This is a genomic window from Mesorhizobium sp. M0626 (genome assembly GCF_040320665.1).
Classification (GTDB): Bacteria; Pseudomonadota; Alphaproteobacteria; order Rhizobiales; family Rhizobiaceae; genus Mesorhizobium.
Window position 1 is genome coordinate 1 of the sequence record NZ_JAMYQD010000029.1, and the last position, 56,111, is coordinate 56,111.

Below are 56,111 nucleotides of genomic sequence, written 5' to 3' on the forward strand. Positions count from 1 at the left end.
CGGCCCAGCCGTCATCAACAAGCGATTCGTGTGTCATCGCAGTGTAGAATCACACCCGATTCCGCAGGGCAATACCTATCTTAGCGCCTATGCCCTGGTGGGGAGGTCGGACCGCAGGTCCGGGTGGGGGGCCTCGCGCCGACCCCCACCCCGCTGCTTCGCAGCGACCCTCCCCACAAGGGGGAGGGTAAGTGTGTCTAGCCCGCAGCCCGTGCCGGCTCATCCTGCTGGAACGCGGCCAGCGCCGCCTTCAGCCCATCAGGCCCTTCCGCAACAGTCTGCGCCATCGGCGAAAACCCGGCCCCGAGCATCTTGCGGCCCAGCATATGGTCGCCCGGCCTGTTGACGGATTCGATGCCGAGCAGCCGGCTTCCAGCATAGTGGTAGATCGAGAACTTGTTCTCAGCGAGGTCGCCCAGCACGACATGGCTGTCGCCGCCCGAGGTCAGCCCGACCATCTGCAGTTTCATGTCGCCGATGTCAGACCAGAACCACGGCACCGCCGCATAGGCGTCCGTATGGCCGGTGATCGTGCGTGCGGCAAGCCGCGCCTGGTCGGTGGCGTTCTGCACCGATTCCAGCCGCACGTCGCCGCCGGTCGACCAGTGGCGGTAGGAAGCGGCGTCGCCGATGGCCAGAATATCAGGCACTGAGGTGCGCATCTGTTGGTCGACGCGGATGCCATTGGCGACAGTCAGTCCGGCAGCCTGCGCAAGTTCGACATTCGGCACGGCGCCGATGCCGACGATGACCATGCGCGCGGGCAGCCTTTCGCCGGTGGAGGTGATGGCAGCGCAGACATGGCCGTTTTCCCCTTCCAGCCTGGCAATGGTGGTGCCGGTGAGGATACGCACGCCGATCGCCTCCAGCCGTTGGCGGACATGGCTCGCCACCACCGGCGCCACGGCGCGGCCAAGCAGCCGGTCGACAGCCTCGACCAGGGTGACGTTGCGGCCGGCGGCCCTCAGCGTTGCCGCGATCTCCAGCCCGATGAAGCCGCCGCCGAGGATGACCACGTCTTCGCTTTGGGCGCTGAGCGCGCGGATCAGCCGCGCATCGGCGATCGAGCGCAGCGACAGCACGCCCGAGAGGTCGGCGCCCGGCAGCGGCAGAAGCCGCGGCCGCGAACCGGTGGCCAGGATGAGCCGGTCGAACGGCAGCACGCCGCCGCCCGCTATGTCCAGCTTGCGGCCTGCCGTATCGATGCTGTCGATTCGGACGCCCGGCCTGAAGTCGATGGCGCTGCCGGTGTAAAAGGCCTCGCCGCGCAAGGGTTGCGGCTTGGCATCGGCGTCCTTGATGAAGGTCTTCGACAGCGGCGGCTTGTGATAGGGCAGATCGGTTTCGTCGCCGATCAGTATGACAGGCCCGTCATAGCCTTCCTCGCGCAGGCTGGCGGCCGCTTGCACGCCCGCATGACCCGCACCGACAATGACGACCCCGTTCTTCATCGCAACCCGAATTCCTGTTTCAAATCTGGAGCATGATGCCGAAAAGTGTGAAGCGGTTTTCGGACGACATCATGCTTTGATTGTGAGCCGTTCCGCCAGATGGCGATTGTCTGCCGCCGTCGCAAGAGCCCCGGTCCGGGTCGCACCCGGAACGGTCGCTTGTCAATCGCGGCGTCTCTCACCTTGGCTGCTGGCTACGATTTAAAGTTGATAGTGCTAGTTTAGAATAATTCTAAACTGTTGTTTCAATTGAATTTTCTAGGGTTCACCAGTTGACTTCCGGCCTCGCCATCGTTTTATGGAGGCTCGCGCGTCAGCGCATCCCTTTGATGTTTGGGCCTTGAACCCGTTCGATTGGAGGCATTTGGTGTCTTTCTCCCGTGAGCCGCAGAGCGGCGCGGCATCTGTGGTGTCCTACGGCATGCCTATGTCCCGGCACCGTTTGGCACGCGCGCCTTTTACCGAATCCCCTTTGAACTGGAGACTGATGATGACAGCGCGATATGGCGGCAGACTGGCTGCGATCGGTGCCACGGCTATGTTGACGGCGGCGGTTTTCATCCTGCCGGCCAAGGCGGCGGAGATCGATGCCAAGGCGGTCATCAAGACCTATTCCGACATCGCGCTGGCCAAGTACGAGGATTCGCTGACCACGGCGCAGGCGCTCGACAAGGCTGTCGACGCGCTGCTTGCCAACCCGTCGGCGGACACGCTGAATGCCGCCCGCGATGCCTGGAAGGCGTCGCGCGTGCCCTACCAGCAGACCGAGGTCTACCGCTTCGGCAACAAGATCGTCGACGACTGGGAAGGCAAGGTGAACTCCTGGCCGCTCGACGAAGGCCTGATCGACTACGTCGCCAAGAGCTACGGCACCGAGTCCGACGCCAACGCGCTCTACACCGCCAATGTCATCGCCAACAAGGACATCGAGATCGACGGCAAGAAGGTCGACGCCTCGAAGCTTTCGCCGGAGTTCCTCGCCGGCACGCTGCAGGAGGCCGGCGGCATCGAGGCCAATGTCGCCACCGGTTATCACGCCATCGAATTCCTGCTCTGGGGCCAGGATTTGCACGGCACCGGCCCGGGCGCCGGCGAGCGTCCGTACACCGACTACGACCTCAAGAACTGCACCGGCGGCAATTGCGATCGCCGGGCCGAGTATCTGAAGTCGGCCAGCGATCTTCTGGTCTCCGACCTGCAGGAGATGGTCGGCAACTGGAAGGAAGACGGCGCCGCCCGCAAGAACCTCGTCGATGGCCAGCCGAACACCGCTATCTCGGTGATCTTCAACGGCATGGGCTCGCTGTCCTACGGCGAACTGGCCGGGGAGCGCATGAAACTCGGCCTGCTGCTGCACGATCCCGAAGAGGAGCACGACTGCTTCTCGGATAATACCTACAACTCGCATCTCTATGACGCCATCGGCATCCGCGCCGCCTATCTCGCCAGCTACACGCGCATCGACGGCACCGTCGTTTCAGGCCCGTCGGTGCACGATATGGTCAAGGCGGCCGATCCGGCGATCGACAAGGAACTGTCCGACAAGCTCGATGTCTCGGTCGCCAAGATGGAGGCGATCAAGGCGCGGGAAGTGGCCGGCGAGGCCTACGACCAGCAGATCGCCGAGGGCAACACCGAAGGCAATGCTACCGTGCAGGCGGCAATCGACGCGCTGGTCGACCAGACCAAGTCGATCGAACGCGCCGTCGGCGCGCTGAACCTGAACAACATAGCCTTCGAGGGGTCCGACAGCCTCGACGCACCGGACAAGGTGTTCAAGTAGCACCCCAACCAACTACCAGCCAAACGGCGCGGAGGGGCGCCGTCAGCCAGAGCCAATCCATGCTGATCTGCCATTGCAACATCATCACCGAAAAGGAGATTGAGCAGACGATCGTCGATCTGCTGGATCAGGACCCCTGGCAACTGATCGTGCCGGCGAAGGTCTATCACACGATGCAAAAGCGCGGTCGCTGTTGCGGCTGCTTCCCAAATGTGGTCGAAACGATCATTCGGGTCACCGAAAATTACCACACCCGTTCGGAGGCGAGCGGCGTGGACATCGTTTCACACCTGGATCGCGTCAGAGGCCTGCGCGTCCAATATGGGAGCAGAATCCATGAAAGGCGAACCGCAGATCATCGAGCGGCTTAACGAGGCTCTGTTCCTGGAGCTTGGCGCCGTCAATCAATACTGGGTGCATTTCCGCCTGCTCGAAGATTGGGGATATGCCAAGCTGGCAAAGAAGGAACGCGCCGAATCGATCGAGGAGATGCACCATGCCGACCGGCTGGTGGCCCGTATCATCTTCCTCGAAGGGCATCCCAATTTGCAGTCCGTGGCGCCGTTGCGCATCGGCCAGAACGTCAAGGAAGTGCTCGAATCCGATCTCGCCGGCGAATATGACGCACGCACCGCCTACAAGCGTTCGCGCGAGATCTGCAACGAAGCCGGCGACTACGTGACGATGAAGCTGTTCGAGGAATTGCTGGCGGATGAGGAAGGTCACATCGACTTCCTCGAGACGCAGCTCGACCTCCTTGCCTCGATCGGCGAGGAAAAATACGGCCAGCTCAACGCCGCATCGGCGGACGAGGCGGAATAGGACCATGCAGGAATGCGGCGCCCCATAGATATTCTGCGCCGCTTGCGGCGGGCCGCCGGCCCGCTGCTCCTCAAAAACCCGCGATATCAGGCCTTTCGCGGGCTTTCGGTTGTAACCCTGGCGGCAATTTTGGCCCCGGCCCTGGCCGGATCGTCGGAACCGGTCGGCCTCGCCACGAGCCGCACCGACCTGACGCCGAAGGACCAGGCCCGCGTCCTTGCAGTTACCAGGCCAACCCAGGATTTCTCCAAGCCCGAATCCTTCGAAACGATGCAAGGCGGCGCCGGCACGTCGCGCAAGCAGGTCGACCGCGACGCCTTCTCGCAACCCTCTGAAAACATTACCTTCGAGGAACAGGGCAATTTCAAGCTCGGCAATGCGCTTTTCCGCAAGAACTGGGTGTCGTCGCCATCCTCGACCCAGGCCTCGGACGGTCTCGGACCCCTGTTCAACGAGCGCGCCTGCCAGAATTGCCATTTGAAGGATGGCCGCGGCCGCCCGCCGGCCGCCGACAGCCGCACCACGTCGATGTTCCTGCGGCTAGCGCGCGATGCGAGCACGGCCGAGGAAAAGACCGAGATCGCCGCGCACAAGGTGCTGAACTTCCCCGATCCGGTCTACGGCGCGCAGTTGCAGGGACTGGCGGTGCCCGGCCTCAAGGGCGAAGGCCGCATGTATGTCGACTATCGCGAGGAAAAGGTCACGCTCGGCGACGGCAGCCTGGTTTGGCTGCGCAAGCCGAGCTATTCGGTCGACGGGCTTGGCTACGGCCCGCTTGACCCGCGCACCACGCTGTCGCCGCGCCTGACGCCGCCAATGATCGGCCTTGGCCTGATCGAGCAGATCGCGCCGGCCGACCTCCTTGCCCATGCCGATCCCGACGACCGCGACGGCATTTCCGGCAAGCCCAACATGGTGCGTGACCTCAGCAGTGGGCAACTGACGCTTGGCCGCTTCGGTTGGAAGGCCCAGACCGCGTCGATCCGCCAGCAGGCGGCGGACGCCTTTGCCGGCGACATCGGCATTTCGACGCCGGAAGAGCCCAGTCACTGGGGCGATTGCACCGCAGCCGAAGAGGCCTGCTTAGCCATGCCCAATGGCGTGCAGAAGCGGCTCGGCCCGGTCGAGGCGCCACCACCGGTGATGGACCTCGTCACCTTCTATTCACAGAACCTTGCGGTGCCGGCGCGGCGCGATGTCGGCGCACCCGCCGTGCTCGCCGGCAAGAAGCTGTTCTACGAGATGGGCTGCATTGCCTGCCATACGCCGAAATTCGTCACCATGCGCGGGAACAAGGCGCAGGCGTTCCAACTGATCTGGCCCTATTCCGACTTTCTGCTGCACGACATGGGGCCTGGCCTTGCCGACGGCCAGGCGGTGGGCGATGCCACGGGCAGTGAATGGCGCACCCCGCCGCTATGGGGCATCGGCCTGACAAAGACCGTCAACGGCAACGCTTTCTTCCTGCATGACGGGCGTGCGCGCACGCTTACCGAAGCGATCCTGTGGCATGGCGGCGAGGGGCAGAAGGCGCGCGATCGCTTTGCCGCCGCCAATACGGCCGACCGCGATGCTCTCATCAAATTCCTGGAGTCATTCTGATGCTCAAGCGGGTTTTGCCTGTTCTCCTCCTCCCATTGGCTCTGTTCGGTGCGTCCCCGGCATCGGCCTCGGTGAAAGCCTCCGACGTGATCCAAAGAGCGATCGACGGCTTTGTCCGCCCCGCCTATGCCAGCCTGCATGGCCATGCCGGCACCTTGGCGAAGGCCATGGACGCGCTCTGCCAGGCGCCGTCGCAGGGCAACCTCGATGCCGCGCATGCCGGATTCTCGGCCACGGTCGCAGCTTGGTCGTCGGCTGAAATCATCGGCTTCGGGCCAATCAAGGAGAACAACCGGCTGGAGCGCATGCTCTACTGGCCGGACCGAAAGAGCATCGGCCTGAAGCAGGTGCAGGCGGCGCTGGCCGGCAAGGATCCGACCGCCACCGATCCGGCGCAGCTGGCGGGCAAGAGTGTCGCGATGCAGGGATTAGGGGCGCTTGAGTTCGTGCTTTACGGCGACGGCGCCGAGACGCTCGTCGGCAAGGACGAGCCCTATCGCTGCGCCTATGGCGCGGCAGTCGCCAAGAACATCGAGACCATGGCGGCCGATGTCGACGCGGCCTGGAAAAAACCGGACGGTTTTGCAGCCTCGTGGGCTAATCCCGGACCCGACAATGCGCTTTACCGCGACGGCACCGAAGCGGTGACCGAACTGGTCGGCGTCTTCATCAACGAGCTGGAAATGGTCCGCGACGTGCGCCTCAAAGGTTTTTTCGGCGCCAAGCCGGAGGCTGACAAGCCAAGGCAGGCGATCTACTGGCGGTCGCAAAACACCGGCCTGTCATTAGCCGGCAACCTCTCCGGCATTGATGCGCTGTTCCAGGCCTCGAAGCTCGGCGACGCGCTGCCCGAGGATAGCAGATGGATGGCGGAATCCATCCATATCCAGCTCATCAATGGCGTTGCCACTGCCAAATCCATCCAGGGTCCGATCGACAAGACGCTGGCCGATCCCGCGGAGCGCGGAAAACTCGAGCATTTCGCGCTGATCACCTCCAGCCTGTCGGGCCTGATCGGAACCAGGCTGACCGCCGAGTTCGGCCTGACCGCCGGCTTCTCCTCGCTCGACGGAGACTGATCATGAGGACGCCGCTGATCGACCGCCGCGATTTTCTCAGGGCTGCCGGCGCCGGCTTCGTCGCGTCAATGGCGCCGCGGGCCTGGGCGGACACGCTTGCCGCCGATGCCGTCTTTGCCACCGCCTTCGGCAAGCGCGACGGCAGCTTTGGCGCCGCTGTGTTGTCGGAAGCCGGAAAAGTATTGCATGCGATCGACCTGCCCGACCGTGGCCACGACGTCACCTTCGATCCGGCCTCAAAGCGCTCCGTGGTCTTCGCCCGGCAACCCGGCACCTTCGCCGTGGTCTTCGACCATGCCGGCCGCGAGCCGCCGCTGACCATCGCCAGCATCACCGGTCGGCATTTCTTCGGCCACGGTGTGTTTTCCACCGACGGCGCGCTGCTTTACGCCACCGAAAACAATTTCGACAATGCCGCCGGCGTCGTCGGGATCTACGACGCACGGGCCAAGTTCAGCCGCATCGGCGAGTTTCCGACCTATGGCATGGGGCCGCATGAGCTCTTGCTGCTCGGAGACGGCCGGACGATCGCCATCGCCAATGGCGGCATCGAGACCCATCCCGACTATGGCCGCGCCGAGCTCAACATCGCCACCATGAAGCCGTCCTATGTGCTGGTCGATCGCACAACCGGCGATCTCATCGAAAAGCACGAACTGCCGCCGGCTCTGCACCAGCTGTCGATTCGCCACATGGATGCCGACCCCACAGGCACCATCTGGTTCGGCTGCCAGTACCGCGGGCCGGGCACCGAGCGGCCACCGCTGGTCGGCCGCGCCACGCGCGGCAAGGGGCTGCAGCTGCTCGACATGCCGCAGGACGTGCTATCCGGCTTCCGGAATTACATCGGCTCGGTCGCCGCCAACCCGATTGCCGGCACGGTCGCGGTGTCTTCGCCGGAAGGCAATTCGCTGGCCGTCATCGACGCCGCCAGCGGCAAGATCGTCGCCACCAAGGCGCTGGTCGAGGTCTGCGGCCTGGCGCCCGACGGCCCGGGCTTCATGGCAACCACGGGTGCTGGCGAAATCATCGAAGGCAGCGGCGCGACGCGCTCCGAGCCCGACTATGTCTGGGACAACCACATGCTGCGCATCGCGCCGGCGGCGTAAGCCGTCCGGCCTGCACCGAAGCGAAGCCACTTAACAATTTACGCGCTGGCTCTTGCGGCGGCGCGCCGTGGCGGGCAGAGGGAGACTGTTTTTCGAACCGGTCGCCCATGAAACTGCTCGCCATCGACTGTGCCGCCAATCTCTGCGCCGCTTGCGTCTATGACGCATCGGGCGGCAGAGAACTTGGCCGCTCGGTACTCGATCTCGGCAAAGGCCATGCCGAACACCTGATGGCTGTCATTGACGAAGCGCTGAAAGCGGACGGCACCGATTATGCCGGCCTTGGCGCCGTTGCGGTTTCCATCGGTCCGGGTTCCTTCACCGGCCTGCGGGTGGGCGTCTCGGCGGCGCGCGGCCTGGCGCTGGCGCTGAAGATCCCGGCGATCGGGGTAACGACACTGGAGGCGCTGGCGGCCGAGGCGAGGGCGGCATTTCCCGGCCGCCCGGTCCTGGCCGCTCTCGATGCCGGCCGCGAGGAAATCCATGCCGCGCTTTACGATGCGGAAGCGATTTTGCGCTATGGTCCGGCGGTGACCACACTTGCGCAAGCCGCGGGAATGGCGGCGGACAATCGTCCGGTGCTTGCCGGCACGGCCGCCGTGCAGATCGCAGCCGCGGCCGGTCGCGATTTCGATATCGGCCCGACGGCTGCCACCGCCGACATTGCCGTCTACGCCCGGCTCGCCGCTGCAAAAGGCGAGGGCGACAAGCCGAAGCCACTCTATCTGCGCGGCGCCGATGCCAAGGCGCAGGCCGGGTTCATCCTGTTGAGGCAGGAAAAGTGATGCGCATCCCTTTCCTCCAGCCGCGCCGCAGGGACTATGCGCTCGAGCCGCTGACCATCGCCGACAGCCCGGCAGCGTCGGTGCTGCACCGCGAGGATTTCGTCCGGCCCTGGACCGATGGCGAGTTCGCCGCGTTGCTCGAACAGGAAACCGTGTTCGGCTATGCCGCGCGCGAAATCGGCCAAGGCGCCAAGCCGCCGGTCGGCTTCGTGCTGGCCAGGCTTGCAGCCGGCGAGGGCGAGATTCTGACCGTGGCGGTGGCGCGCTCGCATCGCCGCCAGGGGCTCGGCTGGCAATTGATGGACGCCGTACTGCGCGAATTGCATGCGCAGCGCGCCGAGGCGCTGTTCCTTGAGGTCGACGAGACCAATGTCGCTGCCATCGCCCTCTACCGGCGGCTGGGCTTCCGCCAGGTCGGGCACCGCGCCAATTATTACCGCTCGACCGAACATGGTCCTACCGGCGCGCTTGTCATGCGCCGCGATCTTCGCTAGCCAAAGTTTTGGGGCAGGGCCAAGCTGCATGATCGGAAAAATCAGGATTTTCCTGGCGCTGAGCCTCGTTGTCATCGGTTCGCTGGTCCTTGTGCCTTTGCAGCTGCTGTCGATGAAGACTGGAATCTGGCGCGAGACGGTCATTCTGAAGGCCTGGCACAGCCTCATCGTCCGGACGCTCGGCCTGCGCATCCATGTCAAAGGTGCGCTGTCCAGCCAGCGCCCGCTGCTGGTCGCCTCGAACCATATCTCCTGGACCGACATCATGGTGCTGGGCTCCTTTGCCGATGTGACCTTCATCGCTCGGGCGGACATGGAGGGATGGCCGCTGATCGGCTGGCTGTCGAAATTGCAGCGTACGGTCTTCATCGAACGCGAGCGTAAGCGGACAGCTGGCGACCAGGCCAGCGAGATCGCCAGCCGCATGGCCAAGGGCGACGCTATGGTGCTATTTGCCGAGGGCTCTACCGGCGACGGCAACACCATCCTGCCGTTCAAGAGCACCTTGTTCGGCGCCGCCTCGATGGCGATTTCGGAAGGCGCGGCCGAGCAGGTCTTCATCCAGCCGCTGGCGATTGCCTACACGCGGGTGCACGGCGTGCCTCTCGGCCGTCGCCACCGGCCGCTCGCTGCCTGGATCGGCGATCAGGACCTGATGCCGCATCTCAAGGTGCTGATGGCCGAAGGCGCCATTGACGTCGAGGTGCATTTCGGCGAGCCCATCGCCTTTTCCAAGGGCTCGAACCGCAAGGAAACGTCGAGGATGATGGAAAGCAAGGTGCGCGCCATGATGCAGGCCGCGCTCGCCGATCCCCGACCGAGCCGCTAGCGCAGGCCGAGCGCCTACAGGCCGATGCCCGAGAATCGTCTGTTTTTTGTCACGGAAAGGCGTTAGAAGCCGCCGGATGGATTTGAACACGATAGAGCGGAACGAAACCGACAGCGCCTCGCAAAGCGCTGCTGCGGCGTCCGCCCCGGCCAAAAAGGTCTTCGTCAAGACCTATGGCTGCCAGATGAATGTCTATGACTCACAGCGCATGACCGATGCGCTGGCCGCCGACGGCTACACCGCGACCGATGTCATCGCCGACGCCGACCTGGTGCTGCTCAACACCTGCCATATCAGGGAGAAGGCGGCGGAAAAGGTCTATTCTGAGCTCGGCCGCATCCGCGACATGAAGGCTGAACGCGCAGCAGTTGGGCGCGAAATGCTGATCGGCGTCGCCGGTTGCGTCGCGCAGGCCGAAGGCCCGGAAATCATCCGCCGTTCGCCTGCTGTCGATCTGGTCATCGGCCCGCAGACCTATCACCGGCTGCCCGATGTGCTGGCCCGGGTGCGTGGCGGCGAAAAGATCGTCGAGACCGAATACGCCATCGAGGACAAGTTCGAGCATCTGCCGCAGCCGAAGCGTGCCGAAATGATCAAGCGCGGCGTCACCGCCTTCCTCACGGTACAGGAAGGCTGCGACAAATTCTGCACCTTCTGCGTCGTGCCCTATACCAGGGGCTCGGAAGTGTCGCGGCCGGTGGCGCAGATCGTCGCCGAAGCCGAGCGGCTGGCCGATGCCGGTGTGCGCGAGGTGACGCTGCTGGGGCAGAACGTCAATGCATGGCACGGCAAGGGTGAGGATGGCATGGAATGGGGGCTTGGTCGCCTGCTGTTCCGGCTGGCCGAAATTCCTGGCCTGGCGCGGCTGCGCTACACCACCAGCCATCCGCGCGACATGGACGACGAATTGATCGCTGCCCATCGCGATCTCCCGGCTTTGATGCCTTATCTGCACCTGCCGGTGCAATCCGGGTCAGACCGCATCCTCAAGGCGATGAACCGCAGGCACACGGCCAAGGACTATCTGGCGCTGCTCGAGCGCATCCGCGCTGCGCGCGGCGACATCGCGCTGTCCGGTGACTTCATCGTCGGCTTCCCCGGCGAAACCGAGGCGGATTTCGAGGCGACGATGGGTCTGGTGCGCCAGGTGAACTACGCCTCGGCCTTCTCGTTCAAATATTCGCCGCGTCCCGGCACGCCGGGCGCCGATATGCCCGATCACGTGCCGGAAGCGGTCAAGGATGAACGTTTGCAACAGCTGCAGGCATTGTTGCTCAAGCAGCAGCAGGATTTCGGCCTGGGCCTGGTCGGCAGCACCATCGACACGCTGATCGAGAAGCCCGGCCGTCAGGCCGGCCAGAAGGTCGGCCGCTCGCCCTGGCTGCAGCCGGTTATTGTTGATGAAAAGGCCGGCGAAATCGGTGACATTATCCGGGTGCGAATCACGAAGACGGGCTACAATAGCCTGTTCGCCGAGTTGGCTTGATGGCCTCGGCAGATGAGGAGAGACGGTTGAGCGCTGCTGAAGTGAAGACTCTGCCCCAGAACCAGACGTCCGGGGCCTCTGACATGGCGCACATCGTTCTGACTTTCGACAACAACAAGCTTGCCAGCGCCCTGTACGGCCAGTTCGACGAGAACCTGGCCCGGCTCGAGCAGAAGCTCGGCGTCGACATCCGCTCGCGCGGCAACCAGCTCACCATCAAGGGCTCGGCCTCGGCGGCCGAGCAGGCGCGCCGCGCGCTCGACAATCTCTACGGCATTCTCCAGAAGGGCACCGATATTGGCCAGTCCGACGTCGATGGCGCCGTGCGCATGGCGATTGCCGCCGACGACCAGCTGACGCTGCCGACGCTGGAACGCAAGGGCAAGGTTTCGGCCGCCCAGATCTCCACCCGCAAGAAGACGATCTATGCCCGTTCGCTCAACCAGGACGCCTATATGCGGGCGCTGGAGCGTTCGGAACTTGTCTTCGGCATTGGCCCCGCCGGCACCGGCAAGACCTATCTGGCGGTGGCGCATGCGGCGATGCTGCTCGAACGCGGCATGGTCGAGCGCATCATCCTGTCACGCCCAGCGGTCGAGGCCGGCGAGCGGCTGGGTTTTCTGCCCGGCGATATGAAGGAAAAGGTCGATCCGTACCTGCGGCCCCTCTATGACGCGCTCTACGACATGATGCCGGCCGACAAGGTCGAACGTGCTATCGCTGCCGAGGTCATCGAAATCGCGCCGCTGGCCTTCATGCGCGGCCGCACGCTGGCGCATGCCGCCGTCATCCTCGACGAGGCGCAGAACACCACGCCGATGCAGATGAAGATGTTTTTGACCCGCCTCGGCGAGAATTCGCGCATGATCGTCACCGGCGATCCGACGCAGATCGATCTGCCTCCAAGCACCAAGTCGGGCCTCGTCGAAGCCTTGCGTGTCCTTGACGGCGTGGCCGGCGCGGTAACCGTGCGCTTCAACGATGTCGACGTTGTGCGCCACCCGCTGGTGGCCGAAATCGTCAGGGCCTATGACCGCGACGCCAAGCTGGCACGCGGCCTCGGCGCCGAGAGCTGATGTGACGATGCGGGCTCATGCCTGAAGACATAAGACCTGGCGGCGGGGACAGTTCGGTTCCCGTCGAGATCGATATGTCGGTCGAGGCCGGCGACTGGCCCGATGAGGCGGCGCTGACGCGTCTGGTCGATCGCGCCGTGTCGGCTGCCTTTGCCGAAACCGCTGCTGCCGGTCCTTCCGAACTCAGCATCGTCTTTTCCAACGATGCCCATATCCGTACCCTCAATGCCGGCTGGCGCGGCAAGGACAAGGCGACCAACGTCTTGTCTTTCCCGGCTTTTCCGTTCCCCAGGGGTGGCAAGCTGCCGCCCATGCTGGGTGACATCGTGCTCGCCGCCGAGACGGTGGCGCGCGAAGCCGCCCTGGAAGACAAGCCCTTCGAGAACCATATCACCCATCTCGTCGTCCACGGCCTGCTGCATTTGCTGGGCTACGATCACGAGACCGATGCAGAGGCCGAGGAGATGGAAGCCATCGAGCGCTCGGCGCTCGCAAGGCTTGCCATTCCCGATCCCTACACGTAATGACAAAAGACCAATTGACCGGACGACGATGAACGACAAACCAGAAACTGCCGCCCGCCCCGAGGCTGGCAGTGCGACAAAGCCTTCCGATACGACGGAAGAGGGATCGAGTCCGAGTCCCAGTTCCGGCAGCCCTGCTTCTGGTAGCATTGCCAGCGAGCCATCGCCTGCCGGTCCGTCCCTGTTCGACCGCGTCTTGGGCCTTTTCAGGCAGCGGAACGGCACCAGCCTGCGCGAGGAAATCGCCGGCGCGCTTGCCGAAACGACCAGCGATGCCGGGTCTTTCTCGCCTGGCGAACGCGCCATGCTCAACAACATATTGCGCCTGCGCGAGGTACGCGTCGAGGACGTCATGGTGCCGCGCGCCGATATTGAGGCCGTCGAGATCACCACGACGTTGGGCGATCTGCTCGGTCTGTTCGAGCAGTCCGGCCATTCCCGCATGCCGGTCTATTCCGAGACGCTCGACGATCCGCGCGGCATGGTTCACATCCGCGACGTGCTGGCCCACATCACCAAGGTTGCCCGCGTCAAGAAGGGCAGAACATCCAGGAAGACGCCGGCAACGACGCTTCTCGACCTCGCCCAGGTCGATCTCGGCCGCACCATCGGCGACCTCAATCTGATCCGCCCGGTGCTTTTCGTGCCGCCATCGATGCTTGCCTCCGACCTGATGGGCCATATGCAGACGACGCGAACCCAGATGGCGCTGGTCATCGACGAATATGGCGGCACCGATGGTCTCGCCTCGCTGGAAGACATCGTCGAGATGGTCGTCGGCGATATCGAGGACGAGCATGACGAGGACGAGCCGCTGATCACCCAGACCGGCGAGGGCGTATTCGTCGTCGACGGCAAGGCCGAGATCGACGAGGTCGCCAAGATGATCGGCGAGGACTTTACCGCCGGTGAGCATGGTGAATATGTCGACACGATCGGCGGCATGATTTTCAACACGCTCGGTCGCGTGCCCGCGCGTGGTGAGGTTGTGCAAGCCATCCCCGGCTTCGAATTCCACGTGCTCGACGCCGATCCGCGCCGCGTCAAGCGGGTGCGCATCGTCCAGAACCAGAAGGGCGAGCGTCGCCGCCGCGTGACCGCCCCCCGCACCGAGCAGGCCTAGGACAGAACGTCGCCCGGCCGATGACGATCGACGATCCCTTCAAGCACTCAACCTTTGGCTCGGGTGTGTTCTACAAGGACCCGGAGCCGCATTGAAATGGCTCGAAACGGCCTTCGGCTTCGAGCCGAGCATGGTGGTCAGCGACGCCGACGGACGGCTGGTCCATGCCGAAATGCGTTTTGGCGACGGCTACATCATCGTCGATTCCGAATGGGCCGATCATATTGCCAGTCCGGTAAGCGTCGGCGGCAAGAACACTCAGTCGGTCTGTGTGCGTCTGAAAGACGGCCTGGACGTGCATTGTGAGCGGGCAATGGCGGCTGGAGCCCAAATCGTCGAGGAGCCTGCCGCCCATTTCTACGGCGAACGGCAGTATCGGGCACGCGACCCCGAAGGCCATGTCTGGACCTTCACCCAGACCTTGCGCACCGTGCCGCGCGAGGAGGCCGAGCAACTGAGCGGGCTAACCATTGAGGGATGGCACCGATAGCGCAGCGATCGGCCGGTTCGCGTTTCAATAAATCTGATAAATCTTGGCTCTTGATTCGCGCGACCTGGGAAGTCTGTATGGAGCGCCTTGCCGGCCGGATAATTCTGCTTTGGGGCTGGCGGCGCGCGCTGGTGGCGTTTCTTGCCGGGGCGCTGGCGGTGCTCGCCCAAGCGCCATACGATTTCTTCGCCGTCTGTTTCGTCTCGTTTCCACTGCTGGTCTGGCTGCTCGACGGCGCCACCGGCGAGGCTTCCGACGGCTGGCTCAGGCGCCTGCGGCCGGCCTTTGCCATTGGCTGGTGGTTCGGCTTCGGCTATTTCCTCGCCGGCCTGTGGTGGATCGGTGAGGCGCTTCTGGTCGAGGCCGACAGTTTCGCCTGGGCCTTACCCTTCGCGGTCGTCGGCATTCCTTTGGCGCTGGCATTTTTCTACGGCTTCGCCACCGTCGTCGCGCGGCTGTTATGGACCAACGACATTGGCCGCATTGCCGCCCTTGCCTTTGCTTTTGGCCTGACGGAATGGCTGCGCGGCTTCCTGTTCACCGGCTTTCCCTGGAATGCCGTCGGTTATGCGGCGATGCCCGTGCCGCTGTTGATGCAAAGCGTGTCGGTGACCGGCATGGTCGGCATGAACGCGCTGGCGGTCTTTGTCTTCGCCATGCCGGCCTTGCTTGCAGCACGCCGGCATGTCCGTCTCGGTGTGGTCCTGCTTGCCATTCTCGTCGCCGCCCATGCCGGCTTCGGCTATGTCAGGATCGCGACCCCCGACAAGCCGACAACCCGCACTCTCGATGTCCGTATCGTGCAACCGGATGTCGACCTCAGCGAAAAATGGGACGCCTCGGTGCGCGACCGCATCTTCGCCACGATGATGGGCCTGTCGGCCGCAGCGCCCGATCCCGGTCATGACAAACCGCAACTTATCCTGTGGCCGGAGACCTCGGTACCGTTCCTGTTCACCGAGCGTCCGGACGCGCTGACCGCGCTCGGCGACATGCTGCAGCCTGGTCAGATGCTGATTGCCGGCGTCGTGCGCGAGGAGCGCGGATCGGGGGCGGATGCCGACAGCCGCTACTACAATTCGGTGGTGGCGATCGATGACAAGGGCGAAATCGCTGATGCCGTCGACAAGGTCCATCTGGTGCCGTTCGGCGAGTATCTGCCGTTTTCCGGTCTGCTCAGCCGCTTCGGCATCGGACAACTCGTCGCCGGGCCGATGAATTTCGCCGCCGGCAACGAACGCCATCCGATCGCTTTGCCCGGCGGCATCAGCGCCTTGCCGTTTATTTGCTACGAGGTGATCTTTCCTGATCTTGTGGCTGTTGACGCAACGTCATCCCAGCTTATTGTGAACGTCACCAACGACGCATGGTTCGGCGACACGCCCGGGCCGTACCAGCATTTCAGGCAGGCTCAGATTCGCGCGGTGGAAAACGGATTGCCGCTGTTGCGCGCCGCCAACAACGGCATTTCCGCCGTTGTCGATACGCGGGGACGCATCGTCGACGCATTGGCGGTCGATGCACGTGGCGCCATCGACGTGCGGGTGCCGATCTCCGGCCAAGCCTTCATCTCCGCCGCGGGGCGGCGCATTAACGGAATGCTGATCATGTTGGTGTTTGCCGCAATCGCCCTCAGCTTGAACGTAAGGCAACGGCTACGGGTGAATTGACAGTCGACACATTAGAAACTCATACTGTTACCGCCTAATTTTCTCGAAGTCGGTTGGTGTTTCTGTTGGGGCAGTTGGCTCCGGCTTCGTTTGGGCGAGAAAAATAGAAAAGGCCGGAAAAATTCGGCGAGGAAAAAATGACAGAAGAAAACAAGAAGAAACCGAATCCGATCGACATCCATGTCGGAAGTCGCGTCCGCCTTCGGCGCAATATGCTTGGAATGAGCCAGGAAAAGCTTGGTGAAAATCTCGGTATTACGTTTCAGCAGATCCAAAAATATGAAAAAGGAACGAACCGCGTCGGCGCCAGCCGTCTGCAGGCAATAGCCTCGATACTCAGCGTGCCTGTCGCCTTCTTTTTCGAGGATGCGCCAGGGCAGGAGCCGGTGGGTAATAGAGGATTTGCCGAGGACACTTCGATGGCTTTCGCCGTCGAATTCTGCGGCAGTCCGGAAGGGCTTCAGCTCAACCGCGCGTTCGTCAAGATCGCGGATGTGAAGGTGCGCCGCCGGATTATCGACCTTGTGAAGTCCCTTTCTGCCGAAGATGCCGAGTGATTCGGTGGGTCGATTGACCCATTGGCCCCAGTAATCCCCTGGGCCCGAGTAGCCCAGAGGCTCGACTGCCGGCGGCGCCAAGCCGCCGGTGGTACAAGATATATTGCTGCGGCACTCATGCCAGAACCGCGGCACCGCTTGACGAGCGGCGCCCGGCACCGTTAACACGTGGCGCGCCAAAATCGGCAGCCCTGCCGATCGTTTTTTCAAGAGGGGACACCCGTGACGCGGCAGAACTACTTCTTCACCTCGGAATCCGTGGCCGAGGGTCATCCCGATAAAGTCTGTGACCGCATCTCGGACGAGATCGTCGATCTGGTCTATCGCGAGGCCAAGAAGACCGGCATGGACCCATGGAAAGTCCGCGTCGCCTGCGAGACGCTCGCAACCACCAACCGCGTCGTCATCGCCGGCGAAGTAAGGGTTCCCGATACTCTGCTGAAGCGGGACAAAGCCGGCAACATCCTCAAGGACGCCGCCGGGCATTCGGTCGTCAACCCGGCCAAGTTCAAGTCGGTCGCCCGCAAGGCGATCCGCGAAATCGGCTACGAGCAGGCCGGCTTCCACTGGAAGACGGCAAAGATCGAGGTTCTGCTGCACGGCCAGTCGCCCGACATCGGCCAGGGCGTCGACAACGCCGCCGACCGCCAGGGCGAAGAGGGTGCCGGCGACCAGGGCATCATGTTCGGCTATGCCTGCCGCGAGACCCCGGACCTGATGCCGGCGCCGATCTATTACAGCCACAAGATTCTCGAACTGCTCGCCGCTGCCCGTCACGAAAACAACGGCGAAGCCGGCAAGCTCGGACCCGACGCCAAGAGCCAGGTCACCGTTCGCTATGTCGATGGCAAAGCCGCCGAAGCGACGCAGATCGTGCTGTCGACGCAGCATCTCGACGCGACCTGGGATTCCAAGAAGGTCCGCAAGGTCGTTGAGCCTTACATCCGTGAGGCGCTCGGCGACCTCAAGATCGCCGACGATTGCATGTGGTACATCAACCCGACGGGCAAGTTCGTCATCGGTGGACCGGACGGCGACGCCGGCCTGACCGGCCGCAAGATCATCGTCGACACCTACGGTGGTGCTGCCCCGCACGGCGGCGGCGCCTTCTCCGGCAAGGACACCACCAAGGTCGACCGCTCCGCCGCCTATGCGGCGCGCTATCTCGCCAAAAATGTAGTGGCGGCCAAGCTCGCCGACCGCTGCACCATCCAGCTGTCCTACGCCATCGGCGTTGCCCAGCCGCTGTCGGTCTATGTCGACCTGCACGGCACCGGCAAGGTCGACGAGGCCAAGCTCGAGGAAGCGCTGCGCACGGTGATGGATTTGTCGCCATCCGGCATCCGCAGGCATCTCGACCTCAACAAGCCGATCTACGCAAAGACCTCGTCCTACGGCCATTTCGGCCGCAAGGCCGGCCGAGACGGGTCCTTCTCCTGGGAAAAGACCGATCTGGCCAAGGCGCTCAAGGACGCGATCGCTGCTTAGGCATGATTCCAAAAAGTGGTACCGGTTTTTTGGAAAAGATCATGCTCCAACAAAGGATTGGATTGAGATGAGATTTCAGCCAAATCTCATCTCAATCCCAAATCTCATCTCAATCCCAAATCTCATCTCAATCTAAGCGCGGCGCGCGACCAGGCCATGGATCCACAGGACAGGCGGAGCCGCGCGACCGAAGGGTTCTTCGGCCGCCGGCACGGCAAGACCATTCGCCCGCAGCAGGCCGCGGCGCTGGAAAGCGGTCTTGGGGCGTATGGCCTCGACCTCTCCGTCCAGGCACCGGCAGAATTGCGCGCGCTATTCTCAGCGGATGTTTCAACGGTTCGGCTGGAAATCGGCTTCGGCGGCGGTGAGCATCTGCTGTACCGTGCCACGGAGGCACCGGCGACCGGCTTCATCGGTGCCGAGCCGTTCGTCAACGGCATGGCCAAGCTGATGATGGCGGTGCGGGAAAAGCCGCTTGCCAATCTTCGCGTCCATGACGACGACGCCACGCGCCTGCTCGATTGGCTGCCGCAGGCGTCGCTCGACGGCATCGATCTGCTCTATCCCGATCCCTGGCCGAAGAAAAAGCACTGGAAGCGGCGCTTTGTCAGCCCGCTCAACCTCGATCGGTTCGCGCGCGTGCTGAAGCCGGGCGGAAGCTTCCGCTTCGCCTCCGACATCGACACCTATGTGAACTGGACCTTGTTGCACTGCCGGGCGCATGGTGCGCTCCTATGGCAAGCGGAGGACGCGGCCGACTGGCACCGGCCCTATGAGAGCTGGCCGGGCACACGCTACGAGGCAAAAGCCATTCGCGAGGGCCGACGGCCGGCCTATCTCACCTTCATCAGAAAATAGTTCGATGCGGGAAAGTGTCCCGCATCGACAGCCGGTCTGGCTTCAGAAACGGCCGATCTTGCCGAAAGCGGTCGGGTCCATGCCGAGCCGGCGCAGATCGTTGGCGCGCGGCTTGCGGCCGGCTTCGACGGCCCGCGAGGCGGCAACGGCGCTGCCGAACAGGGCAAAGGCCTCGCCTATGGCGGAAAACACGGTACGGTTGCTCATTGTCTTGACCTTTCGCGCGCCAACGCGCGCTCATCTTTGATTTGTGCAGTGCAGCATAGATAGCGATGTGACATCCGGGATCACAGGGCCGTTACCGCATAGCCGGCATGCGCCCCGCGCAATCCTGCCAGCCGTCGCCGGCTGCACTCTGCCCGGCCCGTCAACAGACTTGAAACACTGGCCGGGATCGTCTATATCAGCCTCAAATTCTTGGTCGGTATGACGAAGAGTGGGTCCACCCGGTCCCGCTCTTTTTTATTACCTGCCGGTCAGCCATCAGCAAAGAGATGGTTCGGGACGACGATCATCCTGATCCAGAGAACGACAGGAACCGCATGACTGCAACGGCAAGCGAAGCCGACGACCGCATCATCCGCGAAAGCGGTATCGATGCGCGCATCGCGCTGATCGTTCAGCCGGTGTTGCGAGGCATTGGCTTCCGTCTCGTGCGGGTGCATCTGTCGGGCCAGAACGGCCTGACGCTGCAGATCATGGCCGAACGCGAAGACGGCACCATGACCGTCGAGGATTGCGAAGAGGTCAGCCGCGCTGTGTCGCCGGCGCTCGACGTCGATGACCCGATCGAGAAGGCCTATCATCTCGAAGTGTCGTCGCCGGGCATCGACCGGCCGCTGGTACGCAAGTCGGATTTCGTCACCTGGACCGGCCATCTTGTGAAGATGGAAACCTCGGTGCCGGTCGCCGACCGCAAGCGCTTCAAGGGCAAGATCGCCGAAGCCGGCGAAGACGACATGCTGCTCGAGCGCGACAAGGCCGCCTACGGCGAAGAGCCGACGGTTCGCATTCCTTATGACGCGATCGCCGATGTGCGGTTGATCCTCACCGACGACCTTATTCGCGATGCCCTTTCGAAGGACAACCGGGAACGCAAGGAAGCCAAGAAACGCCGCGGCGAAGCTGATGATGCACCCGAAGGTGCTGAAGGCGGCGCGGAAGACGAAATCGAACAGGAACTATGATGAGCGGCCGGGCCTAAAAGCTCGGCAACAAGCTCGGGAGAAATAAGATGGTTGTAAGCGCCAACAGACTTGAACTGCTGCAGATCGCCGACGCGGTGGCGCGTGAAAAGTCGATCGACAAGTCGATCGTCATTGCCGCCATGGCTGATGCGATCCAGAAGGCCGCGCGCTCGCGCTACGGCCAGGAAACCAACATCCGCGCCGACATCAACGCCAACACCGGCGAGATGAAGCTGCAGCGGCTGATGGAAGTGGTCGAGAAGGTCGACGACTACGCCACCCAGATCGCCATTTCCTCGGCCCGCGAGCGCAATCCGGACGCCCAGCTTGGCGACTTCATCGCCGAACAGCTGCCGCCAATGGATTTCGGCCGCATCGCCGCCCAGTCAGCCAAGCAGGTCATCGTGCAGAAAGTGCGCGAGGCCGAGCGCGACCGCCAGTATGACGAATACAAGGACCGCATCGGCGAGATCGTCAACGGCACCGTCAAGCGCGTCGAATATGGCAACGTCATCGTCGATCTCGGCCGTGGCGAGGCGATTATCCGCCGCGACGAGCTGATCCCGCGTGAAAACTACAAGTACGGCGACCGCGTCCGCGCCTATGTCTACGACGTGCGCCGCGAACAGCGCGGCCCGCAGATATTCCTGTCGCGCACCCATCCGCAGTTCATGGCCAAGCTCTTCACCATGGAAGTGCCGGAAATCTATGACGGCATCATCGAGATCAAGTCGGTCGCCCGCGACCCAGGCTCGCGCGCCAAGATCGCCGTCATTTCGCGTGACTCGTCGATCGATCCGGTCGGCGCCTGCGTCGGTATGCGCGGCAGCCGCGTCCAGGCGGTGGTCGGCGAATTGCAGGGCGAAAAGATCGACATCATTCCGTGGTCGCCTTCGGCCGCCTCCTTCATCGTCAACGCCCTGCAGCCGGCGGAAGTCGCCAAGGTCGTGCTCGACGAGGATGCCGAGCGCATTGAAGTGGTGGTTCCCGACGACCAGCTGTCGCTGGCCATCGGCCGTCGCGGCCAGAACGTGCGTCTTGCCTCGCAGCTCACCGGCTGGGACATCGACATTCTGACCGAGGCCGAGGAGTCCGAGCGCCGCCAGAAGGAATTCGTCGAGCGTTCGTCGCTGTTCATGGAAGCCCTAGATGTCGACGAGATGGTCGGCCAGGTGTTGGCCTCCGAAGGCTTCACCAGCGTCGAGGAAGTTGCCTATGTCGATTCGGGCGAGATCGCCTCGATCGACGGTTTCGACGAAGACACCGCTTCGGAAATCCAGACCCGCGCCCGCGAATATCTGGAGAAGATCGAAGCCGAGCATGACGATAAGCGCAAGGCGCTGGGCGTCACCGACGAACTGCGCGAGATCCCTGGCGTCACCACCGCCATGATGGTGACGCTCGGCGAGGATGGCGTGAAGACGATCGAGGATTTCGCCGGCTATGCCGCCGACGATCTCACTGGCTGGAAGGAACGCAAGGACGGCGAGACCAAGGTATTCCCAGGTGTGCTCGCCAATCACGGCGTGTCGCGCGCTGACGCCGAGCAGATGGTTCTGGCAGCCCGCCTCAAGGCCGGCTGGATCACAGAAGACGAGCTTGCAGCCGAACAGGTCCCGGCTGACGAAGCCGTTGGTGCGTGAGGTGAAACCGCATCGCACACAACCCGCCCCAGGACGAGATGAACGATCGCACCTGCATCGTCACGCGCAAGCAAGCCGAGCCGGATGAGCTGATCCGTTTCGTCGTCGGCCCGGATTCGGCCGTCGTTCCTGACCTGAAGAGAAATCTGCCCGGCCGTGGTTGTTGGGTGAGCGCCGACCGCCTACATATCGACAAGGCGGCGGCGAAGAACCTGTTTGCCCGCGCCTTCAAGGCGCAGGTCGTCGTGCCGCCCGATCTCGGCGGCATGGTCGACGGACTGCTTGCACGATCCGCTTTGGGTATGCTTGGCCTTGCCCGCAAGGCTGGCTCGATCGCACTCGGCGCAACCAAGGTCGAGAGCGCGGTGCGCTCGGGGTTGGCGCTTTTCGTGCTCCACGCGACCGAGGCATCCGACGATGGCGTGCGCAAGATCAGTCAGGCGCGGCGGGCAACTGTCTACCTCGGCGGGCCTGCAGTCCTTGCCTACAAACTTTTCTCCGAGGCCGAGTTGAGCTTGGCATTGGGGGGTACAAATGTGATACATGCTGCCGTTCTCGCGGGAGACGCGGGCAAGGCGGTTGAGAGGCGCATGGTTGCGCTCGACCGATATCGGGGCGGAACCCCCGACGATCTGGCAATGCTTGCGGCCGTTGCTGACGAAGATGATGCTGCAGAGGATATGGAATGAGCGATACGAAATCGGGCGACGACAAGACGTTGAGTGTTACACCGAAGAAGACCTTGACGCTGAAGCGCCCCGGTACCGAGCAGAGCGTCGTGCGCCAGAATTTCTCGCATGGCCGCACCAAGCAGGTCCAGGTCGAGATCAAGAAGCGCAAATTCTCCATGCCCGGCGACAAGCCGGAGCCGGTGGCTGCACCCGTATTTACGCCCAAGCCCGCGGTTGTGGCAGCCCCCGTCGTGCAGGAAGCGCCCAAGGCGCCGCCTCCGCCACCGCCGGCCGAACGCGGCGGCATGGTGCTGAACGAACTGTCGCGCAATGAAATGGAAGCGCGCCGCAGGGCGCTCGAAGGCTCCAAGGTTCGCGACGTCGAGGACCGCCAACGCGCCATCGAAGAGGCCAAGCGCCGCAATGAGGATGAGGAACGCCGCAAGCGCGAGCGCGAGGAATCCGCGCGCCGTCAGGCCGAGGAAGAAGCCCGCCTGCAGACCGAGGCCGAGTCCCGCCGCCGGGCCGAGGAAGAAGCGCGCCGCCGCGCGCCGCAGGCTGCCGAGCTTGTGGCATCGGACGACGAGGAAGAGGTCAAGCCGAAGCGCACCGCCGCCGGTGCCCCGGTACGCCGTCCGGTTACGCCCGAAGTGGCGCGCCCGGCCAAGCCGACCAAGGCCGAGGAAGACCGTCGTCGCGGCAAGCTGACCCTCAACACGGCTCTTTCCGACGAGGACGCGCGCGCCCGCTCGCTGTCGTCGATGCGTCGCCGCCAGGAAAAATTCAAGCGCGCGATGCATAATGAGCCGCGCGAGAAGGTTATGCGCGAAGTGATCCTACCTGAAACCATCACCATCCAGGAACTGGCGCAGCGCATGTCCGAGCGCGCTGTCGATGTGGTCAAGTACTTCATGAAGCAGGGCCAGATCCTGAAGCCGGGCGACATCATCGACGCCGACACGGCCGAGCTGGTCGCCACAGAATTCGGCCACACGGTCCGCCGCGTCGCCGAGTCCGACATCGAGGAAGGCCTGTTCAACATTGCCGACAATGCCGAGGACCTGGTGTCGCGGCCGCCTGTCGTGACCATCATGGGCCATGTCGACCACGGCAAGACCTCGCTGCTCGACGCCATCCGCAATGCCAATGTCGTCTCCGGCGAAGCCGGCGGCATCACCCAGCATATCGGCGCCTACCAGGTCGAGAAGAACGGTCAGAAGATCACCTTCATCGACACGCCCGGTCACGCCGCCTTCACGGCGATGCGCGCCCGCGGCGCTCAGGCGACCGACATCGCTATCCTGGTGGTGGCGGCCGACGACAGCGTCATGCCGCAGACCATCGAATCGATCAGCCATGCCAAGGCGGCCGGCGTTCCGATCATCGTGGCGATCAACAAGATCGACAAGCATGATGCCGATCCGCAGAAGGTGCGGTCGGAACTGCTGCGCCATGAGGTGTTCGTCGAATCGATGGGCGGTGAAGTGCTGGACGTCGAAGTGTCGGCGACCAAGGGCACCAACCTCGACAAGCTATTGGAAGCGATCCTGCTGCAGGCCGAAATCCTCGACCTCAAGGCCAATCCGGACCGTACCGCCGAGGGCGTGGTCATCGAAGCCCAGCTGGACAAGGGCCGTGGCCCCGTCGCCACCGTACTGGTGCAGACCGGCACTTTGATGCCGGGCGACATCCTCGTCGCCGGCAACGAATGGGGCCGGGTGCGCGCGCTGGTCAATGACCGTGGCGAGCAGATCAAGGAGGCGCCGCCGGCTATGCCGGTCGAGGTGCTCGGCCTGCAGGGCACGCCGCAGGCCGGCGACCGCTTCGCTGTCGTCAACAACGAGGCCCGCGCCCGCGAGATCACCGAATATCGCCAGCGTCTGGCGCGCGAGAAGGCAGTGGCTCGCCATGCCGGCCAGCGCGGCTCGCTCGAACAGATGATGTCGCAGCTGCAGACGAGCGGGTTGAAGGAATTCCCGCTGGTCATCAAGGGCGACGTGCAGGGTTCGATCGAGGCGATCAACGCCGCTCTCGACAAGCTTGGCACCGACGAGGTGCGTGCGCGCATCGTTCATGCCGGCGCCGGCGCCATCACCGAAAGCGACGTGTCGCTGGCGGAGACCTCGGGGGCCGCGATCATCGGCTTCAACGTCCGTGCCAACGTGCAGGCACGTGCGGCCGCGGCGGCCGCGGGCATCGAAATTCGCTACTACTCGATTATCTACAACCTCGTCGACGATGTGAAGGCAGCACTTTCCGGCCTGCTGTCGCCGGAACGCCGCGAGACCTTCATCGGCAATGCCGAGATCCTCGAGATCTTTGACATCACCAAGGTCGGCAAGATCGCCGGCTGCCGTGTCACCGAAGGCAAGGTCGAGCGTGGAGCGGGCGTGCGCCTGATCCGCGACAACGTCGTCATCCACGAAGGCACGCTGAAGACCCTCAAGCGCTTCAAGGATGAAGTCGCGGAAGTTCCGGGCGGCCAGGAGTGCGGCATGGCCTTCCAGAACTACGAGGACATGCGCGTCGGCGACATCATCGAGTGCTTCCGCGTCGAGATGGTGACCCGGACGCTCTGAGTTCGTATACCGTCGATACGACCGGGCGGTGGTCGAAAGACCGCCGCCCTAACTTTAATGCCTGTCGCCCAAAAGTGCGGGATAAACGACATGCATAGAACAAATATGAGACATGGCGGCACGGTCCCATCCCGCGCCTCACGCTTTCCGGATTGAGAAAAATGCCCCGTCCAACCGCCTCCAGCCCATCCCAGCGCATGCTTCGCGTCGCCGAACAGGTGCGCCATGCGTTGTCGGAAACCTTGCAGCGCGGCGAGATTATCGACCCGCTGATCGAGAACACCGTGGTTTCGGTCTCGGAAGTGCGCATGTCCACTGATCTGAGGGTCGCAACGGCCTTCGTTTCGCCGCTCGGCGCCAAGGACACGGGTGCGGTCATCGACGCGCTCAACAGGCATGCGAAGTTCGTCCGTGGCCGCGTCTCCGGCGCGCTCCGCCAGATGAAGTTCATGCCGGAGTTCCGCTTCAAGCTCGATACGTCCTTCGACAATTTCGCCAGGATCAACGATTTGCTGAAATCGCCCGAAGTCGCGCGAGACTTGGGTGCCGATGGCGAAGACAACGACAAGGACGAGAAATAGTGGGGCGCCGCGGTAAGAAGAAGGGACGGCCGATCTCCGGCTGGGTGGTGCTGGACAAGCCGGTTGGCATGGGTTCGACCGAAGCCGTCTCCAAGATCAAATGGCTTTTCCAGGCAGAAAAGGCCGGCCATGCCGGCACGCTCGACCCGCTGGCCTCTGGCATGCTGCCGATCGCGCTCGGCGAGGCAACCAAGACCGTGCCTTATGTGCAGGACGGCGCCAAAATCTACCGGTTCACCGTCGCCTGGGGCGAGGAGCGTTCGACCGACGATCTCGAAGGCCCGGTGACGCAAAGTTCCGACCGCCGTCCGGCGCAAGAAGATGTCAGGGCGCTGCTGCCGAACTACACCGGCGTCATCATGCAGACACCGCCGCAATTCTCGGCCATCAAGATATCAGGCGAACGCGCCTACGATCTCGCCCGTGGGGGCGAGGCGGTCGACATCCCCGCGCGCGAGATCGAGATCGGCCGTCTGGACATCGTCGAGCACGCTGCCGGCCACACCTTGTTCGAGGTCGAATGCGGCAAAGGCACCTATGTTCGCTCGCTGGCCCGCGACATGGGCCGCGACCTCGGCTGCTTCGGCCACATCGCCGAATTGCGCCGGGTCGAGGTCGAGCCGTTCACCCAGGAGGATTTCGTCACCCTCGCCGAACTGGAAGTCGCCCGTTTCGGCGAACAGCGCGAAGCTGACGGAGAGGGCGACGCCGATGTTGCCGATGCGCCGATCGACTTCGGCGCCATCGATGCGCTGCTTGTCGACACGGCTGCCGCGCTCGACTGCCTGCCCCAGATCGCCATCAGCGACGAAGCGGCGACCAAGATCCGCCTTGGCAATCCCGTCATCATCCGCGGCCGCGACGCGCCCGTGGAAGCCGAGGAAGCCTGCGCCACCGCGCGCGGCAAGCTTGTCGCCATCGGCGCCATCGAGCAAGGCATGTTCAAGCCGAAGCGGGTCTTTGTCGGCTGACCACTCTCGTCTAGTCTTACGTCGACGTCACATCCGAGGGGCACATGGCAAAGGCTGAGGCGGTGAAGAAGCGGGCGCCGGTGACAACGCGCCGGCCGCCGGTTGGCGCCTCGCCCGGCACGCTGATCGCCGATCCGGCGGCGCGACGGTCCGAGCTGCGGCTGACGCTGATTTCGCCTGAAAAATTCAAGACCATCAACGATGCCAGCATCGACGATCTCAACACCCATTGCGACAACTGGCCGGTCGTCTGGTTGGACTGCACCGGTCTCGCCAACATCCAGCTGATCGAGGAGATCGGCCGGATCTTCAACCTGCATCCACTGGCTCTGGAAGATGTCGTCAACACCGGCCAGCGGCCGAAGGTCGACTTCTTCGAGGACCACGCCTTCGTCGTCATGCGCATGATCGACGACGTCAAGGTGCATCGCTATGAGCAGATCGCGGTGTTCTTCGGCAAGAAATTCGTCGTCACCTTCCAGGAGCGCGAAGGCGATCCGTTCGACCCCGTGCGCAAGCGCATCGCCGCAGCGTTGCCCAACCGCTTGCGGATGCGCGGCGCCGACTATCTGGCCTATGCGCTCATCGATTCCATCGTCGACAGCTATTTCCCGCCGATTGAGGCCGCTAGCGAGGAGGTCGATGGCATCGAGGACGAGATGCTCAACACGCCTCACAAGCATCAGATGCGCCAGCTGCACGAATTGCGGCGCGACGCCAATGTGCTCAAGGGCGTGCTGTGGCCGATGCGCGACACGCTGGCGACGCTGATCCGCAACGACGTGCCCTATGTGAAGCCGGAGACGAAAATCTTCTTCAACGACACGCTCGACCACGCATTGCGGCTGATCGAGCTGGTCGAGAACCAGCGTGATATGCTGACCGGCTTGATCGAAATGCATTTGTCGCTGAGCCAGGCGCGCACCAACGATGTGATCTCTTATCTCACCATCGTCTCGGTGATTTTCATGCCGCTAACCTTCCTGGTCGGTATCTGGGGGATGAATTTCGATCCCGAGAGCTCGCCGTGGAACATGCCGGAACTGAAAGCCTACTATGGCTACCCGGCTTCGCTGCTGTTCATGCTGGCCGTTGCTGTCGGGCTGATCGTCTTCTTCAAAAGCAAGAAGTGGCTGTAAGCTTCAGGTGTCAGGGGGATCCTGGATTCCTGAGCAAAGGGCTGCGAGGAGCCGGCTTTATGAATGGGCTGGTGTTTTCCAGGAAATTGCCTTATATGCGCCGCAGCATCGCGCCATGTCGCTTTGCTTGCACCGGCCCCTGCTGGACGACATCCCGGCTGAGGGCGACCCGTTTCCTCAAACAGATAAGGAAAAACACGATGTCGATTACTGCCGAGCGCAAACAGGAATTGATGGGTGAATTCGCAACCGCCAAGGGCGATACCGGGTCTCCGGAAGTCCAGGTGGCCATCCTTTCCGAGCGCATCAAGAACCTGACCGACCACTTCAAGGACCACAAGAAGGATAACCATTCCCGCCGTGGTCTGCTCGCTCTCGTCTCCCAGCGCCGCAGCCTGCTTGATTATCTCAAGCGCAAGGATGACGCGCGCTATCAGACGTTGATCGAGAAGCTCGGTCTGCGCCGTTGACGAATTGACCGGCGGGCTTTCGAAGGAGAGCCCGCCGGTCGCGCATTCTGCCAGTCGCATCGATTGGCCAGACCCGGTTTCGAGCGTGCAGAGGCCACTCGAAACCGCCCATGGACGGTCATGGGGCAGGATTGCAGGACGCTCGTGCGCTAACCAGCGCCGAAATTTACCCGAGCTTCCCGTTGTCTTGCCCGTGGCTGCCCGAGAAAGGAAGCCAGGGAAAGGGCATCCGCGCACCGTGAAACGGCGCGGCCCTTTCCGCTTATTAAGGACAAGATATGTTCAACTACCACAAAGTGGAAATCGAATGGGGCGGCCGTCCGCTCATCCTGGAAACCGGCAAGATCGCACGTCAGGCTGACGGCGCGGTGCTTGCGACCTACGGCGAAACCAAGGTTCTCGCCACCGTCGTTTCGATGAAGGAGCCGAAGCCAGGCCTCGATTTCTTCCCGCTGACCGTCAACTACCAGGAAAAGACCTACGCCGCCGGCAAGATCCCCGGCGGCTACTTCAAGCGCGAGGGACGTCCGAGCGAAAAGGAAACGCTGGTTTCCCGCCTGATCGACCGCCCGATCCGCCCGCTCTTCGCCGATGGCTACAAGAACGACACCCAGATCGTCGTCACCGTGGTCCAGCATGACCTCGAGAACGATCCCGATATCCTGTCGATCGTCGCCACCTCGGCCGCTTTGACGCTGTCGGGCGTTCCCTTCATGGGCCCGATCGGCGGCGCCCGAGTCGGCTACATCAACGGCGAATACGTGCTCAACCCGCATGTCGATGAGATGCAGGAATCCAGGCTCGACCTCATTGTCGCCGGCACCGCCGACGCCGTGCTGATGGTCGAGTCCGAAGCCAAGGAACTCGGCGAAGAGCTGATGCTCGGCGCCGTCATGTTCGGCCACAGGGGCTTCCAGCCGGTGATCGACGCCATTATCAAGCTGGCCGAAGTTGCCGCCAAGGAGCCGCGCGATTTCACGGCGCCGGACTACTCCGCGCTTGAAGCCGAAATGCTGAAGATCGTCGGCGACGAGCTCAGCAATGCCTACAAGAACGTCGACAAGCAGAAGCGCTACGCTGCCGTCGACGCCGTCAAGGCGAAGGTCAAGGCTGCGTTTGCCCCGGCTGAAGGCGAAGACGCCAAGTACACCTCCGAGCAGATCGGTTCGGTGTTCAAGGAACTCCAGGCCAAGGTCGTGCGCTGGAACATCCTCGACACCGGTTCGCGCATCGATGGCCGTGACCTCAAGACTGTCCGCAAGATCGTCTCGGAAGTCGGCGTCCTGCCGCGCACGCACGGTTCGGCGCTGTTCACCCGCGGCGAGACCCAGGCGCTGGTCGTTGCCACGCTGGGCACCGGCGAGGACGAGCAGTATGTCGATTCGCTGACCGGCATGTACAAGGAGAAGTTCCTCCTTCACTACAACTTCCCTCCCTACTCCGTCGGTGAGACCGGCCGCATGGGTTCGCCGGGCCGCCGCGAAATCGGCCACGGCAAGCTCGCCTGGCGCGCCATCCGTCCGATGCTGCCGAGCGCTGACCAGTTCCCCTATACGTTGCGCGTCGTCTCGGAGATCACCGAGTCCAACGGTTCGTCGTCGATGGCCACCGTCTGCGGCACATCGCTGGCGCTGATGGATGCCGGCGTTCCGCTGGCCAAGCCGGTTGCTGGTATCGCGATGGGCCTGATCAAGGAAGGCGAGCGCTTCGCGGTTCTGTCCGACATCCTGGGTGACGAAGATCACCTCGGCGACATGGACTTCAAGGTCGCCGGTACCGAAGGCGGCATCACCTCGCTGCAGATGGACATCAAGATCGAGGGCATCACCGAGGAGATCATGAAGATCGCGCTGGACCAGGCCAAGGATGGCCGCCAGCATATCCTCAGCGAGATGGCGCATGCTCTGACCGGCGCCCGCCCCGAACTCGGTGAGTTCGCACCGCGCATCGAGGTCATGCACATCCCGACCGACAAGATCCGCGACGTGATCGGCTCCGGCGGCAAGGTTATCCGCGAGATCGTCGAGAAGACCGGCGCCAAGATCAACATCGAGGACGACGGCACGGTCAAGATCGCTTCGTCGAACGCCAAGGAGATCGAGGCGGCCAAGAAGTGGATCCATACCATCGTCGCGGAGCCGGAAGTCGGCGAAATCTACGAAGGCACGGTCGTCAAGACCGCCGACTTCGGCGCTTTCGTCAACTTCTTCGGTCCGCGTGACGGCCTCGTCCACATCTCGCAGCTTGCCAACGACCGGGTCGCCAAGACCTCGGACGTCGTCAAGGAAGGCGACAAGGTCTGGGTCAAGCTGATGGGCTTCGACGAGCGCGGCAAGGTCCGCCTGTCGATGAAGGTCGTCGACCAGGCCACCGGCAAGGAAATCGCCCGCGACAAGAAGGCCGAAGGCGAAGAAAACGCCGCCTGAGTGGTCTGACAATAGAGTTGAACGGGCGCGGCTTATGTCGCGCCCGTTTTCGTTTAAGACCCGTCTACGACATGAGAATCGAAGAATGGCCGCTGAGCCGCTGAAGACACTGTTTCACCCCTTCGAGGCCGGGGCGCTCCCTCTGCCGCAAAAGGGCGAGCGTGTGCTGTTCCTGGGCGCCGAGCCTGGGTTTCGCCTGCCGGAAGGCTTCGAGGCAGAGCTCCATCTTGCACAGGGTTTCCGGCCGTATCTCCGAGCGCTGGAGCGTGCCGGCCACAAGGTAACGCCGCGCGCGGAAGGCGATGCATTCGATGCAGCGCTCGTGCTTGCCGGCCGCCATCGTGGGCTAAACGAGATGCGTATTGCCGAGGCGATCGAACGCATCACGCCGGGCGGTCTGATCATTGTCGCCGGCGGCAAGGACGAAGGCATCGCCAGCCTGCGCAAGCGCATCGACGAGCTTGTTCCGATCGAAGGGCATCTGCCGAAATATCACGGCATCGCCTTCTGGCTTCGCCGTCCGGTCGATCTGGCGCCTGCGGAAAAACTGCGCGTCGCCAATCCCGCCTTGGTCGTAGAGGACCGCTTCCGCACCGCGCCGGGCATGTTCTCCTTCGACCGCATCGACGCCGGCTCGAAACTTCTGGTCGACAACCTGCCCAAAGACCTGCGCGGCAACATTGCTGATTTCTGCGCCGGCTGGGGCTATGTCGCCGCCGAGGTCGCGGCACGTTCATCCGGCATAACGGGGCTCGACCTTTACGAAGCGGATTTCGACGCGCTTGAGGCGGCCAAGGGCAATATCGGCCAGACAGGCTTCGAGCCCGGCTTCTTCTGGACCGATCTGCTGAGCGAGCCGGTCGAGCGGCGCTATGATGCCATCGTCATGAACCCGCCCTTCCATCGCAGCCGGGCGGCCGAGCCGGAAATCGGCGCCGGCATGATCCAGGCGGCGGGCAAGGCGCTGAAACCGGGCGGGCGGCTGTTCATAGTGGCGAACCGTCAGCTGCCTTACGAACCGGTTCTGAAGGCCGTCTTCTCCAGCCATGCCGAGCTCGCCCGCGACGGCATGTTCAAGGTTTTCTCCGCGCGCCGATAGGACGGTGCCGGTCGCCTCAATGCATGCTGACGATGCGCGCCGGCTCGTGGACGGGAATGGTCGCTCTGATATCGCCGGGCTTGATCTTGAGCGGCGCCGGCCTGCCGAACAGATAGCCCTGCACCATCTCGCAACCAGCTGCTCGCAAAAGCGTCGCCTGGTTCTCGGTCTCGACGCCTTCGGCGATGATGCCGACGCCGAGCGCCCGCGACAGGCCGACGATGGTAGAGACGACGGCGCCCGAATTCGAATCGGTGTCGATGCGGCTGACGAAGGAGCGGTCGATCTTCAGCTTGCCGAAGGCGAAGTCGATCAGGTAGCTGAGATTGGAATAGCCGGTGCCGAAATCGTCGACGGCCACCGAAATGCCCATGTCGGCAAGCTGCTGCAGGATGATGGCGGCGCGGTCGCGGTCCTGCATCATCGCCGTCTCGGTCACTTCGAGCTCCAGCCGCGACGGCTTGATGCCGGTGCTGGCCATCGTATCGCGCACGATGCCGACGAAATCCTTGGTCATGAACTGGACCGGCGAGATGTTGACGGCAACGAAGCAGTCCTCGGGCAAATGACGGGCATCGCTGCAGGCCTTGTTCAGCACCCAATTGCCGATCGGGTGGATCATGCCGGTCTCTTCGGCGATCGGAATGAATTCCATCGGCGGGATCATGCCGCGTTCCGGGTGCTTCCAGCGGATCAGCGCCTCGTAGCCGACGATACGGCCGGTCGGCAGGTCGAACTGCGGCTGGTAATGAAGGTCGAAATCGCCACGGTCGAAGGCGATGTGCAGTTCGGATTCAATCCAGTGGCGGTAGTCGGCGACCTGGCCCATGTCGGAATGGAAGACCGACCAGTTGCCCACGCCGCCGGCGCGGGCATTCTGCAGCGCCAGGTTGGAGCGGCGCAGGATGAGGACCGGATCGACGCCATCCTTTGGCATCGCCACGATGCCGACCGACAGGCCGACCGACTGCAGGTGAGAATCGAGCTGGTACGGCTTCAGCATCTCCTCGATCATGGTTTCGACGGTGCTTTCCATCGAGCTTTGGAGTTGGTGTTCCCAGACAAGGATAGCGAACTCGCCGGCGCCGATGCGCCCCATCACCGCGCCTTCGGGCATGCAGGCCTTCAACCGCTTGGTGAAGCCGCGGATCAGTTCGTCGCCATGGCTGTAGCCGATGGCGTCGTTGATCTGCTTGAAGCGGTCGATGTCGATGTCGATGAGGAACACCGGCTCACCGGTCCTGATCGTCGCGGACGCCGCGTCGGCGATCCTGCCGACCATCGCCGGCCGCGCCAAAAGCCCGGTCAGCTTGTCGAAATGGGTTTCGTTGAAAACGTAGTCCACCGATTCATCGACGCCGGCGAAGAAGGACAAGGCAGCACCGGCGGCGGCCAGCGCGCATAGCGCCGACGCGATGCCGATCATGGTTTCCGCCTGCATGCCGGCAAAGCCGTCCCCGAAACCATGCCGGAGGCCCCAAAGCCCAAGGATGAAACTGCCAAGGCCCGAACTGGCGACGGTGAGCAGCCGGAACACAGGTGTTCGCTTCGGGTTGCTGACAGCAGGCATTGCTCAGTCCCTGTCGCATGATCCCGAAATCAACTCGACTTTCGGGAAATATCACGCGCAAATTCATAAAGGCTAAAGCATCCTTTGCGCCCAGCAAGAACGCGCAGAGCCCAAGCCCATAAGACTTCTAGCGGATATCTCCTTAAAATGAGTTTCCGCCGATGCATCTAATTTTACTGGTGAGTTAATCGCGTACGCTGTCGGTCTGCTTCAACTCATCCAGGGTTGGCATCGACACGATGTGATAGCCGGAATCCACATAATGGATTTCGCCGGTGACGCCTGACGAGAGGTCGGACAAAAGATAGAGCGCCGAGCCGCCGACCTCGTCGATGGTCACCGTGCGGCGCAGCGGCGAGTTGCGCTGCTGGTAGGAGTACATGTGGCGGGCGTCCGAAATTCCGGCGCCGGCCAAAGTACGCACCGGTCCCGCCGATATGCCGTTCACCCGGATGCCGCGCGGGCCATAATCGTTGGCGAGATAGCGCACGCTGGCTTCCAGCCCGGCCTTGGCGACGCCCATGACGTTGTAGTTCGGCATGACGCGGACAGAGCCGGCATAGGTCAGCGTGATCATCGCGCCGCCTTCGCTCATCAGCGGGGCGGCATGGCGGGCGACCTCGGTGAAGGAGTAGCAGGAGATGACCATGGTGCGGACGAAATTGTCGCGGCTGGTGTCGGCGTAGAGCCCTTTGAGCTCGTTCTTGTCGGAAAAGCCGATGGCGTGGACGACGAAGTCGAGCCCGCCCCATTCCTTGCCGAGCGTCTCGAAGGTGGCGGCGACCGATGCGCTGTCCTCGACGTCACAGGGCACCACCAGAGACGCGCCAAGCTTCTCGGCAAGCGGCTTGACGCGGCGCCCGAAGGCGTCGCCCTGATAGGTGAAGGCAAGCTCCGCCCCGTGTTCGGACAATTTCCTGGCGATGCCCCAGGCGATCGAATGATCGTTGGCGACGCCCATGACAAGCCCGCGCTTGCCCTTCATCAGTCCGTCCATGGCCGGCAATCCCCCTACAAAAAAACGCTGGCCTTATGCGGAATAGCGCTGGAAAATCAGCGTTGCGTTGGTGCCACCGAAGCCGAACGAGTTGGACAAAACCGTGTCGATCCTGGCGTCGTCGATGCGCTTGCGCACGATCGGCATGCCCTCGAATTCGGGATCGAGGTTTTCGATATGGGCGCTCTCGCCGATGAAGCCGCCTTGCATCATCAGGATCGAGTAGATCGATTCCTGTACGCCGGCGGCACCCAGCGAATGGCCGGTCAGCGACTTGGTCGAGGTGATGAACGGCATCTTCTCGCCGAACACCTCTCGGATGGCGCCCATTTCCCGGGAATCGCCGACCGGCGTCGAGGTGCCGTGGGTGTTGATGTAGTCGACCGGCGTGGACACCGTCGCCAGAGCCTGGCGCATGCAGCGCACCGCGCCTTCGCCCGACGGCGCCACCATGTCGTAACCGTCCGACGTCGCGCCATAGCCGACGATCTCAGCGTAGATCTTGGCGCCGCGCGCCTTGGCGTGTTCGAGCTCCTCCAGGATGAGGACGCCCGCGCCGCCCGCGATGACGAAGCCATCGCGATTGGCGTCATACGCGCGGGAAGCTGTCGGCGCACGATCGTTATACTTCGACGACATCGCGCCCATGGCATCGAACAGGTCCGACATCGTCCAGTCGAGGTCTTCATGGCCGCCGGCAAACATCACATCCTGCTTGCCCCACTGGATCAGTTCGTAGGCGTTGCCGATGCAATGCGCCGAGGTCGAGCAGGCCGACGAGATCGAATAGTTGACGCCGTGGATCTTGAACCAGGTGGCGAGCGTCGCCGACGCGGTCGACGACATCGCCTTCGGCACCGCGAACGGACCGATGCGCTTGGGGCTGTTGTTCTTGAGCGTGGTCTCGGCCGCCTCGACGATGGTGCGGGTCGAGGGGCCGCCCGAGCCCATGACGATGCCGGTGCGCTCATTGGTGATGTCGCTTTCGCCAAGCCCGGCGTCGGCGATCGCCTGATCCATCGCGACATGGTTCCAGGCCGCGCCCTGGCTCAGGAAGCGCATGGCACGCCGGTCGATCATAGGGGTCGGGTCGAGCGTCGGCGCGCCCCAGACCTGGCAGCGGAAGCCGTGTTCGGCGAAGGAATCGGAGAAGCTGATGCCTGATTTGGCATCGTGGAGCGAGGATTGCACCTCGTTGGCGTTGTTGCCGATCGACGATACGATGCCGAGGCCTGTGACGACGACCCTTCTCATTCGCAACTCCTTCCAGCGGATGATCCCGAAACCTAGTCGGTTTTCACCGGCGATCATACGCAAAATCAAAATGCCGCAGCGGCGTTGCGTCTCGGAAGAACGCGCCGCTGCAGTGGCGCCGGTCAGGCGGCCGATTGCTTGGACAGCCCCACCTTGAGGTCCGTCGCAGTGTATATGGGTTCGCCGTCGGCCTTAAGCCAGCCATCGGCGATACCGAGCACCAGGCGTCCACGCATGACGCGCTTGAAATCGATGCCGTATTCCACCTTCTTGACCGAAGGCGTCACCATCCCCTTGAACTTCACTTCGCCGGTCGACAGCGCCATGCCCTTGCCCGGCTCGCCGAGCCAGCCGAGGTAAAAACCCGTCAATTGCCACATGGCGTCAAGGCCCAGGCACCCCGGCATGATCGGATTGCCGATGAAATGGCAGGCGAAGAACCACAGGTCCGGTTTGATGTCGAATTCGGCACGGATGAAGCCCTTGTCATGGGCGCCGCCGGTCTCGCTGATCTCGGTGATGCGGTCGAACATCAGCATCGGCGGATAGGGCAGCTGGGCGTTGCCAGGCCCAAACAGCTCGCCGCGGGCGCAGGCAAGCAATTCCTCATAACCGTAGCTGGATTTCGAACCCGCCATATGTCTCGTCCCCATAATGTCCCGGGCGGTGGGGCGCCCTTGTCGTTGGTTTCCTAACACAATCCCTTTCGGTCCGGAAACCGGCGTTTGCGCTTAACCCGCCCGTCTGCCCGGGTCAATGCGCGCTCTCGCATCGGCCCGAAATCGATCTCGATTCCGGAAAGCACGATGCGACGCCAAAAAAGCAATAGAGCGCACTTAGTGCGTCCAACTGGACGCACGTCGCTCTATTGATCGTATTCCGCCAACAGAATATATGTCGGGAGGTATCCAGTTTCGGTTGATGACGTTTTTTCGCCACTCTGGGCGTGTCTTGAGGCAGAACTGTGGGCTTGGACGGATAGATGGATCTGGGCTGCCGGAAGGAAAATGTCGCTGTGGACAAGCGGGTTCGCGAAGCCGGCCTCAGGCCGACACGCCAACGCATTGCGCTGGCCGATCTGCTGTTTGCCAAGGGCGACCGCCACCTTTCGGCCGAGGAACTGCATGAAGAGGCGGTCGCCGCCGGCGTGCCGGTCTCGCTCGCCACCGTCTACAACGCGCTTCACCAGTTCACCCAGGCCGGCCTGCTGCGCATCCTGGCGGTCGAGGGGTCCAAGACCTATTTCGACACCAACACCTCCGATCACCATCATTTTTACATCGAAGGCGAAAACAGGATCTTCGATATAGAAAGCGGTCCGGTGACCGTCTCCAACCTGCCGGAGCCACCCGCAGGTATGGAGATCGCCAATGTCGACATCGTGGTGAGGCTGCGCCCGAAACGCAGCGTTTAAGCCCCAACCCGTGAAACCTGTCGATTTTGCAATCCGGCTCGAATGGGTTGCGGTCGCGGTCGTGGCTATAGTCGCCTATGCCGCGTCAGGCGTTTCCTGGTGGCTGTTCGCCCTGCTTATCCTGGCGCCAGACCTGTCGATGCTGGGCTATCTCGCCGGGGCACGGATCGGCGCTGTCGCTTACAATGCCTTGCACATATTGATCGTCCCGCTGTTGCTGGCGCTCGCCGGATATGTTCTGGCCAATTCGACGGCGACCGCGATTGGTCTGATCTGGATCATCCACATCGCCGTCGACCGCGCGCTCGGCTACGGTCTCAAACTGTCGGCCGGTTTTCGGGACACCCATCTCGGCCGTATCGGCCGTTAGGCCTCCAGCAATCTCAATTCTTGACGTGCTCGCCGGGATAGGCGCCCCACACCTGCGACTGGGCGATCCAGCCGGTGTGGCCGTCGAAGGTCATTTCGCACCACTGGCCATCGCAGGTTTTGATCGTGCCCGTAACGCCCGGCTCGATGATGGCGATGACGCTGGCGTCCTTGTCGGCATCGTCGAGCAGATTGATTCGGCCCCCCTTGGTGCGCTGCCAGGGGGCGACGATCGCGGTCCGGCGGCCCGACAGCAGCGACTGGTTGATCCAACCCTCCGAGCCATCGGCATCGCGCACGCGCCGCCAGGTATCGAATTCCTGGATGATCTCCATAGGCAGGCCGGCCTTTGTGTACATCCAGTCGACGGAATAGTTGGCGCCGGGCCCAACGCGCGAGTTGACGCGAGCCGATTTCAGGCTGACGAAACGCGGCAGCGGCAGGCCGCTCGGCCCGAGCGTGACCGTCTGCACAGGTGCGGCGGCACCTTGCGCCGCGGCTTGCGGGAAATGCAGGAGAGCGCCGAGAAGCGCTGCGCTGAGGATCAGGCGAAGCGACGCGAAACCAGACACTTTCATTCCTTTCGGCGCGTGCCCTTTGGCCCGGGCGCCCCTTTTTCTTTGTCTTCGGCGGCACCGCTTGTTACAGGAGTGGCAGGCACCGCGACCGGTATTCAGTTTCGCCTGTCTTGGTTAAAGAGGTCTCAACGAGATCGGGTTCGAGGAAACAATGGCAGGCAAAAAACGGCCTCTCGTCGTCATCACGCGCAAGCTGCCCGATCCGGTCGAGACCCGCATGCGCGAACTCTTCGACGCCAGGCTGAATGTCGAGGACCGCCCGATGACGCAGCCGGAGCTGGTCGCGGCGATCAAGGAAGCCGATGTGCTGGTGCCGACCATCACCGACCAGATCGATGCGGCGCTGATTGCCCAGGCCGGCGACAATCTCAAGCTGATCGCCAATTTCGGCAATGGCGTCGACAAGATCGATGTGGCGGCGGCGGCCAAGAAAGGCATTACCGTCACCAACACGCCGAACGTGCTGACCGAAGATACGGCCGACATGACCATGGCGCTGATGCTGGCCGGGCCGCGGCGGCTGGCCGAAGGCGCCAATGTGCTCACCAGCGACAAGAAATGGGCCGGTTGGTCGCCGACCTGGATGCTCGGCCGGCGCATCTGGGGCAAGCGCCTCGGTATCGTCGGCATGGGCCGCATCGGCACTGCGGTTGCGAGGCGCGCCAAGGCTTTCGGCCTGTCGATCCACTACCATAACCGCCATCGCGTGCTGCCGGCGGTCGAGGAAGGGCTGGAGGCGACCTATTGGGAAAGCCTCGACCAGATGCTTGCCCGCATGGACATCATCTCGATCAACTGCCCGTCGACGCCGGCGACCTTTCATCTGCTTTCGGCGCGGCGCCTAGCTCTGCTTCAGCCCACCGCCTATGTGGTCAACACCGCGCGCGGCGACATCATCGACGAGGAAGCGCTGGTCAAGCTGATCCAGGACGGCAAGATCGCCGGCGCCGGCCTCGACGTCTACGAGCACGAACCGGCGCTGAACTCGAAACTGCTGAAGCTTGCCGCCAAGAACAAAGTCGTGCTTTTGCCGCATATGGGTTCTGCGACGATCGAGGGCCGCATCGACATGGGCGAGAAGGTGATCATCAACATCCGCGCCTTCTTCGACGGCCACCGGCCGCCGGACCGCGTGCTGCCGCTACGGACTTGAAGCGGGCCGCGTTCAGGATGCGGTTGTGAGGGCGCCATCCGCCGCGACACTCACACGCTTGCCGCGATAGGCCTCAAAAGCGTCGCGCCTGAGCCTGAGCGCTACCGGCGTCGGCCAGCCCATTTCCCTGGCCACAATCAAGCCAAGCAGCAGGATCGCGTCCGGCTCGTGCAGCACGAGTGCCGTCGGCGCATGGCCATTGTGGACGAGTTCCATCAGCACGGCTGACGCTGAGGACGAGCCGATCGTGCCGGGCAGGAACAGCACGCGCCCGGAAATGGTTTCGCCATGCTGCGGGTGACGGACATCGGCGATGCGGCCGCTCTTCGGATCGACGCCGCCCCAGAAGCTGATCGGCGCGGTCAACACCAGGGCTGCGCCTTCGCCGCCACTGCCAGGCACCAGAATTTCGGCTGCGGCGCTCATGCGGCGATATCCGTAAATCGCGGCTTACCCGTGACGGCGCTTTCGACGCAGTCGGCCAGCGAACAGTAAAGCACGGCGTAGCCGGTATTGCCCGGGGCATATTGCGCGAATTTTCCCGAATTGGTCATCAGCACGCCGCCGGCCAACGCCGGCAGGATTGGCGTCACCACCACGCAGGTATCGGCGACGATGACGACACCGCTGGCCTCGAGCGTCTTGCGCTGGCCGTTCTGTTCCAGCCCGGTGAGCACGTGCCGGCCGGTGCAGGCGTAAATCGGCACGCTGAGCTGCCGCCCGCCAATCAGCCGTTCCAGTGCATCGAATTCGGCCGACGACAGATGCGGACTGCCGATCGCCACCGCATCGATGGCGGTTTGCGTGGCTGCCGTGGACAGGCCTGCGCGGGCTTTGGCGGCCATTTCCGGCGTCACGCGGATCACCGTTTCCGGCCTGCCGCCGGCCAGGATGGTCTCGGCGTCGGGCGCTTCGGGCGTTACCCCGGCGATATGGAACAGGCCGACGGCGCCCGACGATGCCGCCGCGGCGCCGAAGGCTTTCAGCGCGTCCTCGCCGGGATGGCTGGATGTGCCGGTGACGACGCCGACCGCGTTGCCGACCTCGCGGCCGTAGAGGCTGCCTAGCACCGGCCAGGCGATCTCGGAGCCAAGGAACGAGGCGGAGAGGCCGGACACATCGAACACCAGCCGTGCCTGCCGGTTCTCGGGGCGATGCAGGCCGTAATCCGGCGCGCGCCCCGATATGGCGCAGGCGATGTCGAGGAAGTCGCCATAGCGGTTGGTGCGTGCCCCCAGCACCGAATTGCAGAACACCACCGCGTTGGATTCGCCCCAGGCGACATCGCTGCCAAGCGCTGGCCTGTGGCCGGCTTGATAGGGCGCGCAGGTCCAGCTCTGCTCGCAGCCAAGTTTGCGGTAGGCCTCCATCATTCGTCGCGCCATGCCGCGCGCCGGCTCTTCGAGGCGCACGCGCGAGCAGCCCATCAGATCGAGCGCGCCGACATTGAGCGTCGAGCGCACCGCGACCCTGGCGCCGCCATCGACCAGCCTTTCGGCAAACAGCGTGCCGGAATCGCCGTGATAGAGCGCGCCGTCTATATGCGTCGAGGCGATCGGGATCAGTCGCGGCGCGCCGAGCAGCGCAGCGCTTTCGGCAACGATGCGCATCGCCATCGCCGCCCCGTCATGGCCGGAGGCGATTGTCTGCTCCTGTGCGCTGAGGGCGAGGCTCACGCGAACTCCTTGCGCATGGTGATCGAGGTCGGCCGGTCATAGCCGTCATGCGCGGTGCGTTCAGTCTCGCGAAAGCCGAGACCGGCAAAGGTTGCATGATTTACGGTCAGTTCGATTCGCGTCTGCAGTTCGATGGCCGGTTTGTTCCGGCTGCGGGCGAGAAATTCGACAGCCTGCATCAGCCGCCTGCCGATGCCTTGCCCTTGAAGCTCAGGTTCGACGGCGAGCTTGCCGATGTAGAAATCATCGGCTCTCTCCAGCGCGAAAACGCAGCCGGCGATCCTGTCATCCTGCAGGGCCAGCAACACGGTCTCGCGGCCAGCCTTGTCCCTGAGGTTTCCGGCGTTCAGCAGATGTGCCGAGGAGGGCGGGTCGATGACGCCGTCCATCGGTGCAAAGGCGCGCATGATCAGGCTGAGCAGTTCGTCCCAGCGGTCGAAGCCGGGGGCGAGCTGCGTGACCAAAACACTGGCAGGCTGATCCATGCGGTCAGCTTCTCTTGTAGCGGATCGTGTCGAAGCGCGCCGACAGCGCATCGTAGAGCAGCAGCCGGCCGACCAGCGGTTCGCCGATGCCGGTGATCAGCTTGATCGTTTCCATCGCCTGCAGCGTGCCGACGACGCCGGTCAGCGCACCGACGACCCCGGCCACCGCGCAGGATGGCACCAGCCCCTCTGGCGGCGCTTCGGGAAAGAGGTCGCGATATCCAGGGTTCGGTCTGCCGTCGGTGCCGGTGCCGAACGGCATCAACACCGTAACCGAGCCGTCGAAGCGGCCGACGGCGGCATGCACGAGCGGCCGCTTTTCCGCCGCGCAGGCATCCGCCACCACATAGCGCGTCTCGAAATTGTCGGAGCCGTCGACGACCACGTCGTAGCGCGCCACGAGAACGGCAGCATTGTCGGCCGTCAGCCTGAAATCGTGCAATTCCACCGCGACATGGGGATTGATCCGGGCGATCGCTGCTTTGGCGCTCTCGGTCTTCGCCGTTCCGACCGTATCGGTGGCGTGGATCACTTGCCGCTGCAGATTGGACAGCGAGACAATATCGTCGTCGACGATGCCAAGCGTGCCGACGCCTGCGGCAGCGAGATATTCCAGCACCGGCGCGCCGAGGCCGCCGGCGCCGATCACCAGCACTCGCGCCCGCTTCAGCCTCTGCTGGCCGGCGCCGCCGATCTCAGGCAGCACGATGTGGCGGGCATAGCGTTCGAGTTCTTCGTCGGTGAGGGCGGCAGGGGTCATTGCCCGACCATATAGCGGAGCAAAAACCTTGTCAGGTCTCTTCGGTTGGCCCAACCGTGCCGTGGTCGACGGTGAGGAACTGCGCGCGTCCCCTCAGGCTGGAAAACAGCGCGGCGTCGGTTCCGGTCATGAAGGCCTGGCAGTTCAGCTCCTCCAGGATCGAGAACAGCGCGGCGCGCCGGCCGGCATCGAGATGCGCGGCAATCTCGTCGAGCAACAGGATCGGCGTCATCCCCGACATCTCGCCGGTCAGCCTTGCGTGCGACAACACGATGCCGACCAGCAGCGCCTTCTGCTCTCCGGTCGAGCAGAGTTCGGCCGGCATCGCCTTGGGGCGGTGGCGCACCAGTAGATCCGAACGGTGCGGGCCGTCGAGCGTGCGTCCGGCGGCGCGGTCGCGCTCGCGGCCGTCGGCAAGGGCGTCGCGATAGCGTTGCTCGACATCCGCAGCGGGTGCTGAGGCGACATGGCTTTCAAGGTCGCCGAAGAGGCTGATGTCGGCTTGCGGAAACGGCCCGCTGGACGGCAACCTGTCGATCATGGCGGCCAGCAGGCGCACCAGCTCGGCGCGCGCCGCGGCAATCGCCACGCCGGTTTCGACCATTCGCATCTCGATGGCGTCGAACCATGCGCCGTCTCGCGAACCTTCCGTAAGCAATCGGTTACGTCCGCGCATCGCCTTCTCATAGTCGAGCGCGCGCTGGCCGTGGCCGGGATCGATCGCAAGCACCAGCCTGTCGAGAAAGCGCCGCCGGTCCGCGGCAGGCCCCGGGAACAGCCCGTCCATGGCCGGCGTCAGCCAGACCACGCGCAGCCATTCCAGCATGGCGTCGGCCGACCGTGCCGGCGCGCCATTGATGCGCACCTTGCGACCGCCCTCGCCGGCCGCTTCACCCCCGGTGATGCCGGTGCCGATCTCGACCTGCCCCTCCGGCCCGTCGAGCCTTGCGTGCAGCGCAAAGCCGCCATCGCCGCCTTCGCGGGCCACGTCGACATAGGGCGCCCGGCGCAGGCCGCGGCCAGGCGTCAGCAGCGAGATGGCTTCCAGGAGATTGGTCTTGCCGGCGCCATTGTCGCCGGAAAACACCACCGCGCCGGGTGAAAAGCCGATCGACAACGCCGCATAATTGCGGAAATTCGTAAGTGTGAGCTTACTTATGTGATTTTGTTCCGGCAACCGCTATCCGCCTGTAGAAGTTGCCGCAATCAATTATGCTGCAGTGTGCCGCAGTGCGGCTGCTACACCCGCATCGGCATCAGCACGTAGAGCGCGGTCTCATCGGCCATGTCGTGGATCAGCGTCGGCGAACCGGCATCGGCCAGCATGAACTTGGCTTCCGTGCCGGTCAGTTGAGCAGCGACGTCGAGCAGATATTTGGCGTTGAAGCCGATCTCGATCGGGTCTGAGGAGTAATCAGCGGCCAGTTCCTCGGTGGCGCTGCCCGAATCCGGATTGTTGACGGCAAGCGTCACCTGGCCTTCGGTGATCGAAAGCTTCACCGCGCGGCCGCGCTCGGAGGAAATGGTCGAGACGCGATCGACGGCGGCGGCGAAGCTCTGGCGGTCGATGATCAGCTTCTTGTCGTTGCCGGTCGGAATGACGCGCTGGTAGTCCGGGAAAGTGCCGTCGATCAGCTTCGAGGTCAGAACCACGCTGCCGATGGTGAAGCGGATCTTGGTGTCGGACAATTCGGTGGTCACCGCGACATCGGGATCGTCGACCAGCTTCTGCAATTCGCTGACCGTCTTGCGCGGAATGATGATGCCCGGCATGCCTTCGGACCCGGCCGGAGCGTCGATCTCGGCGCGCGCCAGGCGGTGACCGTCGGTCGCCACCGAACGCAGCTTCAGCTTGCCGCCAGTTTCATGCGTGTGCAGGTAGATGCCGTTGAGATAGTAGCGCGTCTCTTCGGTGGAGATGGCGAACTGGGTCTTTTCGATCAGGCCTCTCAGGGCGACGGAATCGAGCCGGAAGATGTGTGAGAAGGACCCCGCCGAAAGCTCCGGGAAATCGGACTGCGGCAGGCATTGCAGGCGAAAGCTCGAGCGGCCCGACGTTACCGTCATGGCGTTGCCGTCCTCGTCGGTCTTCAGCATCACTTCGGCGCCGTCGGCCAGCTTGCGCACGATGTCGTAGAGCAGGTGCGCCGGAACCGTCGTCGCCCCGCCGCGCTCGACCTTTGCCGGCGTCGCTTCGGTCACTTCGAGGTCGAGGTCGGTGGCTTTCATTTCAAGGCTGGCGCCCTCGGCGCTGAGCAGCACGTTCGACAGGATCGGTATGGTATTGCGCCGCTCGACCACGCGATGAACGTGGTTGAGCGACTTCAGGAGATTGGACCGTTCCAGGATAACACGCATGACGAAACAGGCTCGCTTGAATGAATGGACGGGTCACCAGTGGGCGGCGCCCCGCGAAAGGTCTGAACAGGCTCAGAATCTATGCAAACTGACAGGAAAAAGCCAGCAAACGCAAGTCCGGGCCACCGGTTCGCGCCGGTTAAGCGGGCTTTCTGGGGATAAAGCGGACGTTGGCCGGCAACCGATGCATGTCGCCGAAAACTGCGCAGCGGTTTTGGGACAACGACATGCATCAAAACAAGAAAATTTAAAGTGCGACGACCGTTTGCCGCGCCGATCAGGCTTGGTCGTTGATCAGCCTGCGCAACAGTTCCAGTTCCTGCGCCAGCGTGTTGTCGACGCCGGAAAGGTCCTCGATCTTGCGCACCGCATGCAGCACCGTGGTGTGGTCGCGCCCGCCGAACCGCCGGCCGATCTCCGGCAGCGAGCGCGGCGTCAATACCTTCGACAGGTACATGGCGACCTGCCTGGGCTTCACGATGGTGCGCGTGCGCCGGTTGGACAGCAACTCGGTCTTCGACACATTGTAGTGGCGCGCCACGATGCGCTGGATGTCCTCGATGCGCACCCGCTTCGGCTCGCCAGAGCGATAGATGTGCCCCAGGATCTCGTCGATGCGGTCGATGGTGATCGCCGGCTCGAACGACTGACGAAACAGCAGTTGGTTGAACGCGCCCTCCAGCTCACGACCGCTGCCGGTCACCGTGCGGGCGACATGGTTGAGGATCTCCTCCGAAATATTGAGCGATGCATCGTCAACCTTGGCGGTGGCAAGCCGAATTTTGAGCATGCCTATGCGCATGGCGAAGTCCGGCGCCGACATTTCCAGCGCGACACCGCCATTGAGGCGCGAGCGCACCCGCGGTTCCAGCGATTCCAGTTCCGACGGCGGCCTGTCAGCGGCAACCACCACTTGCTTGGCGCTGTCGAGCAGCATGTTGATGAGATGGCAGAATTCGTGCTGGATCGACTTGCCCTGCAGGAACTGCATGTCGTCGATGATCAAGAGGTCGATGTCGCGCAGCTGTTCCTTCAGCGTCAGCGCATTGTTGTCGCGGATCGCGGTGGCGAAGCGCCACATGAAATATTCGGCCGTCAGATAGACGACGCGCGATTTCGGGTTCTGTTTCAGGGATTCGGCCGCAATCGCCTGCAAAAGGTGCGTCTTGCCGAGCCCGACGGTCGCATGAAGGAACAGCGGGTTGAAGCGCACCGCGCTCGACTGCGATTCCGCCACGGCTTTGGCTGCGGCGAAAGCCACCCGGTTCGACGGGCCTTCGATGAAGGAGCCGAACGTGTAGCGCGGGTCGAGCGGCGACCCCAGCACATTGTGCCGGAATTCGCTCTCGATCGGCGTGCCGGGACGAGGGGCGGGCGCCCGCTCCACCCTGCCGGGGCCGACCGTGCCGGCCGCCAATGCGGTCTGCGTATGCTTGGTCATCTTGCGCGCCGGCACGGCCTCGGGTTCGACGCCATTGCGGGCAGGACGGGTCGCGGTGCGCACGACCATCTCGATCTTGAGGATTTCGGGATCCTCGTGCTTCCACAGATCGGCGATGAGATCGAGATAATGGCCATTGATCCACGAGCGCAGGAAGGCCGTGGGCACCGAGATGCGTACAATGCCCCGGGAAGCCTCAGCCACCTTCATACGGCCGAACCAGCTCGAATAGACCTCGGTTCCCAGGCGCGCCTTCAACTGGGCCTTGACCCGGTCGAACTTCTGTTCCGCGTCGCTGGAAGCCACCATATCGTGCGCTCCGACCAATGTTCCGGGAAATGGCAGGTCGCCCGTAAGCTCCCGCTCGATGCCGCTCTGCATGATTGTGCGTCCCTTTTCCTTTGTACCTTTTTCCGCCGGGAGTGCGCCTCCTGCACCCATGTTTCCGGCGACCGTATCTTCGCTACAACACCACCGCCGCCGCCGGCGGATGACGTTGCCTCGTCAGAATGGGATCGGTCCCGGCTGCTTAGGCCAGTCCGTCTGACATGTTCGGGCAAAGCGGTGCTACCCGGCGAAAACGCCGGTGCGCCATCAAGCTGCCATGTACAATTACGCCAGTCCCCTATCGTATCGAAAAGGCAAGCCATACCCGTTCGCGGAATTGATCCACGTCATGAATTCTGCCACTGTTAGCTGGCCGATTCAGGCTGGGTTAAGGGCTAATGGCCCGTCCCTTTCGATAGATCGACATTACCGAAATCGCTGTGGATAGGGCAAGGCCACCTCTAACGGATTTTTAAGGAATCTGGTTAGTGAACAACGGTTCGGGCTCCGTGCTGGAAGCGCATATTTTGACAAAGCCATTGGGATTCAAACCCTTTTGCCGCGAATATGAAAATGGCTGTGCGGTTTGAAATTTTCTGAAATAATTCGCTTGACACCAACTTGCTGCCTATCGCCCACAGGCGATGTGAACAAGCTGTGGATCACTTCCAGCAAGTCGTTGAAAAATATCAGCAATTTGTGACAGCCAAATTTATTGGCGTGGGCCGTTTCGGCGGATTGGAATATCAGTGGGAGTGTATGTGCCGGCAAAGCATTCCAGACTCTGGAATGCGGCTCGGGCGTGCTTTGCGGCCGTTCTTTTTAAGTGCTTGCCGGCAAACGAAAAAACCCGGCGCGATTGGCCGGGTTTGAAAGAACGACAGTTCAGGAACGGTCGATCAGGCCGACAGCACCTTGAGGCGGTGAGCCAGACGCGACACCTTGCGCGATGCCGTATTCTTATGGATCACGCCCTTGGTCGCGGCGCGCATCAATTCCGGCTCTGCGGTCTTGAAGGCTTCCAGCGCGGCTGCCTTGTCGCCGGCAGCCAGTGCCTCTTCGACCTGGCGGACATATGTACGCACGCGCGAGCGGCGGTTCTTGTTGATCGCTGCGCGGCGGGCGATCTTGCGCGTTGCCTTTTTGGCCGAGGAGGTATTGGCCATGATGCCTCTCTTCTGATCTGGTGGGCGCATGCGGGATGCCGCAGGGCGCAAAAAACAAACGGGCAGCCAACGGCCGCCTCGATTGGGGCGGCTTATAGTTCAGCTTTTCCGGCGCGTCAACGCCGCTTTGGCTTCTTTTTGGTCGTCGCCGCCGCCACTCTAGCGATTGGTGAAATTCGGCTTCCGCTTCTCGGCAAAGGCGGCCATCCCTTCCTTCTGGTCGTCGAGCGCAAACAGCGAGTGGAACAGCCGGCGTTCGAAACGCAGTCCCTCCGCCAGCGCCGTCTCGTAGGCGCGGTTGACTGCCTCCTTGGCCATCATCACCGATGGCAGTGAAAACTCTGATATTCTGGCCGCGGCCTTCATCGCCTCCTCGATCAACTCGCCGGCCGGCACGACGCGCGAGGCCAGGCCGCTGCGCTCGGCTTCGGCGGCATCCATCATCCGACCGGTCAGGCACATGTCCATGGCCTTCGACTTGCCGACAAAGCGGGTCAGCCGTTGCGACCCGCCCATGCCGGGAATGACGCCGAGCGTGATTTCGGGCTGGCCGAATTTCGCCGTGTCGGCGGCAATGATGAAATCGCACATCATCGCCAGTTCGCAGCCGCCGCCCAGTGCATAGCCGGCGACCGCCGCGATCATCGGCTTGCGGGTGCGGGTAAACTCTTCCCAGCCGACGAAGAAATCCTGCACATAGGCCTCGGCGTAGGTGACGGCCTGCATCTCCTTGATGTCGGCGCCCGCAGCAAAGGCTTTCTCCGAGCCGGTGATGACCATGGCGCCGATGCCGGGATCGGCGTCGAACCCCTTTGCCGCCGTCAGCAAATCCGCCAGCACCTGCGCGTTCAGCGCGTTGAGCGCCTTGGGCCGGTTCAGCGTGATCAGGCCGACCTTGCCGCGCGTCTCGACGACGATGGTTTCATAGCTCATGGGCTGGCCTCCTGGTTGCGGCACTGAAGGACCGTCTAGCTTACCGCTGGCAGGTCCGGCAATAAAAGGTCGAGCGGCCGCTTTGCACGATGCGCTCGATGTGGCCGCGACAGCCGGGCGTCGGACAGGGCTCGCCTTCGCGATCGTAGACCGCGAAGGAATGCTGGAAATGGCCCAGCGACCCGTCTGTGTGCACATAGTCGCGCAGCGAAGACCCGCCGGCGGCGATCGCATCGGCGATCACCGAACGGATTGCCTCGGCCAGTCGTTCGCTCTGTTCCTTGGCCTTCTTGCTGGTCCCGGCGATGGTGCCTGCCTCGCGCAATGGCGAAAGGCCGGCGCGCCACAGCGCTTCCGACACATAGATATTGCCGAGCCCGGCAATCAGCTTCTGGTCGAGCAACGCCGCCTTTAACGGCGATCTGCGGCCCTTCAGCAGAGAGGCGAGCAGGGCGCCTTCCAGCGCATTGCCGGTCGGCTCGACGCCCAGTCCCGCCAGCATCGGATGCGCGTCGGCCAGCCCTTCGGCAAACAGCATGAAGCCGAAGCGACGCGGGTCGTTGAAGACCACGCGAGACTGGACGCCGACAGGCGACACGACATGGAACACCACATGGTCGTGCTTGGCATTCTTCGAGCGCTCTTGATGGAACGTGCCGGGCGTCTCTTTGTCATCGGCGGTCTCGATGCGGAACGAGCCCGACATGCCGAGATGGCAGATCAGCACCGGGCCACCGTCCAGGTGTATGGTGAGATATTTGGCGCGGCGGCCAAGCGCGGTGACGGTCTTGCCGGTCAGCCGCAGCGCAAATTTCGCCGGAAACGGAAATCTGAGATCGGGCCGGCGCGCCTCGACGCGCACGATCCGCGCGCTTTCCAGAACCGGCTGCAGCCCGCGCCGGACCGTTTCGACCTCGGGCAGTTCAGGCATGGCCGCCTATCGCCGCATGGAAGGAAGCGCCGTGGCGGCCGCGCGCCAGCTTGAGGTGTTCGGCGACCGTCTCGCCGATATCGGCGAAGGTGGTCCTGAGCCCGATGTCGCCGCCCGTGAGACCTGGTGCGGTGCCGATGACCGGGATGCGTTCGCGCGTGTGGTCGGTGCCACGCCATGTCGGATCGTTGCCATGGTCGGCGGTGAGGATGAGCAGATCGCCCGGCTTCAGCTTTGCCAGTGCCTCGGGCAGCCGGCGGTCGAAGGCTTCGAGCGCCGCAGCATAGCCGGCGACGTCGCGGCGATGGCCGAACTCGGTGTCGAAGTCGACGAAATTGGCGAACACCAGGTCGCCGTCGCCGGCATCGTCCATCGCGCCCAGCGCCTTGTCGAACATTGCCATGTTGCCGGGCGCCTTGCGTACTTCAGAGATACCGCGGTGGGCGAAGATGTCGCCGATCTTGCCGACCGCGATCACCCGGCTGCCGCGCCCGGTCAAGCGGTCGAGCAGCGTCGGCTCAGGCGGCGGCACGGCGTAGTCATGGCGGTTATAGGTGCGCTCGAAGGTGGCTGATGTTTCGCCCAGAAAAGGCCGTGCGATCACCCGTCCGATCTTCAGCGGGTCGACCAGCCGGCGTACCGTCTTGCAGAACTCGTAGAGCCGCTCCAGGCCGAAATGAACTTCGTGCGCTGCTATCTGCAGGACGGAATCGACCGAGGTGTAGCAGATCGGCTGGCCGGTGCGGATATGCTCCTCGCCAAAGCGCTCGATGATTTCGGTGCCGGGTGCATGGCAGTTGCCGAGAATGCCCGGCACCTTGCCCTCGCGGATCATCGCTTCGGTCAGTTCGGCAGGGAAGGCGGGCACCTTATCGGGGAAATAGCCCCAGTCGAACCGCACGGGCAGACCGGCGATTTCCCAGTGACCCGACGGCGTATCCTTGCCGCTCGAAATCTCCTGCGCGGCGCCGTGGAAAGCGGAGGCTGAAACAGCGGCTTTGCTGTCGAAGTGGAAGCCAGTTGCGGTTTCTGCTGCGCGGCCGAGACCGAGCGAAACCATGGTGGGCACCTTCAGCGGTCCCTCGCGCAGGCCCTCGCGATCGGCGCGGGCTTCCGCGCAGGCCAGCGCGATATGTCCGAATGTGTTCGAGCCGGCGTCGCCATAGCGTTCGGCATCGGCGGCGCCGCCAATGCCGAAAGAATCGAGAACGAAGAGGAAAGCGCGTGCCATCGGTGCCGTCATTGCCAGTCTGGTTGACCAGACATAAGGTCCCGTCGCGGCATTGGCAAATCGTAAACCAGGCGGCAACGGCCTGGCGCGATAGTCGCGAAGTCGGGCAGGCGTGGTGTACGCATCCTTGAGACATGCGATGCGCTTCAAGGAAACGGTGTGCGGGGCATGGATCGATGAGACGGGCTGACCTCGGTTGGAGTGCACTAGCGACCACTGTAGCGCTCCTGGCCTCGCAGCTCGCCGCGCACGCCGACTGGCGCGACCAGATCGGCACGTTTCGCATCGGCATCGTTGCCGAGCCGGACGCCGGCAACACGGTTCCGGGTCTGGCCATGCTGACTGACGCCTACGGCAGGGCGCTCGGCATGAAGGTGGAATTCGTCGTCGCGCATGACTATGCGGCGCTGATCGAGGCGCAGGCCAATGGCCGGATTCAATACGCGGTCTATTCGGCGACCGCCTACGCCACCGCCTCGGAGCGCTGCGGCTGCGTCGAACCTCTTGTGGCGCCGGTCGACGCCGACGGTGCCACGGGCATCCGCTCCGTGCTTTTGACGCGCGACGGCAGGCTTTCCGATCTCGCGGCCCTGGAAACGCACCGCATCGCCATGGCGCCTTCCGACAATGTCGGCGGTTCGCTTCTACCGCTCGCCGGGCTGGCGGCCGACGGCATCAAGATCAGCCAGGATGCGCCATTCCTCGCTCATGCCGGCTCGGCTGCCGCCGCAGAAGCGATGCTGGTCGATGGCCAGGCCGATGCCTTGTTCGGCTGGGAGCGGGCCACGGCGGAAAACCGGACGGCGATTGCTGGCGATCAGCCGGCTGATCCGGACGGCACGGCGGCGCGACTGGAGGCGGCGGGCATTCCAGAAGCCGCGCTCCAGATCATCTGGACCTCCGGCGTGCTCAGATACGGCCCTCACGCCGTCCGCAGCGATCTCGACCCCGAAGCCAAACGCCGACTGACCGTCTTCCTCACCAATCTCAGATCGCAGTCGCCGGAAGTCTACGATTTCGTGGAATCGAAACATTCGGGAGGGTTCACGCTCGCCGCTGCGAGTGACTATGCGATGGCCGATTCCATCGTGCGCCTGGTGTCGGGCAGCACCGACAGCGGCGCGCAATAAAGCCGGGGTCGGATGGGCCAGAGCTGCTTCAGCAATCGCTGCAGGGGATCGACGTGGTCCGGCGCGGCCTGAGATAGTAGGTTTCGCTCATCGTTATCTTGCCTTCGTTGAAGGCCGAGATAAATCCGAGCGGCTTTTCGGAGCCTTCCGACCAGGAGATGATCGGTTGGTATGCTAGAGTGGTTTTGACACGAATGAGGAAAGTCCCCGCAACATTGAGCGTCGCCGGAACGGTGGTGGAAGTTGTCGGGTTGGAGTCGCGGCCAGTCTTCCCATCCAGCACGCTCCAGGACCACGCCACCTTTGCTTGCGGTATCGGATTGTTCGGGTCGGTTCTGATGTCGATTGCCGTAATGGAGATATTGGCGACCGAGCGGTTGTAAGGCTGAAGGCTGGAGTTGCCGATCTTCATGATGTCGGTGAGATCTGCGTTGACCACCGACGTTTGCTGCGTGACGAGGTCGGCAACCATGGAGCTGATGCGGCTGACCTTCTTGCTGGCCTCGATGGCTTGCGAGGCCTCCATCGTAATGAAATACATGATCAGCAAGACAGGCACGATGAGGGCAAACTCGACGGCCGCTATGCCGCGCCGATCGGAAAAAAACCGCGCCGCTCTCTTCCAGCTAACCGACATCCCCGGATGTGCCCCCGCACGAAACATGCACTTTTCCTTTTGCTTACACGTGCAATTTCAGTTGTCGAATGGCTCGTTTTGCCACGTTGTCGTCGCGTAATGCAGAGTCTTGCCGCCATCCATATTCGACATGTATTGAGCCATGAAATCGGTCATGACCGGCCAAGGGTAAAAGACCCGCAGCATGTTCTTTGATTCTGCCGGACCTATTGTAGGGGTCCCGAAAGCCGGGTCCTTGCCTGTATCCGGATCCTTGCCCGTCAGCGTGATGGTCGAGCCGGAAATCGTGAAACCCGCACTGGCTGCCCCGGCAAAGGTCTTGAACGGGCGCAGATCCACCAGCAAACCGGGGCAACCCTTCGCGACAATGATCTCGAGTCTGGCGCAGACCAAGCCCTTCAGCTTCTCTTCCGTCACATCGGCTTGCCTCAACTGGCCAGTACGCAACTGACGGGCGATATCATCGGTGATGTTGGCCATCACCTCCTGTCCGGCAAATGAAACGCAGCTCTCGAGGATGGCGAAGACGAGAGCCGCAAACGGTAGCGCAAGCATCGCGAATTCTATCGCCGTGCTGCCGCGCCGATCACGAAGGAAACGACGGGCAAACGTCACGCGCCCTGCCTTGGCCTTGCAGATCTCGCGTTCTGAATCCTCGTCCAAAACGTCGCCCATATCCCGTTCCTGCGATCCTGATGCGGTACCGTCAGCACCACTATCAAGAACCCATTTAGCTCCGGTTTGAATGACCGTTAAATTCGACCAGGCGACATTAACCGGCCGCTAACCGACGCGGCTTTCCCGAGACAATCGAGCCAACTGAGGCGCTTACTGCCCAGCGCTCATCTCGGCTTCGGACGACTTTTCCGAGTCGCTCTTGTACGAGCTTTCGCAATAGGGCGTGCAGGACATGGTCTGTACCGAGGCGCGCCTGTAGATACGCACGGACGACGCGTCCTGGCGCACCACGGTCACCTGCTCGTCGACGATCGGGCTGCCATCGTGGTCGAGGACAACCAGATTGGTGACGCCGAACCCCTTGCCAGTCAGTACGATCGTCGATGCATCCTGGACGGAGGCGTCGGCAATCGCCGGATTGCCGACGACTATGGTGTCGGCGGGGCGTGTCAGTTTGACGATCTTGGCCTGATTCATCGTCACTTCGATGCCGGCTCCGGCCTTGGCCGGCAGCACAAAAGCCGGGACGGCGAGAAGCGCGACAAGCAGGAATGACGATTTCATGGCAGTCATCAAGGCGCTCCACAGCGGCAAAACTTGTTCAAAGAAACATGAAGGAGATTGGTGAACCAACGGTTAAACCCTTGACCGGCGCCGGGGTATTCGCACCAATCCTGCTGCCAGCTAATGTAACAATGCATCCTGCCGATAGCCGTGAAATTACAGCTCTTCACGGGCAGGCGAGCTACTGTCCAGCGTTTAGTTTACGGTTAACCACGCAAGCTGTTCGAAGCGGGAAAGGAATCGGTAAGGCTGTTTATTAAGCCGATTGAAAGAGCTTCTCCGTAGATTGGCAGCATCCGATCAACCACCACAGAAGTTGACGGAAGTGCTGTAACACGTGGAGTAGGAGCTCTCGAATGTCTAATCTCATCGCACGTTTCGCGAAGGACGAATCCGGCGCGACCGCTATCGAATACGGTCTGATCGCCGCTCTCATCGCGCTTGCCATCATGGTTGGCGCTGGTCAGCTCGGCAATGCCCTGAACGCCAAGTTCACGACCATCGCGGATTGCGTGAAGGATCCGACGAACGCTGCTTGTAAGTAATGATCTAGCATCCTGTTTCGACGGGTAGACTGGAAGGGCCGCCTCGCTGGCGGCCCTTTTGTCTTTTGAAGATCGTTTGGCTTTGGTCTTGCTGCGCCGCTTAGCGCGCTGACATTTCTCGGGATTTGACCCGGATGAGCAGAACTCACCAATCCTTAACCCAAGCCGCCTAACCTGCAGCCATCGTTGCCTTTCCAACCATGAGAGACCGATGCTCAACGCACTGATCTTCGTTGTCTTTCCGTTTTGCATGCTTTTTGCGGCGATCTCCGACGCGCTGTCGATGACAATCTCCAATCGGGTGCCGGTGCTGCTTGTGGCCGTCTTTGCCGTGGTTGCGCCACTGACGGGTATGGACTGGGCAACTTATGGCTGGCATTTCGCCGCCGGCGGCCTGGTGCTGGCCGTGACTTTCGGTCTGTTTGCGCTCGGCGGCATGGGCGGCGGCGATGCCAAGCTTTTGGCAGCCACGTCCATCTGGATGGGGCTCAACATTCACCTTGTCAATTACCTCGTGGCTTCGACGTTCATCGGTGGCCTGCTGACGCTCGCCATTCTCCTCTATCGGAAATCGCCGCTGGCGACCTACACCAGTCACAATCCGGTCCTGCGCCATTTCGCCGACGAGATGAATGGCGTTCCCTATGGCATCGCACTCGGCATTGGCGGGCTGCTGACCTATCCGGATTCGCCCTTGATGGAATGGGCATTGGCAAGGTTGGCGACCTGATGTAGCGAACCTCCTCTGCCCTTCCGGCATCGATCCTGAAAAGAGGCGGCTTGGCCGCCTTTTTCATTTGTCGGAGCATGGTCGTGTGATTATGTAAACCTTGAATTAATCACGATCGTAAGCATTGTATTAACCTTGTTTTGACGATTGCCGCTGCAAAGTCCGGCCTGGCTAGGTGGTTGCCTAAAGGCGAGGGTTCGGACAGATGCCAGCATCCCGACTGATCATTCTGGGCGTGGCGGTGGCCGCGGCGGGTGGTGCAGGTTATGTTGCCAAGAATATGGTGGCGGTCCCGCCCCAGCAGGTCGTCGTCGATGCCCCGCAGGCGCCGGCCATCGCCTTGCAGGATGTGCTCGTGCTTTCCGGCGACGTGCCGATGGGAAGCCCGCTTGAGAACAATCTCAGCTGGGAGTCCTGGCCGTCCGATGGCATCAATGCGAATTTCATCACCCGTGCCGCCGAACCCGAAGCGCGGGAGAAGCTGAAGGGCTCCGTCGCCCGCATGGCGATGTACACCGGTGAGCCGCTGCGGCGCTCCAAGCTGATCGGCGAGGGGCAGAGCTTCATGTCTTCGATCCTGCCCACCGGCATGCGTGCCGTCGCCACCGCGATCTCGGCCGACACGTCGGCAGGCGGCTTTATCCTGCCTAACGATTTTGTCGACGTCATCATGACCCGCAGATCCGACACCGGCAACGCCGGTAGCGGATTCACCACCGAGACCATCCTCAAGAACATCCGCGTCCTGGCGATCGATCAGACCATCCAGGAGGACGAGGAAGGCAAGAAGACCAGGGTCGGACAGACGGCGACGCTGGAGCTGACGCCGCAGCAGGCCGAGATCATCACCGTCGCCCAGCAGATGGCCGATCGCCTGACGCTGGCGCTGCGCTCGATCACCGACAACAAGGAAAAGGGTACCGATGAAGCCGACTACCTCGTTTCCGGCAATGGGCGGCGCGGAACGGTGCGGTTGATCAAATCGGGCGAAGTTTCCGAAGTAGGGGCAAGGAAATGAGGTTAGTCGCTAGACTGCCGGTCACCATGGCTGCGGCCATCGGCCTGCTTTTTCTCGGAGCCCATGCAAGTGGCCTCGTCGACGCCAAGGCCGCCGCAAAGAGCGTCGGGGTCACGGCCTCGACGGCTACGCAACGTGTCAAGCTTGGCCTCAACAAATCGGTGGTCATCGACC

57 protein-coding genes and 1 pseudogene (1 of these 58 running past the window's edge) are annotated in these 56,111 nt (G+C 63.0%); 37 read left to right on the forward strand and 21 right to left on the reverse strand.

Features of this window, described 5'->3' with window-relative positions:
• Window positions 1-197: 197 nt before the first annotated feature.
• A complete protein-coding gene (locus NKI37_RS28695) occupies window positions 198-1,451 on the reverse strand; it encodes an NAD(P)/FAD-dependent oxidoreductase (RefSeq protein WP_352790450.1) in 1,254 nt (417 codons plus the stop codon).
• Window positions 1,452-1,941: 490 nt separating this feature from the next.
• Here NKI37_RS28695 and NKI37_RS28700 point away from each other — a divergent pair, with 490 nt between their 5' ends.
• The 18 genes and pseudogenes from NKI37_RS28700 (at window position 1,942) to trmB (ending at window position 19,226) form a co-directional block, all read left to right on the forward strand.
• Window positions 1,942-3,234 carry an imelysin family protein gene (locus tag NKI37_RS28700; RefSeq protein ID WP_023692591.1) on the forward strand — a complete coding sequence of 431 codons (1,293 nt, stop codon included), beginning with the start codon at window positions 1,942-1,944 and terminating at the stop codon, window positions 3,232-3,234.
• A 59-nt stretch (window positions 3,235-3,293) separates the two neighbouring features.
• Entirely contained in the window at window positions 3,294-3,605 is a 312-nt protein-coding gene (locus NKI37_RS28705; RefSeq protein WP_023669536.1) for a (2Fe-2S)-binding protein, read from the forward strand.
• Window positions 3,571-4,056 (forward strand): bacterioferritin, encoded by a 486-nt coding sequence (gene bfr, locus NKI37_RS28710; protein WP_023669537.1) that lies wholly within the window; start codon window positions 3,571-3,573, stop codon window positions 4,054-4,056. The genes NKI37_RS28705 and bfr overlap by 35 nt, the downstream gene beginning before the upstream one ends.
• A gap of 12 nt (window positions 4,057-4,068) precedes the next feature.
• Window positions 4,069-5,658 carry a di-heme oxidoreductase family protein gene (locus NKI37_RS28715; RefSeq protein ID WP_352790452.1) on the forward strand — a complete coding sequence of 530 codons (1,590 nt, stop codon included), beginning with the start codon at window positions 4,069-4,071 and terminating at the stop codon, window positions 5,656-5,658.
• Window positions 5,658-6,737, forward strand: a complete 1,080-nt coding sequence (locus NKI37_RS28720) for an imelysin family protein (protein WP_023692589.1) — start codon at window positions 5,658-5,660, stop codon at window positions 6,735-6,737. The genes NKI37_RS28715 and NKI37_RS28720 overlap by 1 nt, the downstream gene beginning before the upstream one ends.
• Before the next feature lie 2 nt (window positions 6,738-6,739).
• Window positions 6,740-7,846, forward strand: a complete 1,107-nt coding sequence (locus tag NKI37_RS28725; RefSeq protein WP_023692588.1) for a DUF1513 domain-containing protein — start codon at window positions 6,740-6,742, stop codon at window positions 7,844-7,846.
• 107 nt (window positions 7,847-7,953) lie between these two features.
• Window positions 7,954-8,631 (forward strand): tRNA (adenosine(37)-N6)-threonylcarbamoyltransferase complex dimerization subunit type 1 TsaB, encoded by a 678-nt coding sequence (gene tsaB / locus NKI37_RS28730; RefSeq protein ID WP_023669541.1) that lies wholly within the window; start codon window positions 7,954-7,956, stop codon window positions 8,629-8,631.
• Entirely contained in the window at window positions 8,631-9,125 is a 495-nt protein-coding gene (gene rimI, locus NKI37_RS28735; RefSeq protein WP_023669542.1) for a ribosomal protein S18-alanine N-acetyltransferase, read from the forward strand. Before tsaB ends, rimI begins: the two co-directional genes overlap by 1 nt.
• A 28-nt stretch (window positions 9,126-9,153) precedes the next feature.
• Window positions 9,154-9,954 carry a lyso-ornithine lipid O-acyltransferase gene (gene olsA / locus NKI37_RS28740; RefSeq protein ID WP_023669543.1) on the forward strand — a complete coding sequence of 267 codons (801 nt, stop codon included), beginning with the start codon at window positions 9,154-9,156 and terminating at the stop codon, window positions 9,952-9,954.
• A 76-nt stretch (window positions 9,955-10,030) separates the two neighbouring features.
• The gene (gene miaB / locus NKI37_RS28745; protein WP_023669544.1) at window positions 10,031-11,440 is read left to right on the forward strand and encodes a tRNA (N6-isopentenyl adenosine(37)-C2)-methylthiotransferase MiaB; all 1,410 of its coding nucleotides are present in this window, start codon (window positions 10,031-10,033) and stop codon (window positions 11,438-11,440) included.
• An 83-nt stretch (window positions 11,441-11,523) separates the two neighbouring features.
• Window positions 11,524-12,516: a PhoH family protein gene (locus tag NKI37_RS28750; protein WP_027049340.1), complete on the forward strand. Its 993-nt coding sequence runs from the start codon at window positions 11,524-11,526 to the stop codon at window positions 12,514-12,516.
• Between the two features lie 17 nt (window positions 12,517-12,533).
• Window positions 12,534-13,040: an rRNA maturation RNase YbeY gene (gene ybeY, locus NKI37_RS28755; protein WP_023711440.1), complete on the forward strand. Its 507-nt coding sequence runs from the start codon at window positions 12,534-12,536 to the stop codon at window positions 13,038-13,040.
• A 28-nt stretch (window positions 13,041-13,068) separates the two neighbouring features.
• A complete protein-coding gene (locus NKI37_RS28760; RefSeq protein ID WP_023682011.1) occupies window positions 13,069-14,163 on the forward strand; it encodes a hemolysin family protein in 1,095 nt (364 codons plus the stop codon).
• 20 nt (window positions 14,164-14,183) lie between these two features.
• Window positions 14,184-14,653, forward strand: a pseudogene (locus tag NKI37_RS28765) (VOC family protein).
• A 77-nt stretch (window positions 14,654-14,730) separates the two neighbouring features.
• Window positions 14,731-16,323: an apolipoprotein N-acyltransferase gene (gene lnt / locus NKI37_RS28770; protein ID WP_352790456.1), complete on the forward strand. Its 1,593-nt coding sequence runs from the start codon at window positions 14,731-14,733 to the stop codon at window positions 16,321-16,323.
• A 137-nt stretch (window positions 16,324-16,460) separates the two neighbouring features.
• Entirely contained in the window at window positions 16,461-16,880 is a 420-nt protein-coding gene (locus NKI37_RS28775) for a helix-turn-helix domain-containing protein (protein WP_023669550.1), read from the forward strand.
• Between the two features lie 222 nt (window positions 16,881-17,102).
• Complete coding sequence (gene metK / locus NKI37_RS28780; protein ID WP_023669551.1) at window positions 17,103-18,368, forward strand: methionine adenosyltransferase; 1,266 nt, start codon at window positions 17,103-17,105, stop codon at window positions 18,366-18,368.
• A 156-nt stretch (window positions 18,369-18,524) separates the two neighbouring features.
• Entirely contained in the window at window positions 18,525-19,226 is a 702-nt protein-coding gene (gene trmB, locus NKI37_RS28785) for a tRNA (guanine(46)-N(7))-methyltransferase TrmB (RefSeq protein ID WP_352790458.1), read from the forward strand.
• 42 nt (window positions 19,227-19,268) lie between these two features.
• Here the strand turns inward: trmB and NKI37_RS28790 are convergent, their stop codons facing one another.
• A complete protein-coding gene (locus NKI37_RS28790; protein WP_023831942.1) occupies window positions 19,269-19,433 on the reverse strand; it encodes a hypothetical protein in 165 nt (54 codons plus the stop codon).
• A 335-nt stretch (window positions 19,434-19,768) separates the two neighbouring features.
• Here NKI37_RS28790 and rimP point away from each other — a divergent pair, with 335 nt between their 5' ends.
• The 10 genes from rimP (at window position 19,769) to NKI37_RS28840 (ending at window position 31,992) form a co-directional block, all read left to right on the forward strand.
• Window positions 19,769-20,413 (forward strand): ribosome maturation factor RimP, encoded by a 645-nt coding sequence (rimP, locus tag NKI37_RS28795; RefSeq protein ID WP_023669554.1) that lies wholly within the window; start codon window positions 19,769-19,771, stop codon window positions 20,411-20,413.
• Window positions 20,414-20,460: 47 nt separating this feature from the next.
• Window positions 20,461-22,056: a transcription termination factor NusA gene (gene nusA, locus NKI37_RS28800; RefSeq protein ID WP_023669555.1), complete on the forward strand. Its 1,596-nt coding sequence runs from the start codon at window positions 20,461-20,463 to the stop codon at window positions 22,054-22,056.
• Between the two features lie 38 nt (window positions 22,057-22,094).
• Complete coding sequence (locus tag NKI37_RS28805; protein ID WP_352790461.1) at window positions 22,095-22,745, forward strand: RNA-binding protein; 651 nt, start codon at window positions 22,095-22,097, stop codon at window positions 22,743-22,745.
• The gene (gene infB / locus NKI37_RS28810; protein ID WP_023669557.1) at window positions 22,742-25,306 is read left to right on the forward strand and encodes a translation initiation factor IF-2; all 2,565 of its coding nucleotides are present in this window, start codon (window positions 22,742-22,744) and stop codon (window positions 25,304-25,306) included. The genes NKI37_RS28805 and infB overlap by 4 nt, the downstream gene beginning before the upstream one ends.
• A 161-nt stretch (window positions 25,307-25,467) precedes the next feature.
• Complete coding sequence (rbfA, locus tag NKI37_RS28815; RefSeq protein WP_352790463.1) at window positions 25,468-25,887, forward strand: 30S ribosome-binding factor RbfA; 420 nt, start codon at window positions 25,468-25,470, stop codon at window positions 25,885-25,887.
• Window positions 25,887-26,858: a tRNA pseudouridine(55) synthase TruB gene (truB, locus tag NKI37_RS28820; protein ID WP_352790465.1), complete on the forward strand. Its 972-nt coding sequence runs from the start codon at window positions 25,887-25,889 to the stop codon at window positions 26,856-26,858. Before rbfA ends, truB begins: the two co-directional genes overlap by 1 nt.
• 44 nt (window positions 26,859-26,902) lie before the next feature.
• Window positions 26,903-27,997, forward strand: coding sequence for a magnesium/cobalt transporter CorA (gene corA, locus NKI37_RS28825; protein ID WP_023688739.1), 1,095 nt, complete (start codon window positions 26,903-26,905; stop codon window positions 27,995-27,997).
• Between the two features lie 95 nt (window positions 27,998-28,092).
• Complete coding sequence (gene rpsO / locus NKI37_RS28830) at window positions 28,093-28,467, forward strand: 30S ribosomal protein S15 (protein ID WP_280790898.1); 375 nt, start codon at window positions 28,093-28,095, stop codon at window positions 28,465-28,467.
• 278 nt (window positions 28,468-28,745) lie between these two features.
• On the forward strand, window positions 28,746-30,893 hold the full coding sequence (pnp, locus tag NKI37_RS28835; protein ID WP_023682005.1) for a polyribonucleotide nucleotidyltransferase: 2,148 nt from the start codon (window positions 28,746-28,748) through the stop codon (window positions 30,891-30,893).
• 85 nt (window positions 30,894-30,978) lie between these two features.
• Entirely contained in the window at window positions 30,979-31,992 is a 1,014-nt protein-coding gene (locus NKI37_RS28840; RefSeq protein WP_352521652.1) for a class I SAM-dependent methyltransferase, read from the forward strand.
• Between the two features lie 16 nt (window positions 31,993-32,008).
• Here the strand turns inward: NKI37_RS28840 and NKI37_RS28845 are convergent, their stop codons facing one another.
• From NKI37_RS28845 to fabA, 4 genes are all read right to left on the reverse strand, one after another.
• Window positions 32,009-33,562: a putative bifunctional diguanylate cyclase/phosphodiesterase gene (locus tag NKI37_RS28845; RefSeq protein WP_023732438.1), complete on the reverse strand. Its 1,554-nt coding sequence runs from the start codon at window positions 33,560-33,562 to the stop codon at window positions 32,009-32,011.
• A gap of 184 nt (window positions 33,563-33,746) precedes the next feature.
• Window positions 33,747-34,559 (reverse strand): enoyl-ACP reductase FabI, encoded by an 813-nt coding sequence (gene fabI, locus NKI37_RS28850; RefSeq protein WP_023669564.1) that lies wholly within the window; start codon window positions 34,557-34,559, stop codon window positions 33,747-33,749.
• A 33-nt stretch (window positions 34,560-34,592) separates the two neighbouring features.
• Window positions 34,593-35,813 (reverse strand): beta-ketoacyl-ACP synthase I, encoded by a 1,221-nt coding sequence (gene fabB, locus NKI37_RS28855; RefSeq protein ID WP_023699465.1) that lies wholly within the window; start codon window positions 35,811-35,813, stop codon window positions 34,593-34,595.
• Between the two features lie 122 nt (window positions 35,814-35,935).
• The gene (fabA, locus tag NKI37_RS28860; RefSeq protein WP_023703479.1) at window positions 35,936-36,451 is read right to left on the reverse strand and encodes a 3-hydroxyacyl-[acyl-carrier-protein] dehydratase FabA; all 516 of its coding nucleotides are present in this window, start codon (window positions 36,449-36,451) and stop codon (window positions 35,936-35,938) included.
• 344 nt (window positions 36,452-36,795) lie between these two features.
• Here fabA and irrA point away from each other — a divergent pair, with 344 nt between their 5' ends.
• Together irrA and NKI37_RS28870 are read left to right on the forward strand one after the other, a co-directional pair.
• Window positions 36,796-37,227, forward strand: coding sequence for an iron response transcriptional regulator IrrA (gene irrA, locus NKI37_RS28865; protein ID WP_023688734.1), 432 nt, complete (start codon window positions 36,796-36,798; stop codon window positions 37,225-37,227).
• A 10-nt stretch (window positions 37,228-37,237) separates the two neighbouring features.
• Complete coding sequence (locus tag NKI37_RS28870; RefSeq protein WP_023703478.1) at window positions 37,238-37,597, forward strand: DUF4260 domain-containing protein; 360 nt, start codon at window positions 37,238-37,240, stop codon at window positions 37,595-37,597.
• Between the two features lie 13 nt (window positions 37,598-37,610).
• On the opposite strand, the gene NKI37_RS28875 is transcribed toward NKI37_RS28870, so the two are convergent.
• Window positions 37,611-38,168 carry an SH3 domain-containing protein gene (locus NKI37_RS28875; protein WP_023703477.1) on the reverse strand — a complete coding sequence of 186 codons (558 nt, stop codon included), beginning with the start codon at window positions 38,166-38,168 and terminating at the stop codon, window positions 37,611-37,613.
• A 157-nt stretch (window positions 38,169-38,325) separates the two neighbouring features.
• Here NKI37_RS28875 and NKI37_RS28880 point away from each other — a divergent pair, with 157 nt between their 5' ends.
• Complete coding sequence (locus tag NKI37_RS28880; protein ID WP_023703476.1) at window positions 38,326-39,327, forward strand: 2-hydroxyacid dehydrogenase; 1,002 nt, start codon at window positions 38,326-38,328, stop codon at window positions 39,325-39,327.
• 12 nt (window positions 39,328-39,339) lie between these two features.
• Here NKI37_RS28880 and NKI37_RS28885 read toward each other — a convergent pair whose 3' ends face one another.
• The 7 genes from NKI37_RS28885 to dnaA form a co-directional block, all read right to left on the reverse strand.
• Entirely contained in the window at window positions 39,340-39,753 is a 414-nt protein-coding gene (locus NKI37_RS28885; protein WP_023828448.1) for an aconitase X swivel domain-containing protein, read from the reverse strand.
• The gene (locus tag NKI37_RS28890; protein ID WP_352790471.1) at window positions 39,750-41,003 is read right to left on the reverse strand and encodes an aconitase X; all 1,254 of its coding nucleotides are present in this window, start codon (window positions 41,001-41,003) and stop codon (window positions 39,750-39,752) included. The genes NKI37_RS28885 and NKI37_RS28890 overlap by 4 nt, the downstream gene beginning before the upstream one ends.
• Window positions 41,000-41,488, reverse strand: a complete 489-nt coding sequence (locus NKI37_RS28895) for a GNAT family N-acetyltransferase (protein ID WP_352623919.1) — start codon at window positions 41,486-41,488, stop codon at window positions 41,000-41,002. The genes NKI37_RS28890 and NKI37_RS28895 overlap by 4 nt, the downstream gene beginning before the upstream one ends.
• A gap of 4 nt (window positions 41,489-41,492) precedes the next feature.
• Window positions 41,493-42,248, reverse strand: a complete 756-nt coding sequence (locus NKI37_RS28900) for a molybdopterin-synthase adenylyltransferase MoeB (RefSeq protein ID WP_023703473.1) — start codon at window positions 42,246-42,248, stop codon at window positions 41,493-41,495.
• Between the two features lie 31 nt (window positions 42,249-42,279).
• Window positions 42,280-43,425, reverse strand: a complete 1,146-nt coding sequence (gene recF, locus NKI37_RS28905; RefSeq protein WP_352794625.1) for a DNA replication/repair protein RecF — start codon at window positions 43,423-43,425, stop codon at window positions 42,280-42,282.
• Between the two features lie 62 nt (window positions 43,426-43,487).
• Window positions 43,488-44,606: a DNA polymerase III subunit beta gene (dnaN, locus tag NKI37_RS28910; protein ID WP_023669575.1), complete on the reverse strand. Its 1,119-nt coding sequence runs from the start codon at window positions 44,604-44,606 to the stop codon at window positions 43,488-43,490.
• Window positions 44,607-44,883: 277 nt separating this feature from the next.
• Window positions 44,884-46,428: a chromosomal replication initiator protein DnaA gene (dnaA, locus tag NKI37_RS28915; RefSeq protein WP_352790475.1), complete on the reverse strand. Its 1,545-nt coding sequence runs from the start codon at window positions 46,426-46,428 to the stop codon at window positions 44,884-44,886.
• Between the two features lie 603 nt (window positions 46,429-47,031).
• On the opposite strand from dnaA, the gene NKI37_RS28920 reads away from it, so the two are divergent.
• Complete coding sequence (locus NKI37_RS28920) at window positions 47,032-47,247, forward strand: hypothetical protein (RefSeq protein WP_156940638.1); 216 nt, start codon at window positions 47,032-47,034, stop codon at window positions 47,245-47,247.
• A gap of 26 nt (window positions 47,248-47,273) precedes the next feature.
• Here the strand turns inward: NKI37_RS28920 and rpsT are convergent, their stop codons facing one another.
• From rpsT to NKI37_RS28940, 4 genes are all read right to left on the reverse strand, one after another.
• Window positions 47,274-47,540: a 30S ribosomal protein S20 gene (gene rpsT / locus NKI37_RS28925; protein ID WP_023681995.1), complete on the reverse strand. Its 267-nt coding sequence runs from the start codon at window positions 47,538-47,540 to the stop codon at window positions 47,274-47,276.
• A 159-nt stretch (window positions 47,541-47,699) separates the two neighbouring features.
• Entirely contained in the window at window positions 47,700-48,473 is a 774-nt protein-coding gene (locus tag NKI37_RS28930) for an enoyl-CoA hydratase (RefSeq protein ID WP_352790477.1), read from the reverse strand.
• Between the two features lie 40 nt (window positions 48,474-48,513).
• Complete coding sequence (gene mutM, locus NKI37_RS28935) at window positions 48,514-49,404, reverse strand: bifunctional DNA-formamidopyrimidine glycosylase/DNA-(apurinic or apyrimidinic site) lyase (RefSeq protein WP_352790479.1); 891 nt, start codon at window positions 49,402-49,404, stop codon at window positions 48,514-48,516.
• Entirely contained in the window at window positions 49,397-50,635 is a 1,239-nt protein-coding gene (locus NKI37_RS28940; protein ID WP_352790481.1) for a phosphopentomutase, read from the reverse strand. Before NKI37_RS28940 ends, mutM begins: the two co-directional genes overlap by 8 nt.
• Window positions 50,636-50,811: 176 nt before the next feature.
• On the opposite strand from NKI37_RS28940, the gene NKI37_RS28945 reads away from it, so the two are divergent.
• Window positions 50,812-51,765 carry a PhnD/SsuA/transferrin family substrate-binding protein gene (locus tag NKI37_RS28945; RefSeq protein WP_023736143.1) on the forward strand — a complete coding sequence of 318 codons (954 nt, stop codon included), beginning with the start codon at window positions 50,812-50,814 and terminating at the stop codon, window positions 51,763-51,765.
• 28 nt (window positions 51,766-51,793) lie between these two features.
• On the opposite strand, the gene NKI37_RS28950 is transcribed toward NKI37_RS28945, so the two are convergent.
• The 3 genes from NKI37_RS28950 to NKI37_RS28960 all read right to left on the reverse strand — a co-directional run bounded on the left by NKI37_RS28950 (window position 51,794) and on the right by NKI37_RS28960 (window position 53,653).
• On the reverse strand, window positions 51,794-52,402 hold the full coding sequence (locus NKI37_RS28950; protein WP_352444009.1) for a TadE/TadG family type IV pilus assembly protein: 609 nt from the start codon (window positions 52,400-52,402) through the stop codon (window positions 51,794-51,796).
• 57 nt (window positions 52,403-52,459) lie between these two features.
• The gene (locus tag NKI37_RS28955) at window positions 52,460-53,077 is read right to left on the reverse strand and encodes a TadE/TadG family type IV pilus assembly protein (RefSeq protein ID WP_050587055.1); all 618 of its coding nucleotides are present in this window, start codon (window positions 53,075-53,077) and stop codon (window positions 52,460-52,462) included.
• A gap of 153 nt (window positions 53,078-53,230) precedes the next feature.
• Window positions 53,231-53,653 carry a pilus assembly protein N-terminal domain-containing protein gene (locus NKI37_RS28960; protein ID WP_023681988.1) on the reverse strand — a complete coding sequence of 141 codons (423 nt, stop codon included), beginning with the start codon at window positions 53,651-53,653 and terminating at the stop codon, window positions 53,231-53,233.
• A 347-nt stretch (window positions 53,654-54,000) separates the two neighbouring features.
• Between NKI37_RS28960 and NKI37_RS28965 the strand changes: the two genes are divergently transcribed.
• The 4 genes from NKI37_RS28965 to NKI37_RS28980 form a co-directional block, all read left to right on the forward strand.
• Window positions 54,001-54,189, forward strand: coding sequence for a Flp family type IVb pilin (locus NKI37_RS28965; RefSeq protein ID WP_023688723.1), 189 nt, complete (start codon window positions 54,001-54,003; stop codon window positions 54,187-54,189).
• A 211-nt stretch (window positions 54,190-54,400) separates the two neighbouring features.
• Window positions 54,401-54,919, forward strand: a complete 519-nt coding sequence (locus NKI37_RS28970) for an A24 family peptidase (RefSeq protein ID WP_023688722.1) — start codon at window positions 54,401-54,403, stop codon at window positions 54,917-54,919.
• Between the two features lie 205 nt (window positions 54,920-55,124).
• Window positions 55,125-55,937 carry a Flp pilus assembly protein CpaB gene (gene cpaB, locus NKI37_RS28975; RefSeq protein WP_023688721.1) on the forward strand — a complete coding sequence of 271 codons (813 nt, stop codon included), beginning with the start codon at window positions 55,125-55,127 and terminating at the stop codon, window positions 55,935-55,937.
• Window positions 55,934-56,111: the beginning of a type II and III secretion system protein family protein gene (locus NKI37_RS28980; protein ID WP_023692563.1), read on the forward strand. Its footprint extends 1,334 nt past the window's final position; only the first 178 of its 1,512 coding nucleotides appear in the window; its start codon is at window positions 55,934-55,936; its stop codon lies off the right edge, out of view. The genes cpaB and NKI37_RS28980 overlap by 4 nt, the downstream gene beginning before the upstream one ends.

Coding starts and splice junctions, on each gene's coding strand:
- NKI37_RS28695 (WP_352790450.1), bottom strand. CDS start 1,451: ATGAAGAACGGGGTCGTCATTGTCGGTGCGGGTCATGCGGGCGTGCAA.
- NKI37_RS28700 (WP_023692591.1), top strand. CDS start 1,942: ATGACAGCGCGATATGGCGGCAGACTGGCTGCGATCGGTGCCACGGCT.
- NKI37_RS28705 (WP_023669536.1), top strand. CDS start 3,294: ATGCTGATCTGCCATTGCAACATCATCACCGAAAAGGAGATTGAGCAG.
- bfr (WP_023669537.1), top strand. CDS start 3,571: ATGAAAGGCGAACCGCAGATCATCGAGCGGCTTAACGAGGCTCTGTTC.
- NKI37_RS28715 (WP_352790452.1), top strand. CDS start 4,069: ATGCGGCGCCCCATAGATATTCTGCGCCGCTTGCGGCGGGCCGCCGGC.
- NKI37_RS28720 (WP_023692589.1), top strand. CDS start 5,658: ATGCTCAAGCGGGTTTTGCCTGTTCTCCTCCTCCCATTGGCTCTGTTC.
- NKI37_RS28725 (WP_023692588.1), top strand. CDS start 6,740: ATGAGGACGCCGCTGATCGACCGCCGCGATTTTCTCAGGGCTGCCGGC.
- tsaB (WP_023669541.1), top strand. CDS start 7,954: ATGAAACTGCTCGCCATCGACTGTGCCGCCAATCTCTGCGCCGCTTGC.
- rimI (WP_023669542.1), top strand. CDS start 8,631: ATGCGCATCCCTTTCCTCCAGCCGCGCCGCAGGGACTATGCGCTCGAG.
- olsA (WP_023669543.1), top strand. CDS start 9,154: ATGATCGGAAAAATCAGGATTTTCCTGGCGCTGAGCCTCGTTGTCATC.
- miaB (WP_023669544.1), top strand. CDS start 10,031: ATGGATTTGAACACGATAGAGCGGAACGAAACCGACAGCGCCTCGCAA.
- NKI37_RS28750 (WP_027049340.1), top strand. CDS start 11,524: ATGGCGCACATCGTTCTGACTTTCGACAACAACAAGCTTGCCAGCGCC.
- ybeY (WP_023711440.1), top strand. CDS start 12,534: ATGCCTGAAGACATAAGACCTGGCGGCGGGGACAGTTCGGTTCCCGTC.
- NKI37_RS28760 (WP_023682011.1), top strand. CDS start 13,069: ATGAACGACAAACCAGAAACTGCCGCCCGCCCCGAGGCTGGCAGTGCG.
- lnt (WP_352790456.1), top strand. CDS start 14,731: ATGGAGCGCCTTGCCGGCCGGATAATTCTGCTTTGGGGCTGGCGGCGC.
- NKI37_RS28775 (WP_023669550.1), top strand. CDS start 16,461: ATGACAGAAGAAAACAAGAAGAAACCGAATCCGATCGACATCCATGTC.
- trmB (WP_352790458.1), top strand. CDS start 18,525: ATGGATCCACAGGACAGGCGGAGCCGCGCGACCGAAGGGTTCTTCGGC.
- NKI37_RS28790 (WP_023831942.1), bottom strand. CDS start 19,433: ATGAGCAACCGTACCGTGTTTTCCGCCATAGGCGAGGCCTTTGCCCTG.
- rimP (WP_023669554.1), top strand. CDS start 19,769: ATGACTGCAACGGCAAGCGAAGCCGACGACCGCATCATCCGCGAAAGC.
- nusA (WP_023669555.1), top strand. CDS start 20,461: ATGGTTGTAAGCGCCAACAGACTTGAACTGCTGCAGATCGCCGACGCG.
- NKI37_RS28805 (WP_352790461.1), top strand. CDS start 22,095: ATGAACGATCGCACCTGCATCGTCACGCGCAAGCAAGCCGAGCCGGAT.
- infB (WP_023669557.1), top strand. CDS start 22,742: ATGAGCGATACGAAATCGGGCGACGACAAGACGTTGAGTGTTACACCG.
- rbfA (WP_352790463.1), top strand. CDS start 25,468: ATGCCCCGTCCAACCGCCTCCAGCCCATCCCAGCGCATGCTTCGCGTC.
- corA (WP_023688739.1), top strand. CDS start 26,903: ATGGCAAAGGCTGAGGCGGTGAAGAAGCGGGCGCCGGTGACAACGCGC.
- rpsO (WP_280790898.1), top strand. CDS start 28,093: ATGCGCCGCAGCATCGCGCCATGTCGCTTTGCTTGCACCGGCCCCTGC.
- pnp (WP_023682005.1), top strand. CDS start 28,746: ATGTTCAACTACCACAAAGTGGAAATCGAATGGGGCGGCCGTCCGCTC.
- NKI37_RS28840 (WP_352521652.1), top strand. CDS start 30,979: ATGGCCGCTGAGCCGCTGAAGACACTGTTTCACCCCTTCGAGGCCGGG.
- NKI37_RS28845 (WP_023732438.1), bottom strand. CDS start 33,562: ATGCCTGCTGTCAGCAACCCGAAGCGAACACCTGTGTTCCGGCTGCTC.
- fabI (WP_023669564.1), bottom strand. CDS start 34,559: ATGGACGGACTGATGAAGGGCAAGCGCGGGCTTGTCATGGGCGTCGCC.
- fabB (WP_023699465.1), bottom strand. CDS start 35,813: ATGAGAAGGGTCGTCGTCACAGGCCTCGGCATCGTATCGTCGATCGGC.
- fabA (WP_023703479.1), bottom strand. CDS start 36,451: ATGGCGGGTTCGAAATCCAGCTACGGTTATGAGGAATTGCTTGCCTGC.
- irrA (WP_023688734.1), top strand. CDS start 36,796: ATGGATCTGGGCTGCCGGAAGGAAAATGTCGCTGTGGACAAGCGGGTT.
- NKI37_RS28880 (WP_023703476.1), top strand. CDS start 38,326: ATGGCAGGCAAAAAACGGCCTCTCGTCGTCATCACGCGCAAGCTGCCC.
- NKI37_RS28885 (WP_023828448.1), bottom strand. CDS start 39,753: ATGAGCGCCGCAGCCGAAATTCTGGTGCCTGGCAGTGGCGGCGAAGGC.
- NKI37_RS28895 (WP_352623919.1), bottom strand. CDS start 41,488: ATGGATCAGCCTGCCAGTGTTTTGGTCACGCAGCTCGCCCCCGGCTTC.
- NKI37_RS28900 (WP_023703473.1), bottom strand. CDS start 42,248: ATGACCCCTGCCGCCCTCACCGACGAAGAACTCGAACGCTATGCCCGC.
- dnaN (WP_023669575.1), bottom strand. CDS start 44,606: ATGCGTGTTATCCTGGAACGGTCCAATCTCCTGAAGTCGCTCAACCAC.
- dnaA (WP_352790475.1), bottom strand. CDS start 46,428: ATGCAGAGCGGCATCGAGCGGGAGCTTACGGGCGACCTGCCATTTCCC.
- rpsT (WP_023681995.1), bottom strand. CDS start 47,540: ATGGCCAATACCTCCTCGGCCAAAAAGGCAACGCGCAAGATCGCCCGC.
- NKI37_RS28930 (WP_352790477.1), bottom strand. CDS start 48,473: ATGAGCTATGAAACCATCGTCGTCGAGACGCGCGGCAAGGTCGGCCTG.
- mutM (WP_352790479.1), bottom strand. CDS start 49,404: ATGCCTGAACTGCCCGAGGTCGAAACGGTCCGGCGCGGGCTGCAGCCG.
- NKI37_RS28940 (WP_352790481.1), bottom strand. CDS start 50,635: ATGGCACGCGCTTTCCTCTTCGTTCTCGATTCTTTCGGCATTGGCGGC.
- NKI37_RS28945 (WP_023736143.1), top strand. CDS start 50,812: ATGAGACGGGCTGACCTCGGTTGGAGTGCACTAGCGACCACTGTAGCG.
- NKI37_RS28950 (WP_352444009.1), bottom strand. CDS start 52,402: ATGTCGGTTAGCTGGAAGAGAGCGGCGCGGTTTTTTTCCGATCGGCGC.
- NKI37_RS28955 (WP_050587055.1), bottom strand. CDS start 53,077: ATGGGCGACGTTTTGGACGAGGATTCAGAACGCGAGATCTGCAAGGCC.
- NKI37_RS28960 (WP_023681988.1), bottom strand. CDS start 53,653: ATGACTGCCATGAAATCGTCATTCCTGCTTGTCGCGCTTCTCGCCGTC.
- NKI37_RS28965 (WP_023688723.1), top strand. CDS start 54,001: ATGTCTAATCTCATCGCACGTTTCGCGAAGGACGAATCCGGCGCGACC.
- NKI37_RS28970 (WP_023688722.1), top strand. CDS start 54,401: ATGCTCAACGCACTGATCTTCGTTGTCTTTCCGTTTTGCATGCTTTTT.
- cpaB (WP_023688721.1), top strand. CDS start 55,125: ATGCCAGCATCCCGACTGATCATTCTGGGCGTGGCGGTGGCCGCGGCG.